Annotated in this window: 52 protein-coding genes and 2 pseudogenes (1 of these 54 running past the window's edge); 27 read left to right on the top strand and 27 right to left on the bottom strand. The window is 70.9% G+C overall.

Going from position 1 to position 55592, the window contains the following annotated elements; genetic code table 11:
• The 5 genes from ACFYZQ_RS33760 to ACFYZQ_RS33740 form a co-directional block, all read right to left on the bottom strand.
• Nucleotides 1-547, bottom strand: the 5' portion of a protein-coding gene (locus ACFYZQ_RS33760; protein ID WP_389156195.1) for a DNA cytosine methyltransferase. 425 nt of this gene lie to the left of the window's left edge; the window shows 547 of its 972 coding nt (coding positions 1-547); the start codon lies at nt 545-547; the stop codon falls past the left edge of the window.
• Between the two features lie 71 nt (nt 548-618).
• Entirely contained in the window at nt 619-801 is a 183-nt protein-coding gene (locus ACFYZQ_RS33755; protein ID WP_389156193.1) for a hypothetical protein, read from the bottom strand.
• Between the two features lie 10 nt (nt 802-811).
• Nucleotides 812-1660, bottom strand: coding sequence for a RecB family exonuclease (locus ACFYZQ_RS33750; RefSeq protein ID WP_389156190.1), 849 nt, complete (start codon nt 1658-1660; stop codon nt 812-814).
• Nucleotides 1647-2513, bottom strand: coding sequence for a WhiB family transcriptional regulator (locus ACFYZQ_RS33745; RefSeq protein WP_389156187.1), 867 nt, complete (start codon nt 2511-2513; stop codon nt 1647-1649). The genes ACFYZQ_RS33750 and ACFYZQ_RS33745 overlap by 14 nt, the downstream gene beginning before the upstream one ends.
• A 171-nt stretch (nt 2514-2684) precedes the next feature.
• Nucleotides 2685-2939 (bottom strand): hypothetical protein, encoded by a 255-nt coding sequence (locus ACFYZQ_RS33740; protein ID WP_389156184.1) that lies wholly within the window; start codon nt 2937-2939, stop codon nt 2685-2687.
• A gap of 104 nt (nt 2940-3043) precedes the next feature.
• Between ACFYZQ_RS33740 and ACFYZQ_RS33735 the strand changes: the two are divergent.
• Nucleotides 3044-4087: pseudogene (locus ACFYZQ_RS33735) on the top strand (hydrolase); the annotation flags it as partial.
• A gap of 91 nt (nt 4088-4178) precedes the next feature.
• Here ACFYZQ_RS33735 and ACFYZQ_RS33730 read toward each other — a convergent pair.
• Together ACFYZQ_RS33730 and ACFYZQ_RS33725 are read right to left on the bottom strand one after the other, a co-directional pair.
• A complete protein-coding gene (locus ACFYZQ_RS33730; protein ID WP_389156181.1) occupies nt 4179-6902 on the bottom strand; it encodes a sugar-binding domain-containing protein in 2724 nt (907 codons plus the stop codon).
• A 117-nt stretch (nt 6903-7019) separates the two neighbouring features.
• Nucleotides 7020-8204 carry an ROK family protein gene (locus ACFYZQ_RS33725; protein ID WP_389156178.1) on the bottom strand — a complete coding sequence of 395 codons (1185 nt, stop codon included), beginning with the start codon at nt 8202-8204 and terminating at the stop codon, nt 7020-7022.
• A gap of 129 nt (nt 8205-8333) precedes the next feature.
• On the opposite strand from ACFYZQ_RS33725, the gene ACFYZQ_RS33720 reads away from it, so the two are divergent.
• The gene (locus ACFYZQ_RS33720; RefSeq protein ID WP_389156175.1) at nt 8334-9788 is read left to right on the top strand and encodes an APC family permease; all 1455 of its coding nucleotides are present in this window, start codon (nt 8334-8336) and stop codon (nt 9786-9788) included.
• Nucleotides 9789-9863: 75 nt separating this feature from the next.
• Here ACFYZQ_RS33720 and ACFYZQ_RS33715 read toward each other — a convergent pair whose 3' ends face one another.
• Together ACFYZQ_RS33715 and ACFYZQ_RS33710 are read right to left on the bottom strand one after the other, a co-directional pair.
• Nucleotides 9864-10301, bottom strand: coding sequence for an SPW repeat protein (locus tag ACFYZQ_RS33715; RefSeq protein ID WP_389156173.1), 438 nt, complete (start codon nt 10299-10301; stop codon nt 9864-9866).
• Between the two features lie 61 nt (nt 10302-10362).
• Nucleotides 10363-10974 (bottom strand): sigma-70 family RNA polymerase sigma factor, encoded by a 612-nt coding sequence (locus tag ACFYZQ_RS33710; protein ID WP_389156170.1) that lies wholly within the window; start codon nt 10972-10974, stop codon nt 10363-10365.
• A gap of 105 nt (nt 10975-11079) precedes the next feature.
• On the opposite strand from ACFYZQ_RS33710, the gene ACFYZQ_RS33705 reads away from it, so the two are divergent.
• Nucleotides 11080-12129 (top strand): MerR family transcriptional regulator, encoded by a 1050-nt coding sequence (locus ACFYZQ_RS33705; protein WP_389156168.1) that lies wholly within the window; start codon nt 11080-11082, stop codon nt 12127-12129.
• 36 nt (nt 12130-12165) lie between these two features.
• On the opposite strand, the gene ACFYZQ_RS33700 is transcribed toward ACFYZQ_RS33705, so the two are convergent.
• A complete protein-coding gene (locus tag ACFYZQ_RS33700) occupies nt 12166-13539 on the bottom strand; it encodes a cryptochrome/photolyase family protein (protein WP_389156165.1) in 1374 nt (457 codons plus the stop codon).
• 70 nt (nt 13540-13609) lie between these two features.
• Entirely contained in the window at nt 13610-15139 is a 1530-nt protein-coding gene (locus ACFYZQ_RS33695; RefSeq protein WP_389156162.1) for an SDR family oxidoreductase, read from the bottom strand.
• A gap of 201 nt (nt 15140-15340) precedes the next feature.
• Between ACFYZQ_RS33695 and ACFYZQ_RS33690 the strand changes: the two genes are divergently transcribed.
• Nucleotides 15341-15517, top strand: coding sequence for a hypothetical protein (locus ACFYZQ_RS33690; RefSeq protein ID WP_388791065.1), 177 nt, complete (start codon nt 15341-15343; stop codon nt 15515-15517).
• Nucleotides 15518-15533: 16 nt separating this feature from the next.
• Here the strand turns inward: ACFYZQ_RS33690 and ACFYZQ_RS33685 are convergent, their stop codons facing one another.
• The gene (locus ACFYZQ_RS33685) at nt 15534-16442 is read right to left on the bottom strand and encodes a LysR family transcriptional regulator (protein ID WP_389156160.1); all 909 of its coding nucleotides are present in this window, start codon (nt 16440-16442) and stop codon (nt 15534-15536) included.
• A gap of 67 nt (nt 16443-16509) precedes the next feature.
• On the opposite strand from ACFYZQ_RS33685, the gene ACFYZQ_RS33680 reads away from it, so the two are divergent.
• The 5 genes from ACFYZQ_RS33680 (at nt 16510) to ACFYZQ_RS33660 (ending at nt 20858) form a co-directional block, all read left to right on the top strand.
• Nucleotides 16510-16662 (top strand): putative leader peptide, encoded by a 153-nt coding sequence (locus ACFYZQ_RS33680; RefSeq protein ID WP_389156156.1) that lies wholly within the window; start codon nt 16510-16512, stop codon nt 16660-16662.
• 110 nt (nt 16663-16772) lie between these two features.
• Nucleotides 16773-17894: a dimethylsulfone monooxygenase SfnG gene (sfnG, locus tag ACFYZQ_RS33675; protein WP_389156153.1), complete on the top strand. Its 1122-nt coding sequence runs from the start codon at nt 16773-16775 to the stop codon at nt 17892-17894.
• A gap of 29 nt (nt 17895-17923) precedes the next feature.
• Complete coding sequence (gene ssuE / locus ACFYZQ_RS33670; RefSeq protein ID WP_389156150.1) at nt 17924-18478, top strand: NADPH-dependent FMN reductase; 555 nt, start codon at nt 17924-17926, stop codon at nt 18476-18478.
• A gap of 5 nt (nt 18479-18483) precedes the next feature.
• Nucleotides 18484-19668 (top strand): SfnB family sulfur acquisition oxidoreductase, encoded by a 1185-nt coding sequence (locus ACFYZQ_RS33665; protein WP_389156147.1) that lies wholly within the window; start codon nt 18484-18486, stop codon nt 19666-19668.
• A 47-nt stretch (nt 19669-19715) separates the two neighbouring features.
• The gene (locus ACFYZQ_RS33660) at nt 19716-20858 is read left to right on the top strand and encodes an LLM class flavin-dependent oxidoreductase (protein WP_389156144.1); all 1143 of its coding nucleotides are present in this window, start codon (nt 19716-19718) and stop codon (nt 20856-20858) included.
• Here ACFYZQ_RS33660 and ACFYZQ_RS33655 read toward each other — a convergent pair.
• A complete protein-coding gene (locus tag ACFYZQ_RS33655; RefSeq protein WP_389156141.1) occupies nt 20837-21898 on the bottom strand; it encodes an acyl-CoA dehydrogenase family protein in 1062 nt (353 codons plus the stop codon). The two genes, ACFYZQ_RS33660 and ACFYZQ_RS33655, sit on opposite strands and share 22 nt — an antisense overlap.
• A gap of 113 nt (nt 21899-22011) precedes the next feature.
• On the opposite strand from ACFYZQ_RS33655, the gene ACFYZQ_RS33650 reads away from it, so the two are divergent.
• The 7 genes from ACFYZQ_RS33650 to ACFYZQ_RS33620 all read left to right on the top strand — a co-directional run bounded on the left by ACFYZQ_RS33650 (nt 22012) and on the right by ACFYZQ_RS33620 (nt 27770).
• A complete protein-coding gene (locus tag ACFYZQ_RS33650) occupies nt 22012-22362 on the top strand; it encodes a YciI family protein (protein WP_389156406.1) in 351 nt (116 codons plus the stop codon).
• A complete protein-coding gene (locus ACFYZQ_RS33645; RefSeq protein ID WP_389156138.1) occupies nt 22362-23552 on the top strand; it encodes an RNA polymerase sigma factor in 1191 nt (396 codons plus the stop codon). The genes ACFYZQ_RS33650 and ACFYZQ_RS33645 overlap by 1 nt, the downstream gene beginning before the upstream one ends.
• 44 nt (nt 23553-23596) lie before the next feature.
• Nucleotides 23597-24508, top strand: coding sequence for an aldo/keto reductase (locus ACFYZQ_RS33640; protein WP_389156135.1), 912 nt, complete (start codon nt 23597-23599; stop codon nt 24506-24508).
• Between the two features lie 96 nt (nt 24509-24604).
• Nucleotides 24605-24979: a BlaI/MecI/CopY family transcriptional regulator gene (locus tag ACFYZQ_RS33635; protein WP_389156132.1), complete on the top strand. Its 375-nt coding sequence runs from the start codon at nt 24605-24607 to the stop codon at nt 24977-24979.
• On the top strand, nt 24976-25896 hold the full coding sequence (locus ACFYZQ_RS33630) for a M48 family metalloprotease (RefSeq protein WP_389156129.1): 921 nt from the start codon (nt 24976-24978) through the stop codon (nt 25894-25896). The genes ACFYZQ_RS33635 and ACFYZQ_RS33630 overlap by 4 nt, the downstream gene beginning before the upstream one ends.
• 300 nt (nt 25897-26196) lie before the next feature.
• Nucleotides 26197-26589, top strand: coding sequence for a VOC family protein (locus ACFYZQ_RS33625; RefSeq protein WP_389156126.1), 393 nt, complete (start codon nt 26197-26199; stop codon nt 26587-26589).
• A gap of 110 nt (nt 26590-26699) precedes the next feature.
• Entirely contained in the window at nt 26700-27770 is a 1071-nt protein-coding gene (locus tag ACFYZQ_RS33620) for an adenosine deaminase (RefSeq protein ID WP_389156123.1), read from the top strand.
• Here ACFYZQ_RS33620 and ACFYZQ_RS33615 read toward each other — a convergent pair.
• Together ACFYZQ_RS33615 and ACFYZQ_RS33610 are read right to left on the bottom strand one after the other, a co-directional pair.
• A complete protein-coding gene (locus tag ACFYZQ_RS33615; protein WP_389156121.1) occupies nt 27752-28267 on the bottom strand; it encodes a DUF664 domain-containing protein in 516 nt (171 codons plus the stop codon). The two genes, ACFYZQ_RS33620 and ACFYZQ_RS33615, sit on opposite strands and share 19 nt — an antisense overlap.
• 63 nt (nt 28268-28330) lie before the next feature.
• Nucleotides 28331-29245 carry a LysR family transcriptional regulator gene (locus ACFYZQ_RS33610; protein WP_389156119.1) on the bottom strand — a complete coding sequence of 305 codons (915 nt, stop codon included), beginning with the start codon at nt 29243-29245 and terminating at the stop codon, nt 28331-28333.
• Between the two features lie 112 nt (nt 29246-29357).
• Here ACFYZQ_RS33610 and mgrA point away from each other — a divergent pair, with 112 nt between their 5' ends.
• Both mgrA and ACFYZQ_RS33600 read left to right on the top strand, forming a co-directional pair.
• Complete coding sequence (gene mgrA, locus ACFYZQ_RS33605; protein ID WP_389156116.1) at nt 29358-30347, top strand: L-glyceraldehyde 3-phosphate reductase; 990 nt, start codon at nt 29358-29360, stop codon at nt 30345-30347.
• Nucleotides 30348-30452: 105 nt separating this feature from the next.
• Complete coding sequence (locus tag ACFYZQ_RS33600; RefSeq protein ID WP_389156113.1) at nt 30453-33134, top strand: LuxR C-terminal-related transcriptional regulator; 2682 nt, start codon at nt 30453-30455, stop codon at nt 33132-33134.
• Between the two features lie 211 nt (nt 33135-33345).
• Here the strand turns inward: ACFYZQ_RS33600 and ACFYZQ_RS33595 are convergent, their stop codons facing one another.
• The gene (locus tag ACFYZQ_RS33595; protein ID WP_389156110.1) at nt 33346-34170 is read right to left on the bottom strand and encodes a peptidoglycan-binding domain-containing protein; all 825 of its coding nucleotides are present in this window, start codon (nt 34168-34170) and stop codon (nt 33346-33348) included.
• Between the two features lie 550 nt (nt 34171-34720).
• On the opposite strand from ACFYZQ_RS33595, the gene ACFYZQ_RS33590 reads away from it, so the two are divergent.
• Nucleotides 34721-35323, top strand: a complete 603-nt coding sequence (locus ACFYZQ_RS33590) for a peptidoglycan-binding protein (RefSeq protein WP_389156107.1) — start codon at nt 34721-34723, stop codon at nt 35321-35323.
• A gap of 93 nt (nt 35324-35416) precedes the next feature.
• Here the strand turns inward: ACFYZQ_RS33590 and ACFYZQ_RS33585 are convergent, their stop codons facing one another.
• From ACFYZQ_RS33585 to ACFYZQ_RS33575, 3 genes are all read right to left on the bottom strand, one after another.
• A complete protein-coding gene (locus ACFYZQ_RS33585; protein ID WP_389156104.1) occupies nt 35417-36418 on the bottom strand; it encodes a hypothetical protein in 1002 nt (333 codons plus the stop codon).
• A 186-nt stretch (nt 36419-36604) separates the two neighbouring features.
• The gene (locus ACFYZQ_RS33580; RefSeq protein WP_389156403.1) at nt 36605-37180 is read right to left on the bottom strand and encodes a class F sortase; all 576 of its coding nucleotides are present in this window, start codon (nt 37178-37180) and stop codon (nt 36605-36607) included.
• A 134-nt stretch (nt 37181-37314) separates the two neighbouring features.
• Complete coding sequence (locus tag ACFYZQ_RS33575; RefSeq protein ID WP_389156101.1) at nt 37315-37800, bottom strand: sortase; 486 nt, start codon at nt 37798-37800, stop codon at nt 37315-37317.
• Nucleotides 37801-38076: 276 nt separating this feature from the next.
• On the opposite strand from ACFYZQ_RS33575, the gene ACFYZQ_RS33570 reads away from it, so the two are divergent.
• The 5 genes from ACFYZQ_RS33570 to ACFYZQ_RS33550 are packed head-to-tail and all read left to right on the top strand — an operon-like array spanning nt 38077 to nt 41303.
• A complete protein-coding gene (locus ACFYZQ_RS33570) occupies nt 38077-38454 on the top strand; it encodes a DoxX-like family protein (RefSeq protein WP_389156098.1) in 378 nt (125 codons plus the stop codon).
• Nucleotides 38451-39374 carry a hypothetical protein gene (locus tag ACFYZQ_RS33565; protein WP_389156096.1) on the top strand — a complete coding sequence of 308 codons (924 nt, stop codon included), beginning with the start codon at nt 38451-38453 and terminating at the stop codon, nt 39372-39374. The genes ACFYZQ_RS33570 and ACFYZQ_RS33565 overlap by 4 nt, the downstream gene beginning before the upstream one ends.
• On the top strand, nt 39371-40135 hold the full coding sequence (locus ACFYZQ_RS33560) for a DUF2071 domain-containing protein (protein ID WP_389156093.1): 765 nt from the start codon (nt 39371-39373) through the stop codon (nt 40133-40135). Before ACFYZQ_RS33565 ends, ACFYZQ_RS33560 begins: the two co-directional genes overlap by 4 nt.
• Nucleotides 40132-40878: a class I SAM-dependent methyltransferase gene (locus tag ACFYZQ_RS33555; protein ID WP_389156090.1), complete on the top strand. Its 747-nt coding sequence runs from the start codon at nt 40132-40134 to the stop codon at nt 40876-40878. Before ACFYZQ_RS33560 ends, ACFYZQ_RS33555 begins: the two co-directional genes overlap by 4 nt.
• Complete coding sequence (locus ACFYZQ_RS33550; RefSeq protein WP_389156087.1) at nt 40875-41303, top strand: hypothetical protein; 429 nt, start codon at nt 40875-40877, stop codon at nt 41301-41303. The genes ACFYZQ_RS33555 and ACFYZQ_RS33550 overlap by 4 nt, the downstream gene beginning before the upstream one ends.
• A 62-nt stretch (nt 41304-41365) precedes the next feature.
• Here ACFYZQ_RS33550 and ACFYZQ_RS33545 read toward each other — a convergent pair whose 3' ends face one another.
• The 7 genes from ACFYZQ_RS33545 to ACFYZQ_RS33515 all read right to left on the bottom strand — a co-directional run bounded on the left by ACFYZQ_RS33545 (nt 41366) and on the right by ACFYZQ_RS33515 (nt 49385).
• A complete protein-coding gene (locus ACFYZQ_RS33545; protein ID WP_389156085.1) occupies nt 41366-42586 on the bottom strand; it encodes a metallophosphoesterase in 1221 nt (406 codons plus the stop codon).
• A gap of 370 nt (nt 42587-42956) precedes the next feature.
• A complete protein-coding gene (locus ACFYZQ_RS33540) occupies nt 42957-44111 on the bottom strand; it encodes a nitric oxide synthase oxygenase (protein ID WP_389156082.1) in 1155 nt (384 codons plus the stop codon).
• Nucleotides 44112-44279: 168 nt separating this feature from the next.
• Nucleotides 44280-45422 carry a globin domain-containing protein gene (locus ACFYZQ_RS33535; protein ID WP_389156080.1) on the bottom strand — a complete coding sequence of 381 codons (1143 nt, stop codon included), beginning with the start codon at nt 45420-45422 and terminating at the stop codon, nt 44280-44282.
• Between the two features lie 578 nt (nt 45423-46000).
• Nucleotides 46001-46996 carry a dihydroxyacetone kinase subunit DhaK gene (gene dhaK, locus ACFYZQ_RS33530; RefSeq protein WP_389156079.1) on the bottom strand — a complete coding sequence of 332 codons (996 nt, stop codon included), beginning with the start codon at nt 46994-46996 and terminating at the stop codon, nt 46001-46003.
• Complete coding sequence (gene dhaL, locus ACFYZQ_RS33525; protein WP_389156076.1) at nt 46993-47670, bottom strand: dihydroxyacetone kinase subunit DhaL; 678 nt, start codon at nt 47668-47670, stop codon at nt 46993-46995. Before dhaL ends, dhaK begins: the two co-directional genes overlap by 4 nt.
• A gap of 47 nt (nt 47671-47717) precedes the next feature.
• Nucleotides 47718-48521: an HAD-IA family hydrolase gene (locus ACFYZQ_RS33520; RefSeq protein ID WP_389156073.1), complete on the bottom strand. Its 804-nt coding sequence runs from the start codon at nt 48519-48521 to the stop codon at nt 47718-47720.
• A gap of 3 nt (nt 48522-48524) precedes the next feature.
• Nucleotides 48525-49385 (bottom strand): class II fructose-bisphosphate aldolase, encoded by an 861-nt coding sequence (locus ACFYZQ_RS33515; protein WP_389156070.1) that lies wholly within the window; start codon nt 49383-49385, stop codon nt 48525-48527.
• A 418-nt stretch (nt 49386-49803) separates the two neighbouring features.
• Between ACFYZQ_RS33515 and ACFYZQ_RS33510 the strand changes: the two genes are divergently transcribed.
• Entirely contained in the window at nt 49804-52359 is a 2556-nt protein-coding gene (locus ACFYZQ_RS33510) for a SpoIIE family protein phosphatase (protein WP_389156067.1), read from the top strand.
• A 292-nt stretch (nt 52360-52651) separates the two neighbouring features.
• Here ACFYZQ_RS33510 and ACFYZQ_RS33505 read toward each other — a convergent pair whose 3' ends face one another.
• On the bottom strand, nt 52652-54331 hold the full coding sequence (locus tag ACFYZQ_RS33505; RefSeq protein ID WP_389156064.1) for a cellulose binding domain-containing protein: 1680 nt from the start codon (nt 54329-54331) through the stop codon (nt 52652-52654).
• Between the two features lie 205 nt (nt 54332-54536).
• Here ACFYZQ_RS33505 and ACFYZQ_RS33500 point away from each other — a divergent pair, with 205 nt between their 5' ends.
• Both ACFYZQ_RS33500 and ACFYZQ_RS33495 read left to right on the top strand, forming a co-directional pair.
• Nucleotides 54537-54794 carry a hypothetical protein gene (locus ACFYZQ_RS33500; RefSeq protein ID WP_389156061.1) on the top strand — a complete coding sequence of 86 codons (258 nt, stop codon included), beginning with the start codon at nt 54537-54539 and terminating at the stop codon, nt 54792-54794.
• A 349-nt stretch (nt 54795-55143) separates the two neighbouring features.
• Nucleotides 55144-55310 (top strand): annotated as a pseudogene (locus ACFYZQ_RS33495) (IS5/IS1182 family transposase); the annotation flags it as partial.
• Between the last annotated feature and the right edge of the window lie 282 nt (nt 55311-55592).

The following is a 55592-nucleotide window of genomic DNA, read 5'->3' as shown; positions in this document are numbered from 1 at the left end:
GTCCGGGTGCTGGGCTGAGCCATTCGTCCCGAGCTGGGCCGTGGGCGTCTTGAGCAAGGGTGTTGGCAGGGAGGGCGATTCCGAACCAGCGGAGACGGATGTGGGCGGCTCCCACGGCGGAAGCTCGAAGAGACGTCCACCAGAGGTCATACCCGACGCTGGCCAGATCTTCAGCGACGACGTTGAGCCCGCGCGACCTGATCGCCCCGACGTTCTCCAAGAACGCGTATCGAGGTCGAACGTCGCGTATGGCTCGGCATACGTCCTTCCAGACCCGGGATCTGCTGCCATTGATCCCCTCTCTTCCACCGGCGTTGCTGATGTCCTGGCAACTGAAACCGGCTGTGATCTTGTCGGCCTCGCCACGCAGCTGGGCGAAGTCGTAGGTGGTGATGTCCCCGAGGTTCGGGACCTCGGGCCAGTGGTGCTTGAGCAACAAAGAGGCCGCCTCGTCGTTCTCTGCGACGTAGGCGACCTTGTCACCGGTTAGAGCCTCAACGGCCATGTCCAGGCCCCCATAGCCCGTACACAGGCTCAGGATCGCCATCGTCCTCCTGGGGCTGCTCGTTCCTTATGCAGTTGGGTTCGTGGCCGCAGGCCTCGCAGCAGGCGCCGCAGTCACACCCGGGCAGCACTCTTCGACCGCCCCCGGCACTGGCCCAGGTGCGCGACCAGCGCACCCCCGCCGTTCGGGATGGGCCGTCCGCAGCCCCACGGGCACCTGCCGGTGGTGCGCTCCACGCCCCTCTTCTTCAAGTCGGCGGCCATGGCCTTGTCTTTGTTGGTGTTCTTGCCGGGCATGGGCGGCTCCTCAGAAGGGGATGGGGTAGCCCGGCGACGCCGGGTCGTAGAGGTGGGCCAGCGGCCCGTTCTGCGCGTGGCAGGCGGCCTTGACGTCGCACAGGAAGCAGTCCGACGTGTCCGCCGGGAAGCTCCCGGCCGCCATGTAGTCCTGGATGGCCGACCAGGCTTCGCCGTAGACGTCGCCAACAAGCTCCGGGGTGTACTCGGTCAGGTCGTACGGCTTGCCGAGCGCAGCCCGGCGGTTCATGAACGGGACGCCCATGTCGGCGTCCACGTCGTACTTGGCCTTGAGGAGAGCGCGGTACGTGCCGAACTGGTCAGCGTTCTTGGGCGCCCGCTTGCCGGTCTTCAGGTCGACAATGACCAGCTTCTTGAGCACCGGGTCCCAGAAAACCCGGTCCAGATAGGCCTTGATCTCCACCGGGCAGCCTGGCAGCTTGCCCGACACGTCCAGCTCGATGGCCGGGAAGCCATCGGGCGTGGTCCAGATTTCCCAGGGGCTGCGCTCCCTCCAGTCCACATAGGCCTGGACGAACTGAAGGCCCATCCGTCGCCAGACCTCGATGGGTTCTGTGGCGGACTTCCGCCACAGGTTCTCGTTCTCCTCCTTCTCCCTGGCTTCGGCCAGCTGGGCATCAAAGAAGGCGTTCCAGACGTCTGCGGCCTGGAAGTCCTCCGCCATGTCGGCGAAGTGCAACAGGTCGTAGTTCTCTGTCGCCTCATGCACGGCGGAGCCCCCGGCGAGCCACAGAGCTGGTCTCTGCGGGGCTTTCACGACCCGGGTAAGGAAGTACTGCTTGGCGCAGCGTTCCAGCGTCTCCCGGGCCGAATGTGAGATGTGCTCAGGCAGCCGCATGGGCTGGTTCTTCCTCCCGGTCTTCGGCCTCCCGGCCGTCATGGCAAGCGCGGCAGATACGCCACCCGCGCTTGTCCACGCGGGTGTTGGCCTTGCTGAAGAGATGGCCATTGACGCAATGCGTCTTCATCGCGTTCTCTGCCGCATGGCCGGTCGGTCGCGCGGCGTAGTTGAGAATCACGACCACTTGCGGGCTGTACATGCGGACGTCTTCCTTGCGGAACCACTTATGGACTTGGCCTCTCCCGGCCACGGTGGTCAGGCACAGCCATTCACCGTCAGGCGTCTCGCCCCGATAGAAGGCGTCCGAGACAACACCGCGGTGCCGCACCCATGCGTGACGCCTGCCCGGCTTCACCGGGAACTCGGGCTTCTCCCTGATCACTGAGGGCAACTGGAGATCGACAATCTTCGTCTTGGCGGCCACCGGCCGCTTGGGCTCGTCCCTCCAGCGGTTAATCAAGAACTCGGCGGCAGACTGCGGCATGCCGCACTGCGCCTGAATGGTGGCCCAGGACAGACCCCCCTCCCGCATGACGCTCAGCTCTTTTCCCCACGCCAATTGACGCTCTCGGGGCCAGTTCCGTACCGCCTGCGGCAGTGCCCGGCGAATCTTGTACCGCTCGAACTGGTCGAGCCCGCCGAATACGCCGTACTCCTCGCCCAAGGTGTCCCGCTTGCACTCCTGCAAGACGGGACACATGGCGCAGATTTCCTTGGCCTGGTTCCAGAGGGCCTGTACAGCCTCGGCCGGCTTGCGGTTGTGCATGCCTTCGGCGAAGAACAGACCGCGGTCCTCGTACCGGCAGATGCCCCGGGGCCCCCACTTTCGGTGGGGGTCGAAGAGCACCATCAGTGACTCCACAGAGCACCGACGACGAAACCGACGGCAATCCCGACGGCCAAAGCGGCGAGCCGCCACCTCACGGCCCGATCACGTTCCAATGCGGTACCCCATTCATGACGAAGGCCGCCACGAGGGCGGCCACGATGATCAGTTTCTGTAGGCGGGTGAATCCGTCTGTCACGGTGCATCACCCGCAGATGCAATGGACTCGCTTGCACCGGTGGCAGACGGGGACGGTGGGCACGGCAGCTCCTTACTCTTGCGGCGGGTGGCGTATCCGGCCTGGCTCCGGCCGGCCATCAGGCCGCGCTGGTACGCGGCCTCTATGTGAGGCATCAGCGCCCCGTAGGCGCCGAGCTTGACGATCTCGCCGCCCACTACCCAGGCGTCGATGGTCCGCTGAAGGTCGGCCTTCCAGTCCGGTTCGGCCATGGTTCCTCCCATGACGAAGGCCCCCACTGAAGCGGGGGCCCTTGTCGTTTGTGCTGGTCAGGCTACGGACAGTTCAAATGCGAGAACCTGCGTATGGCCGGAGGGCCTTTGAGAAGACGGCGATCATGAACTTCGTCAAGAACGGCGGCGGATTGTTCATGATCTCCGACCACACCGGCGCCGACCGCAACAACGACGGTGAGGACGCGGTCGAGATCCTCAACGACCTGATGACCAACAACAGCGTCGACTCCACCGACCCGTTCGGCTTCTCCATCGACTCCCTCGACGTGAAATCCGGCTACCCGGCCGCGATCAGCGACTCCACCGACCCGGTGCTGCACGGCTCCTTCGGCACGGTCACCAAGAGCCTGATCGCCGACGGCACGACCGCCACCCTCAAGCCCTCCGACAACTCCGCCGTCAAGGGCCTGGTCTACCGCAGCGGCTACTCCGGCAACACCGGCGCCTTCTTCCTCACCAGCACCTTCGGCAGCGGCCGCGTCGCCTTCTGGGGCGACAGCTCACCCGTCGACGACGGCACCGGCCAGTCCGGCAACACCCTCTACGACGGCTGGAACGACTCCGGCGCCACCAACGCGGCCCTCGCCCTCAACGCAACGGCCTGGCTGGCCGGTTCCGGAAGCAGCAGCGGCGGGGGCGGTGGCACCGGCTCCTGCGCGGCCGCCCAGCTCCTCGGCAACAACGGCTTCGAGTCGGGCAGCACCACCTGGAGCGCCGGCAGCGGCGTCATCACCAACTCGAGCAGTGAGCCGGCCCGTACGGGCTCCTACTACGCCTGGCTCGACGGAAACGGCACCGCCACCACCGACACCCTCTCCCAGCCGGTGACCATCCCCGCCGGCTGCTCCGCGACCCTCAGCTTCTACCTGCACATCGACACCGCCGAGACCACCACCAGCACCGCCTACGACACCCTGGGCGTGCAGGTGCTGAACAGCTCCGGGTCGGTGCTCGGCACCCTGGCGACGTACTCCAACCTCAACGCCGCCTCCGGCTACACCCAGCGCAGCTTCAACCTCAGCGGCTACGCCGGGCAGACCGTCACCCTCAAGTTCACCGGCACGGAGGGCTCGAAGCTCCAGACGTCGTTCGTCGTCGACGACACGGCGCTCAACGTCAGCTGACCCGCGGGCCCGGGGGTTGGGGGGGGCCGCGCGGGGGGCGGGGCCCCCCCCGCACCCGGGCGGGGCCCGCGCGGGGGCCGCCCCCGGCCGATCACCGGGCCGGGACCGTCTGCTGTGCGGTGTTCCAGCCGGAGACCCGTACCCGCGGCGCGGAACCGTGCAGATCGGCCGTGCGGTAGGTGGCGGTCAGCGTCACCGACTCGCCCGGCCACAGGCTCACCTCGTTGTCCGACCAGCGCACCGGCAACACCGGCTTGCCCGCCGCGTCGACGAGATGCACGTCCGTCAGCAGCGACGGGGTCTTCCCGTCGCCGGTGGCGCGCAGGGTCACCGTCGTGGTCGACGTGCCGTCCGAGGACACGGTGGACGCCGTCGCCGACACCGGTGCCCGCGCCATCGAGGCGAGCCCCTTCAGATCGGCGTAGCTCGTCGTCGGTGTGTGGTACCAGTCGGTGTTGTCCCAGTCGAGGGTGTCCGGCCGGGTGGAGAGCCAGTACACGTTCCGGCTCACCTCCTTGCCGGAGGAGTCGGTGAGGGTCAGACGGACCAGGTACGTCGTCGCCAGTCCGCTCACCGACGAGGGCAGTGTGAGTACGGTGCTGCGGGCGCCGTCCCCGTTCACCGACACCCCGGTGACGGTCCTGTCGTACTTCTGCGTGCCGTCGGGGTTGAACAGCGTGGCCCGAACGGTGAGACCCGAGGCGGCGGCGTGCCGGTTGCCGACCACGACGACCGAGCGGTCGTCGTAGGAGTACTGCACGTGCAGTGGCTCGTTCGCCTTCTTCGCCCCGAAGTAGGCTCCGCCCTGGTCCAGGTAACGGTCCATCAACTGCCAGTGCAAGGACGTCCAGCCGCTGTTGAACATCCAGTACACGACCCCGGTGGCGGGCTTCGAGGCGTCGGTGGCGCCCCGCTGGTACGCCTCGAACTGGGCGCGGACCGCCTCGTACTGCGCGAGCTGTGCCTTGCGCACATAGTCGGTGAGACCTGTCGGGGCGCCGTAGCGGCCGGTGAGGGCGTTGTCGTAGATCTTGAGGGTGCCGAAGACGGATGACGGGGAGCGGTGGTACTGCTTGACGCCCGGGTTCTTCCACAGTGTGTCCAGCTCGTCCGGTGTCATCATCCGGTGCAGTGTGTCGAGCGTGGGGATGTCGGGGCCCGCGCTGGTCTCGGAGTTGAAGCCGGTGGCTCCGCCCTCGCGTTTGGCGTACCAGTAGCCCGGTGGGACCCAGTCGTAGGGCCCGGTCATCTTCATGCCCGAACTGCCGAGCTGCGGCGAGGACTTGTCGGAGGCTGCGGCGACCACCGGGGTCTGCCAGTCGGCCGCCTTCAGGGCGTCCAGGTAGTTCTTCTCGATCGTGGCGTCGGGGGCGAAGTCGCTGCCGATCAGGAACGAGATCACGCTCGGATGGTCGCGCAGCCGGGCGGCCTCGGCGGCCATCGAGGCCTTGGCCACGGGATAGTCGGCGTCGGTCCATGTGTCGCCGGACTCGCCGCTGCCGTTGACCTGCCCCTCCCACTTGTCGCAGCACTCCCAGCCAGGCAGCGTGAGGATGCCGTACCGGTCGGCGAGGTCGAAGAACTCGTCCGGCTCGATGTGGCCCTCCAGACGAATGGTGTTGAGGCCGAGATCGAGGGCGTACTTCAGCCGGTCCTCCACGTAGGTGCCGTCCCAGCGCAGGAACTCGTCCGGGGACCAGCCGCCGCCCTTGACGAGCAGCCGGCGGCCGTTGATCCGGTACTGGCGGGCGCCGTCGGAGTTCAGCGGCGCCTGCACGTCCCGGATGCCGAAGGACTGGTGCGCGGTGTCCGACACGGTGCCGGAGACGGACGCGGTGAGGTACAGGTCGTACAGAGGTTGCCCGCCCATGCCCGCCGGCCACCACACCCGGGGGGAGTCGAGGTGCAGTCCGGGGGTGTCGGCGGGGGTGAACGTCACGGTCTTCGTCTCGTGCGCGGCGAGCGGTACGGCCTTGGTGAAGGTGGTCCCGCCGACGCTCCCGGTGACCTCCGCGGTGACGGCCGTGTCCGAGTCGTTGCGGGCCCGCGCCTTCACCGTCAGGTCCGCCGAGGCCAGGGACGGCACGTCCAGGGCGGTCATCACGTGCGCGTCGCGCAGCGCGACCGGACCGCCGCGACGGACCAGGACGTCCCGCACGATGCCCATGTTCTGGTCCGGCGGCGGCTGCAGCCAGTCGATCCAGCCCATGGTCAGGTTCTTGTTCGGCTCGTTGGGCCGGATACGGAAGGCGACCGTGTTCGTGCCCGCTCGCACGAGCGGGGTGACGTCCAGTTCGTGATGGGTGTAGGCGCCGGTGACGTCCGCGGTCCCGGCGACCTGCTTGCCGTTGACGTACACGTCCGCCGCCGAGATCACCCCGCTGAAGTCGAGATAGGTGCGCTGCCCTGTGTCGGCCACCGTGAAGTCGGAGCGGTACCACCACGGGACCTGGAAGTCGGCCTTCGGGATCTTCTGCTGGTTGGTGGAGTAGAAGGGGTCGGCGTAGACACCGTCGGCGAGGAGGGCCGCGAGGACGGTGGAGCGCGGGCCCGCCGGGTACCAGCCGGTGGTCGGATAGCCGGGGGAGGAGACGGCCGACGGGGAGTCGCTCACCCTCGCCGTGGACTGGATCGCGTAGCCGGAGAGCGCGGTGCCGGTCCCGGCGGCGGAGGGGACGCGGGTGACCCGGGCCCGCCCGTGCGACTCGGCCGGGGACTGGGACCCCGCCCAGGCGCCGGTGTCGAGCGAGCAGAGCAGGCCCAGCGTGACGGCGGCCGTGGCGAGGCGGCGGTGAGCGGCGGGGCGAGGGAACACGGCGGTCTCCAGCCTCGGTAAAGTTAGGAAACTTTACTAACCTGGCTCAAGCTAGGGCGCCGAGTGGGCCGTGTCAATCACCGTGGCCGGGGTGCCCGTCCGCAACGGGCGCGGCCTTCACGTCCCGGACGACCTTCGCTCGAACACCGTCTCCCGCGCCGTGCCCAGCGCCGTGGCGACCGCTCCGAGGAGCACGGCGTCCTCACCCAGCCGGCTCGGGGCGAGCTTCGGCCGCAGTGGGGTGAGTGCGCGCAGGTGTTCCCGGACCGGGCCGAGCAGCAGGTCCACGCTGTGGCCGACACCCCCGCCCAGTACCACCAGGTCGGGGTCCAGTACGGCGGCCGCCGCGGCCACGGTGTGCGCTATCCGCTCGCCCTCCAGCTGCACCGCCCGGCGTGCCGCCGCGTTGCCCTGCCGAGCCGCGTCGAAGACGGCCTTCGCGGTCAGCTGCCCGCTCATTCCGAACCGGCGGGCCGCCTCCACGACGGCCACTCCGGACACCGCGTCCTCCAACCGCTCCGGCTTCTGCTGTCCGGGCCACGGCAGGAACCCGATCTCCCCGGCGAGGCCGTGCGCCCCGGTGAACAGCCGTCCCTCGCTGACCACACCCATGCCAAGACCGGTGCCGATCAAGATGTACGCGAACAGTCGGCTGCCCGCGCCGACGCCGTAGGTGTACTCGCCGAGGGCGGCCAGATTGGCGTCGTTGTGCACCTCCAGCGGGACGCCGAGCTCTTCGCGCAGCCGGTCCAGCAGACCGGCCCGGCCCCAGCCCGGCAGGTGCATCGCGTACCGCACCCGCCGCTGCTTCTCGTCGTACACACCGGGGGTGCCCACCACCCCGTGCACCACCTCGGCCGGGTCCACACCGGAGCTCGCGACCACCTGCCGGGCCGCGGAGACAACCAGTTCGGCCAGTGCCTCGGAGCCGCGGGCCCGGTTGCGCACATCGGTCCGGGCGACCAGCGTGCCGTCCAGGTCGGCGACGGCCACCCGCAGCCAGCCACGGCCCACGTCCACACCGAGCGCGTACCCGGCCGCCGGGTCGGGGGCGTAGAGCACCGCCGTCCGGCCGCGCTCCGGGGCGTGGGTGCCGACCTCGCGGACCAGTCCGGCGGCCTCCAGCGAGGCGAGCGCGCTGGACACCGTCGGCTTGGACAGGCCGGTGTCACGGGCGAGTTGGGCGCGCGAGGCCGCACCGGTTGCGCGCAGCCGGTCCAGCAGCAGCCGTTCGTTGGTGCTGCGCAGACGCTGCCGGTTCCAGGGCTGGTCCTGCTGGTCCACGGCGTCGCTGGCGGGCATCGGACCATTCTCGTGCATGAACGGCGCATACTTGACGCATCTAGTAAGTCTCCTTAACTATATCGGCCACTCGGTGCCACTCGGCCCCGCCGGGCGAGCCCCTCTCCCTGCCGCGCGTCAGGAGTCCCCATGTCCGGTAGCCCGCCACCCACGGGTGGCTTCGTCCGTCGCGTCGGCCTGTTCCAGGCCACCGCCATCAACATGAGCCAGATGTGCGGGATCGGTCCCTTCGTGACCATCCCGCTGATGGTCGCCGCCTTCGGCGGCCCCCAGGCGGTCATCGGGTTCGTCGCGGGCGCGGTGCTCGCCCTGTGCGACGGACTCGTCTGGGCCGAGCTCGGGGCCTCGATGCCCGGCTCCGGGGGCAGTTACGTCTACCTCCGCCAGGCCTTCCAGTACCGCACCGGCCGGCTGATGCCGTTCCTGTTCGTGTGGACGGCGATGCTCTTCATCCCGCTGATCATGTCCACGGGCGTGGTCGGCTTCGTCCAGTACCTGGGCTACCTCGCCCCGGACCTGACCAAGAACCAGGGCGACCTGGTCGGCCTGGGCATCATCGCCCTGGTGGTGATCCTGCTCTGGCGGGGCATCGAGCACATCGCCCGCATCACCGCCGTGATGTGGGCCGTCATGATCGTCTCCGTGCTCCTGGTGATCGTCGCGGCCGCCACGGACTTCAGCCCGCACCTGGCCTTCCACTACCCCGCCCACGCCTTCGACCTGACGAGCAACCACTTCTGGCTCGGTTTCGCCGGGGGCCTGACCATCGGTATCTACGACTACCTCGGCTACAACACCACCGCCTACATGGGGGCCGAGATCAAGGACCCCGGCCGCACGCTGCCGCGCTCCATCATCTTCTCGATCCTCGGCATCATGGCCATCTACCTGCTGCTGCAGATCGGCACCCTCGGCGTCATCGACTGGAAGCGGATGACCGACCCGCACGACATCGCCTCCACCTCGGTGGCGTCGGCGGTGCTGGAGGAGACGTGGGGCAAGGGCGCCGCCGACACGGTGACCGTGCTGATCCTGATCACGGCCTTCGCCTCGGTGTTCACCGGCCTCCTCGGCGGCTCGCGAGTGCCCTACGACGCGGCCCGCGACCGGGTGTTCTTCCGTCCGTACCAGAAACTGCACCCCCGGCACCGCTTCCCGACGCTGGGCCTGGCCACCATGGGTGTGATCACCGCGGTCGGCTTCCTGATCGGCCGCCACACCGACCTGGCGACCCTGATCCAGCTGCTCACCACGGTGATGGTGATCGTCCAGGCGCTGGCCCAGATCGTGGCGCTGAGCGTCCTGCGCAAACGCCGGCCGACGCTCGTGCGTCCCTACCGGATGTGGCTCTACCCCGTGCCGGGCATCGTGGCCTTCGTCGGCTGGTGCGTGATCTACGGCTACGCCGACAAGAACTCCCCGGGCCGCCACCCCATCGAATGGTCCCTGGCCTGGCTCGCCCTGGGGTGTGTGGCGTACCTGGTCTGGGCGCGGCTGGAGAAGGTGTGGCCGTTCGGGGAGAAGGAGATCACCGAGGACTTCGTCACGCCGGCGGCGCCGGAGGCGGAGCCCGCCGGGACCTGACCGCCGCATGTGCGGCGGGGCCGGTCCGCCGTCCAGGACCGGCCCCGCCTCCTCCCTTTCCTCAAGGCTCTTCGATCACGGCATGGGAGCGCTCTTCGCCGCCGTACCGGCGCACATCATTCCGAGGATCACGGCCAGCGCACCGATGACGACGTTGTTGACGATCACTCCGGTGTCCGGGCTGCTGCCCACGATCCAGGGGGCGATGACCATCCAGGCGCCCATGGCACACATGGCCCAGCTCAGGCCGTACATCCGTGCCGGGGCCGTGGTGAATCCGAGGGCCAGCAGTCCTATCGCGATGCCCATGATCAGGTTGTGGGTCGCGAGAGCGGGCTGGCTCGTCGTGTAGTGGAGGATCCACGGGGACGCGGCGCAGTACAGACCGAGCAGGAAGACCGGTCCGTCCACGAGCGCCACATCACGACCGCCGAGCATGCGGGCATAGCGTGCCCGCATTTCGGACACATCAGGGTGGCTCGTCATGTCACCTCTGTGCGAGACGTTGGCCATGTTCGTCTCCTTCATGGGTTGCAGGCCTGACCGCTTCAGCGCGGTATGCGGTAAGCGCCGCTTAAACCGATTCTGCTCTTATTTCTTCTTTATGTGTAGGCTCGCGCAGCAGGTCCCGCAGTCGGTGCAGTCCGCGCCGAGCGTGGCTCTTCACGGTGCCGAGCGGCAGTCCCGTACGTGCCGCGATCTGCGTCTGCGTCAGGTCCTCGTAGAACGCGAGCCCCAGTACCCGTCGCTGGGGCGCGGGGAGCCTGGCCAGTTCCCGCCGTACGAGGACCCGGTCGAGCACGGCTTCCGGCCGGCCGTCCCCGGTGTCGGTGGCGGCGAGCATGTGGAGCGTCCCCGCGGCAGCCACCAGTTCACCGCGCCGTGCCCGCGCCGACAGCGCGTCGGCGATCCTGCGCCGGGTGATGCCGACGATCCAGCCGCCGAGCGGCCCCCGCTCGGGCCGGTAGCGGCGGCGCCCGCGCCACACGCCGAGGAACACCTGCTGGGTGACGTCCTCCGCCTCCCCGGCATCGCCCAGCGAGCGCCGGGCCAGCGAGTACACCAGTGCCGACCAGCGGCGGTAGACCGCGGCGAGACAGGCGTCGTCATCCGTGGCCAGGCCGTGCGCCAGTTCCTCGTCGGTCAGCGGTTCGGCGGGTCGCGGTTCGTCGCCGTATGCGGTCATGTCCACGGCTCCTCACCTCGTAGGAGAGCTGCATCCGTGCGCCATCGTCGGAGCCCGCGGTGAGGCGGGACAAGTCGCATCGGTTGTGCGTCGTACAGTCGACGTATGGGTGCTTTCGAGGCGCGGAGCCGACCGGGCGAGGGCGCGGTCCCGCCGACCGCCGGTGCCGCGATGACCACCGGCGCGCTGGCCCGCAGGCTTGGCGTGTCGCCGACCACCCTCCGCTCCTGGGACCGCCGATACGGCATCGGTCCCGCCGTGCACGCGGAGGGCCGGCACCGGCGCTGGACACAGCGGGACGTGGCGCTGCTGGAGGCGATGTGCCGGCTGACCTCGGCCGGCGTCCCGCCCGCGGAGGCGGCCCGCGCGGCGAAGGAGGCGGCGGGCGCGGGAGACCGCACGGCCGCGGCACCGCCCCGTGCCACGGTCACGGCTCCCGCCCCCGGGCGTTCACGGGCCGCCGGTGCTCTGCCGTTGGGCGATGTGCGCCAGGAGTGCCGGGGGCTGGCCCGCGCCGCCGTGCGTCTCGACGCCGCGGCCGTCGAGGCCCGGCTCGCCTCGGCCGTGGCGGAGCACGGACTCACCGTCGCCTGGCAGGAGGTGGTGGTGCCGACCCTGCACGCCGTGGGACGCAAGTGGGCGTCCTCGGAGGACCGCTACGTCGAGGTGGAGCACCTGCTGTCCTGGCACGTCTCCACCACCCTGCGCCGCCACACCCGGCCGCCCGCCCCGGCGGGCGGCGACCCCGCGGCCGGCCCTGTACTGCTGGCCTGCGTCCCCGGCGAGGAGCACACCCTGCCGCTGGAGGCGCTCAACGCCGGGCTGGGCGAACTCGGGCTTGCCACCCGGATGTTCGGCGCCGCGGTACCCGCTCCCGCGCTGGCGGCCGCGGTACGCCGGCTGGGTCCGGCCGCCGTGGTCCTGTGGGCACAGGCACGCTCGACGGCGAGCCCGCCGCTGGCCCGCGACGTCGCCGCCATGGAATGGGGCGTGAAAGGGGCACGCCGCCGCCCGCTGGTGGTGCTGGGCGGCCCGGGCTGGGCAGGGCGCCGGACCCGGGGCATGCCGCGTCCGGCGGGCCTCCGGGAGGCCCTCGACCTGCTGGCCGACGGCTATGCGGCTGCCCGGGCGGCCCGGCCCGGCGAGGCGCCGTGACCGGCCGGGGCATGCCCCCTGGCCCCCGAACCGGCCTCACCCGCGTGCCCTCGCCTGCCGGAAGCGGGCCAGGCCCTCGGACAGCTCGACGATCGGGTCCGGATAGTCCACGGCGGCCCGGTCCAGGCCTCGCAGTTTCCACGGCTCGTGCACCGACGGGCCCTCCAGCGGCGCCAGTTCGGGCACCCACCGCCGTACGTACGCGCCCTCGGGGTCGTACCGCCTGGCCTGGGTGACCGGGTTGAGCACACGGTTCGGACGGGTGTCCGTGCCGGTCCCGGCCACCCACTGCCAGTTGAGCTGGTTGTTGGCGAGGTCGCCGTCGACCAGGAACCTCAGGAAGTGCCGGGCGCCCACGCGCCAGTCGACGTACAGCGTCTTGGTCAGGAAACTCGCGGTCAGCAGACGGCCGCGGTTGTGCATCCAGCCCTCGTGGCGCAGCTGGCGCATGGCCGCGTCCACGATCGGGTAGCCGGTGCGGCCCTCCCGCCAGGCCTCGATGTCGTCCCGGGCCGTGCGCTCGGACCGCCAGTGGTCGTGCTTCGTACGGTAGTCGGCGTGGGCGGCCGCCGGGCGCGCGGCCAGCAGCTGGCGGTGGAAGTCGCGCCAGGCGAGCTGCCGTACGAAGGCCTCGGCACCCGGGCCGCCCGCCTCGTGGGCCCGGTGGACGAGTTCGACGGGGGAGAGCGTGCCGAAGTGGAGGTGGGGCGACAGACGGGAGGTCGCGTCGCCGGCCAAATCGTCGCGGCGGTCCTCGTAAGCGGCGACACCGCTGCCCAGCCAGGCGGCGAACCGCCTGCGACCCTCCGTCTCGCCGCCCGCGGCCAGCCCCTCCGACACCCCCGACAGCGCGGCCCGGGACGGCAGTTCCTCGGACCCGATGCCGTCCGGTACGTGCACCGCGCGGGGTGCACCGAGGGTGTCGCGCGGTCTCTGGCCCGACCACTGGCGGTAGTACGGGGTGAACACCGCGAAGTGGTCGGAGGAGGCCGGGGTCAGCGCACCGGGCACCACCGCCGTGGTCACCGTGTCGTGCACGTGCAGCCGGCGCCCGTCAGTCTCGAGGGCGTGCCGCAGCCGCTCCTCCCGGCGCCGCGCGTACGCGCTGACGTCGGCCGCCATGTGCACCTCGTCGGCGTCCGCCTCGGCCACCACCTTGCACACCTCGTCGACCACGTCACCCGACCGGACGACGAGCCGGCCGCCGCGCCCGCGCAGCCCCGCGTCCAGGTCCCGCAGGCAGTCGGCGAGGAACGCCAGCCGGTTGGGCGCGGCGAAGCCGGCCCCGGCCACGCCCCGGTCGCGTACGAAGAGGGGGACCACCTGGCGCGATCCGTCCAGGGCGGCCCGCAGCGGCGGGTGGTCGTGCAGGCGAAGGTCGGCGGTGAACAGGACGACCGAGACGTTCATGGCGCGGCTCCGGGTGAGACGGTCGGACGAGAGGGTGCTTCCGGTCCAGGGGGCCCGGCGGTTGCGGGGGTCAGCCGACGGGCGCGCTTTCCTCCGTCCGGGTGGGCGGGCTCTGCCGCGCGGCCCGTGCGATGTTGCGGGCCATGCCGCCGAACACGACGGCGTGGAAGGGCGACACGCCCCACCAGTAGGCCTGGCCGAGCAGGCCGCGCGGATGGAAGAGGGCCCGCTGGCGGTAGAGGCTGTGGCCGGTGCCGTCCGGTTCGGCGTACATCTCCAGCCAGGCCAGACCCGGCAGCCGCATCTCGGCTCGTAGCCGCAGCAGGTGCCCCGGCTCGATCTCCTCCACCCGCCAGAAGTCCAGCGAGTCACCCGCCCGCAGCCGCTGCGCGTCGCGGCGGCCCCGGCGCAGGCCCACTCCGCCGGCCAGCCGGTCCAGCCACCCACGCAGGGCCCAGGCGAGCGGGAAGGAGTACCAGCCGTTGTCACCGCCGACGCCCTCGATCACCCGCCACAGCGCGTCCACGGGGGCGTCCACGCGTGCCTCACGACGGTCGGCGTACAGACTGCCACCCGCCCAGTCGGGGTCGGTGGGCAGCGGATCGCTCGGCGCGCCGGGCACCGAGGCGGAGGACCAGCGTGTGGCGACATCGGCCTCGCGCACGCGCCGCAGGGCCAGCCGCACCGCCTCGTCGAAGCCGATCGGGTGTCCGGGAGGGGCGGGCACGTACCGGGTGATGTCCTGCTCCCCGCAGACCACCTCGTGCCGCAGCGACTCGGCGAGCGGCCGGGCGATGGACGCGGGCACGGGGGTCACCAGGCCCACCCAGTGACTGGACAGCCCGGGCGTGAGCACCGGCACGGGAACCACGAACCGGCGCGAGAGGCCCGCCACGCGCGCGTACCGGGTCATCATCTCCCGGTACGTGAGGATGTCCGGGCCGCCGATGTCGAAGGCCCGGTTGACCTCCCTCGGCATCCGCGCGCTCCCGACGAGGAGACGCAGCACGTCCCGTACGGCGACGGGCTGGATACGGGTGTGCACCCACCGCGGGGTGACCATCACGGGCAGCCGCTCGGTGAGGTGGCGGAGCATCTCGAAGGAGACGGATCCGGAGCCGATGATCACCGCCGCCCGCAGGACGGTCGTCGGCACCCCCGAGTCCAGCAGGATACGGCCCACCTCCGCCCGTGACCGCAGGTGCGGCGAAAGTTCCTGCTCCGGCACGCCTGCCGGGGTGAGGCCGCCGAGGTAGACGACGCGGCGCACACCCGCCGTGCGGGCCGCCGCCGCGAAGATCCGCGCCGCGCGGCGGTCGTTCTCCTCGAAGTCCTTGCCCGTCCCCAGCGCGTGCACCAGGTAGTAGGCCACGTCGACGTCCCGCATCGCCGCCGCGACCGAACCGGCGTCGGTGACGTCCGCCCGCGCCACCTCCACCTCACCGGTCCACGGCTGGTCGCGCAGCCTACCGGGGGAGCGGGCCAGACAGCGCACCCGGTGACCGGCGGCCAGCAGTTCGGGCACGAGCCGGCCGCCGATGTACCCGGTGGCACCGGTCACCAGACAGCGCGGCCCCGCTCCGCGGTCGTCGTCGCTCATCGGCCGTCCGTCCTTCCCGTCGGCGCGTCTGGGCGCGCGTGTCGCCCCCTGACATCCCTTCCACGCGGGCGGGACGTTCGGATGCGCCCTCAGGGACATCGGCCCCGACCAGGGACATGCCCACGTAGATCCGGGGAAGGCGGAGCAGTACGCACGGTGAATATCCCGTAACCCTGTCGATACTGGAGGTGACCTGCTGCTATGGGCGCGAAGGTGTTGGAGCGGTTCCCTGCGGGGGCTCCGCGCGGATCGTGGCCGGCGGAGGAGTTCGCGGCGGCACGCCGCGCCGAGGGCGAACCCGCCACCGTGGTGATGGACCTGAAGTCGGACGCGTTCCTCGTGGTGGTCGAGCGAGGGGACGACGACGGAAGGTCCTGACCCGGACCCCGGCGTCCTACGGGCCGGCCGTGAGTTCGCGCGCCCGGCGCACGAAGGCCTCGTACAGATCACGCGCCGCCCGCGGCACGGACTCCGCCCGGCGGCGCTGGAGCATCAGCAGCACCCGCGTGGTGTCGTCGGTCAGCGGCCGGTGGGTGAGCGCCCCGGACCGCTCCAGAGGATCCCCGACCACACTGAAGTCGGGCAGCACCGTCGCCCCCAGCCCCTCGGCGACCATCAGCTTGCCCATCTCGGCGCCGTCGGTCGAGTACGAGAAGGACGGGGCGCGTCCGCCCAGCAGCCGGTGCACGTAACGGTGCATCACATAACCGGCACGCATGGCGATCAACGGCACGCCGAGCAGGTCCTCCACCGAGACCACTCGCAGGGACGCCAGCGGGCTGTCCGGTCGCACGCACACCACCGGACGGCCGCGCAGCAGCTCGGTCGACTCGAAACCCGCCGGGACGTCGTCCCCGTCCAGGTGGTTGACCAGCCCGAGGTCGAAACCGCCCTCGGTCAGCGACCGGTGGATCTCCGCCTGCTGTGCGCCGACCACCTCCACCTGTGTGACGGGGTGCGCGGTCCGGAAGTTCCGGACCACCGGGATGAGCAGCGGCACGGTGGCCGCGTTGACGGTGCCGACCCGCACCATGCGGCTGACCCGGTGCTGTTCGCCCGCGGCCGACCGCAGCCGGTCCACCGCCTCCAGTACACCCACGATGTGCGGCAGCAGCTCCCGGCCACCCGCGCTCATCGTCGCCCCCGACCGCTTGCGCTCCAGCAGATCGACCCCCAGCTCCCGCTCGAGGTTGCGCACGGTCTCGCTCAACGCGGGCTGCGACAGCCGTAGTTCCTCGGCGGCCCGGCGCAGGGAACCGAGCCGGGTGACCGCCGCGATGTATTCCAGCTGTTCTATCCGCACGACCGCAGAATGCGGCCGTTTCCAAGGTGTGTTCAAGGGTTTCCCTGTCACACCTTCGTGAAATTCAATGGTCCGGGATACGAGACCGGTCGGGTTCTCCTTGACTGCCCTGACGGGCGCTGCCACGATCGACGGCATGAAGATGCGACTGGACCTCACGCGGCGACGCCATGTCGACCTCGCGCGCGTCTCCAGCGCCTCCTGTCGCGCCGTGGCCTGACCCCCTCCGAGAAACGCCGCGTCTTTTCCTTTTTCAGGCCTGAATTCACCGTGCCCGCGCACCCTCTTGAATTCGGCGTGCCCGAAAGTGTTCCGCAACAGGAGTTCCGCATGTCCGCAGCACCCGTGAAATTCGCGTACTGGGTCCCCAACGTCAGTGGGGGACTGGTCACGAGCAGGATCGAGCAGCGCACCGACTGGGGGTACGACTACAACCGGGAACTCGCCGTCCTCGCCGAGAACAACGGCTTCGACTACGCCCTCAGCCAGGTCCGCTACATGGCCAGCTACGGGGCCGAGTACCAGCACGAGTCGACCAGCTTCAGCCTCGCCCTGCTGCTCGCCACCCAGCGGCTGAACGTCATCGCGGCCGTCCACCCCGGTCTGTGGCACCCGGGCGTCCTCGCCAAGCTCGGCGCCACCGCCGACCACCTGTCGCACGGCCGCTTCGCTGTCAACGTCGTCTCCGGCTGGTTCAAGGGTGAGTTCACCGCGCTCGGCGAGCCCTGGCTGGAACACGACGAGCGGTACCGCCGCTCCGAGGAGTTCATCACCGCCCTGCGCAGGATCTGGACCGAGGACCACGCCGAACTCGCCGGAGACTTCTACCGGTTGCGTGACTTCTCCCTCAAGCCCAAGCCCCTCAACACCGCCGAGCGCCCGCACCCGGAGATCTTCCAGGGCGGCAACTCCACCGCCGCCCGGCAGATGGCCGGCCGCGTCTCCGACTGGTACTTCTCCAACGGCAAGGACTTCGACGGGGTCACCGAACAGATCGCGGACCTCCGCAAGGCGGCGGCCGAAGCGGGGCGCACGCCACCGAAGTTCGGTCTCAACGGCTTCCTCATCGCCCGCGACACCGAGGCCGAGGCGCGCGAGACCCTCCGCGAGATCGTGGCAAACGCCGACACCGAGGCCGTCGAGGGCTTCGGCGCGGCGGTGAAGCAGGCCGGGCAGTCCACCGGCGACGGCAAGGGAATGTGGCAGGACTCGAGTTTCCAGGACCTCGTCCAGTACAACGACGGCTTCCGCACGGGCCTCATCGGCACCCCCGAACAGATAGCGGAACGCATCGTCGCCTACAAGAAGCTCGGCGTAGACCTCTTCCTCCTGGGCTTCCTGCACTACCACGAGGAGGTCGAGTACTTCGGCAAGCGGGTGCTGCCCCTCGTGCGCGAGCTCGAGGAGCGACTGCCCGAGACCCGGGACGCGTCCGTCCCCGCGCACGCCTGACCATCCGCTCCTGCTCGAAAGAGGACCCCATGGCCACCGTCCTGTCCGTCTCCGGCAGCCCGTCCGCCTCCTCCCGCACCAACCGTCTGTTGCGTCACCTGGACCAGCGCCTGATCGCCCAGGGCCACCAGGTGATACCGCTCGACGTCCGCACCGTCCCCGCCGAAGCCCTGCTGGGCGCGGACTTCCGGCACCCGGCGATCGTCGAGGCGACCGAACTGGTCGCCCGCGCCGACGGCGTCGTGGTCGGCACCCCCGTCTACAAGGCCTCGTACTCCGGCGTCCTCAAGGCGCTGCTCGACCTGCTGCCGCAGTACGCGCTCACCGGCAAGACGGTGCTGCCGCTCGCCACCGGGGGCAGCACCGCCCACGTGCTCGCCATCGACTACGCGCTTCGCCCGGTGCTGAGCTCCATGGGAGCCGCGCACATCGTCCAGGGCTGGTTCACCCTCGACAAGGACATCACGGTGCACGAGGACGGCGCCCTGACCGTCAGCCCGGCCACCGGTGAAGCCCTCGGCCAGGTGCTCGACCAGTTCTCGGCCGCGCTGGGCCGCACCCCGCTGCTCGCCGCGGCGAGCTGAGCGCCGTGACCGCACATGTCATCGCCGACGACACGGAGGCCCTTGCCGCAGCGGCCGCCCTGGCCGAGGAGTTCCGCGCCGGCGCCTCGGTACGTGACGCCGAACGCAGGCTGCCCCGCGCGGAGTTGGACCGCCTGTCGGCCTCCGGGCTGCTCGCTGTCACCGTTCCCGCCGACCACGGCGGCGCGGACGTCTCCACGGCCACCCTGGCGGAGATCTTCCGGCTGCTCGGCACCGCCGACGGCAGCCTCGCCCAGATCCCGCAGAGCCACTTCGCCTACGTCAACGTCATCCGCCGCCAGGGAACCGAACCGCAGCGGAAGTTCTTCTTCACGGAACTGCTCGCGGGCCGCCGCTTCGGCAACGCCCAGTCGGAGGCGGGCACCAGGCACGTCCAGGACATCCGCACCCGCCTGGAACCCCGGCCCGACGGTTCCTACCTGCTGACCGGCGTCAAGCACTACTCCACCGGCGCCCTCTTCGCCGACTGGATCCCGGTCCTGGCCCGCGCCGAGGACGACGACCTGCATGTGGCCTACGTGCCCCGGGACGCCCCCGGTGTGTCGGTCGTCGACGACTGGGACGGCATGGGGCAGCGCACCACGGCCAGCGGCACCGTCCGCCTGGACGCCGTCCCCGTGCCCGCCGACCGCGTCCTCCCCCACCACCTCACCTTCCAGGGTCCGCAACTCCACGGTGCCGTGGCCCAGTTGCTGCACGCCGCCATCGACACCGGGATCGCCCAGGGAGCGCTGGAGGAGGCCGCCGCGTTCGTCCGGACGAAAAGCCGGCCCTGGTTCGAGAGCGGCTTCGAGACAGCCGCCGAGGACCCTTTGCTCATCCAGCGCTTCGGTGAACTCGCCCTCCAGGTGCGCGCCGCTCGGGCGCTGCTGCGCGAGGCCGCCCGCACCGTGGACACGGCGCGCGCCGACCTCACCGACGACTCGGCGGCCGAGGCCTCCATCGCGGTCGCAACGGTCAAGGTGGCGGCGGCACAGGCCGCGGTGGAGGTGGCGGGCGCGCTGTTCGAGGTGTCCGGCACCCGGTCGGCACTCGACTCCCTCAACCTGCACCGGCACTGGCGGGACGCCCGCACCCACACCCTGCACGACCCGGCCCGCTGGAAGATCCAGCACATCGGCCGCTACGTACTGAACGGCACCCGCCCACCCCGCCACGGACTCCTCTGACCCCGCCGGACAGCCGAGCCACGGACACCCCCGATCGGAGACCCCACGTGTCCCTCACCTTCCACTGGTTCCTGCCCACCAACGGCGACAGCCGCCACGTCGTCGGCGGCGGCCACGGCACCCCGGCCACCGCCTCCGGGCGGGACCGGCCGCCGACGGTCGCCTATCTGAGCCAGATCGCCCGGGCCGCCGAGGACCTAGGCTTCGTCGGCGCGCTCACCCCGACCGGTGCCTGGTGCGAGGACGCATGGCTGACCACCGCGATGGTCAGCCAGAACACCGAGCGGTTGAAGTTCCTGGTCGCCTTCCGGCCCGGCTTCGTCTCACCCACGCTCGCCGCGCAGATGGCCTCCACCTTCCAGCGGCAGACCGGCGGGCGGCTGCTGCTCAACGTGGTCACCGGCGGCGAGAGCCACGAGCAGCGCGCCTACGGCGACTTCCTGGACAAGGACGCCCGTTACCGCCGTACCGGTGAATTCCTGCAGATCGTACGGGAGTTGTGGGAGGGCAAGACCGTCGACCTGCACGGCGAGCACCTGCAGGTCGAGGACGCGAAGCTGGCCCGGGTGCCGGACCCGGTGCCCGAGGTCTACTTCGGCGGGTCCTCGCCGATCGCGGGCGAGGTCGCGGCCCGGCACGTCGACGTGTACCTCACCTGGGGGGAGCCGCCCGCCCAGGTCGCCGAGAAGATCGCCTGGATCAGGGGGCTGGCCGCGAAGGAGGGCCGGACGCTGCGGTTCGGGATCCGGCTGCACGTCATCACCCGGGACACCGCCGAACAGGCCTGGGCCGAGGCGAACCGGCTGCTGGACGGCTTCGACCCCGAGACCGTCGGTGCCGTGCAGGCCGGGCTGGCCCGCAGCGAGTCCGAGGGCCAGCAGCGGATGCTCGCGTTGCACGGCGGCGGCCGGGGCGGGCTGGAGATCCACCCCAACCTGTGGGCCGGGATCGGGCTGGTGCGCGGGGGCGCGGGGACGGCCCTGGTCGGCAGCCATGACGAGGTCGCCGACCGGATCGAGGAGTACGCCGCCCTCGGCATCGAGGAGTTCGTCCTGTCCGGGTATCCGCATCTGGAGGAGGCCTACTGGTTCGGCGAGGGGGTGCTGCCCAGGCTCGCCGGACGCGGGGTGTGGCGGCATCCCTTCGGACGGGGCACCGCCCCCGCCGCTCAGGTGCCGTTCGCGAGCTGAGGCCCACGCCCGGTCAGGGCGTCGAGGTGAGCCCCGCGCGACCGGGCCGTCTGCCCCTGCACCAGGAGGAACATCCCCTCCCTGGCGAGGCGTTGGGCCTTGCTGTCCAGGGACAGCGCCCGGCCGCCGCCGGCCACCACCGCCGCGGTGGTGGCCGTTCGCATGACGTCGTACGACTGTGTCCGCAGCGTCAGCCGTTCCGCCAGGTGCTCTTCGGATGCCGGCGGCTCGTCGGCCAGGGCGTAGGCACGGCGGCGGACCTCGGCCAGCCGAGCGCGGATCGGGCCGGCCGTCTCCTCGTCGAGCAGGGCGAGGGCCGCCTCCGCGACACCGAACACCGCGGGGGAGGCGTTGACCGTCCTGTCGCGGTCGGTCGCCGCCCAGTCCTCGTACGGCATCCGGAGAGCCACCGCCTCCTCGGGCAGCCACAGTCCGTCCAGCTCCAGCGACACCGTGCGGGCCGCGGTGAGCGCCGCCAGACGCATGGGCCGCGACGCACGCAGTCCGGGCTGGTCACAGGCCTCGGTGAAGGCGAAGACCACCTCGCCGGAGTCGGTGATCCCGGCCAGCAGCAGCACGTCGTTCAGACCCCAGCCGGTGTACCAGGGGACGGCGCCGTCGAACCGCAGGCCGCCCCGGTCCCGGGTGACCCGCACCGGAATGCGCGGATGGGCCCGCAGATGCGCGTACGCCACCCCTGACATGAGCTCGCCGCGCGCCAGCGGACCCAGCAGACGCTCCCGCACCGGCGCCTCGCCCCTGGCCAGGACCTGCACCGGTGTGTGGTGCTGCGTCTGCACGAACCACGTCGAGCAGCAGGCCCCCGCCAGGATCTCGGCCGTCTCCCGCGCGACCGGGGCGGGCGCCGCCGAGCCGCCGTACGCCGCCGGCGCGCTCACCCCGAGCAGCCCCGACCGCTTGACGGCGTCGATGTGGCCCACGGGCACCTCCCCCTGGTCGACGCGCTCCGCGTTCGGGGCGAGCAGCTCGTCCGCGAGCCGGCGGGCGCGGACGACGAGGGGGTGTGCTGGGATGGTCATACGGAGAATTCTCCCGATTCCGCCGGCGGAGGTGTCGATCCGGGGGTGTGCCGTTCGTGTAGGAGGTGGGACAACCCCACCGGGAGCACCCCGGCGACACCGAGGAGGACGTCATGAAGCACTACCTGCTCAGCGTGGTCCAGCCGGCCGGCGGACAGCCGCCCGAGCCCGACGCGCTCGCCAGGATCATGCGCGACGTGGAGGCCTTCAACGACGAGCTGCGCGAGGCGGGGGCCTGGGTCTTCGCCGGGGGGCTGCACGGCCCGGAGACGGCCACCGTGCTGCGGCCCAAGGACGGCGACGTCCTCGTCACCGACGGACCGTACGCCGAGGGCAAGGAGTACCTGGGCGGCCTGTGCCTGATCCAGGCCCCCGACCTGGACGCGGCCCTCGAGTGGGGCCGCAAGGCGGCCCTGGCCACCACTCTCCCCATCGAGGTGCGCCCCTTCGTGGACCAGCACTGATGCCGGACACCCCCGATGTCGAGGCCGTCTTCCGCGCCGAGTACGGGCGTGCGGTCTCCGTCCTCGTCCGCTTCCTCGGTGACATCGACCTCGCCGAGGAAGCGGTCCAGGACGCCTTCGCCACCGCCGTGCGGAAGTGGCCGGAGACGGGGGTGCCGCCGAGCCCGGCGGGCTGGATCATCACCACGGCGCGCAACCGCGCCGTCGACCGGCTGCGCCGCGACACCGGCCGGGACGCCCGGCACGCCGAGGCCGCCCGGCTGTACGCGCCCGACGCACCGGCCGAGGAGGGCCCCGTGCGCGACGACCGGCTCCGTCTGATCTTCACCTGCTGCCACCCGGCCCTCGCCCCGCAGGCCCGGGTCGCCCTCACCCTGCGCCTGCTCGGAGGCCTCAGCACCGCGCAGATCGCCCGCGCCTTCCTCGTGCCGGAGCCCACCCTGGCCCAGCGGCTGGTGCGGGCGAAGGCGAAGATCCGCGACGCGGGCATCCCGTACCGCGTGCCCCGGGACGCCGACCTGCCCGACCGGCTGGGCGGCGTCCTGGCCGTCGTGTACCTGATCTTCAACGAGGGATACACCGGCGCGCCCGAGCTGTGCGCCGAAGCCGTACGGCTGGGCCGTCTGCTGTCCGAGCTGATGCCGGACGAGCCCGAGGTCACCGGCCTGCTCGCGCTCATGCTGCTGATCGAGGCGCGGCGGCCCGCCCGGCAGGACGAGGACGGCGCCCTCGTTCCGCTGCCGGAGCAGGACCGCGCACGCTGGGACCGTGACCTGATCGCCGAGGGCCAGGACCTGGTCCGCCGCTGCCTGCGCCGCAACCGGCCGGGGCCCTACCAGATCCAGGCCGCGATCAACGCCGTCCACAGCGACGCGGACACGGCCTCCGCCACCGACTGGGGGCAGATCCTGCGCCTCTACGACCAGTTGACGGCCGCGGCCCCGAGCCCCGTCGTCGCTCTCAACCGGGCCGTCGCCGTGGCCGAGACCGAGGGCCCGGAGGAGGCGCTTGCCCTGGTCGACGCGCTCGACCTGCCCGGTTACCACGTCCGCCACGCCGTCCGGGCCGAGCTGCTGCGCCGCCTGGGTCGGCCCGTCGAGGCCGCGCGGGAGTACGAGACCGCCATCGAACTCGCGCGGAGCCCGGCCGAGCGGGCCCACCTCCGACGACGCCGACGCCAATGTCCGTGAGACCCCCGCCCGGCTGTGCGCGGGGGGCGTGCGAAACTCCGTCGATGACCACTTCACCGATCACCGCGGACGCGTCCGGCACCTGGCAGCTCGGCGACCTCCCCGTCCACCGCATCGGTTTCGGCGCCATGCGGCTGACGGGCAGCGGGCCCTTCCACCACGGCACGCCGAGCGACCGGGAACGCTCCCTCGCCGTACTGCGCAGGGCGGTCGAACTGGGCGTCAACCACATCGACACGGCCGCCTTCTACTTCTCCTCGACTCGCTCCGCCAACGAACTCATCAACACCGCGCTGGCTCCGTACCCCGACGACCTGGTCATCGTCACCAAGGTCGGCCCCTTCCGCGACTACTCCGGCGAATGGGGCACCGCCGCCCGGCCGGACCAGCTGCGCGGGCACGTCGAGGAGAACCTGCGCCAGCTCGGACGCGACCACCTCGACGTGGTCAACCTCCGCCGGATGCGGCAGGACTCGATCGCCGAGCACTTCGGTGCCCTGGCCGAGCTCCGTGAGGCCGGGCTGATCCGGCACCTGGGCGTGTCCGACGTCGAGCCGCGCCATCTCGCGGAGGCGCTCGAGATCGCGCCGGTGGTGTGCGTGCAGAACCGGTACGGGCTCGACAGCCCGGACCCCCGGACCGACGAGCTTCTGCGGATCTGCGGGCAACAGGGCATCGCGTTCGTCCCCTTCTTCGCCGTGGCCGGGGAGGGCGGAGCGCACGGTCCGAGCGGGGAGGAGCCGGACGAGGTGCTCGCCGTAGCCCGCGATCACGGGGCGAGCCCCGCGCAGATCCGCATCGCCTGGATCCTGCACCAGGGCCGTCACGTGCTCGCCATTCCGGGCACCGGCAACCCCGGCCACCTGGCCGAGAACGTCGCCTCGGGAGCCCTGCGGCTCACCGACGGCGAACTGGAGCGGCTGAACGCGCTGCACACCGGGCGGCCCCTTCCATAATGGGGATGCGGGTACTGCCGTAGGACGGCATCCGGCCGACCGCGACAAGCAGACGGTCCACCGGGGGTGGACGAGGACGGGGTGAGGAACGTTCCCATGAGCGACGCGAAGGACGAGCGCCGCCCGGCCGGCGAGCTGGAAGCGAGCGTCATGGCCGCGCTCTGGGCCGCCGGTACGCCCCAGACACCCGGTCAGGTCCAGCTCAGCCTCGGCGCCGGCCTGGCGCGCACCACGGTGACCACGATCCTGTCCCGCCTGCACGACAAGGGCGTCGTCGACCGGCGGCGGCAGGGGCGGGGGTACGCCTACTTCCCGGTCCAGGACGCCCAGGGCCTCACCGCCCGCAGGATGCACACCGAACTCGACCGGGACAGCGACCGCGAGACCGTGCTCGCCCGCTTCGTCGCCCAGCTCAGCCCGGACGACGAGCGGATCCTGCGGGACCTGCTCGAACCCCCCGCAGAGCGATGACCGTCCTGCTGCTCCTGCCGCTGGTGCTGCCGCTCGCCCTGCCGGCGCTGGCCCGGCGGGCCGTCGACCGGCTCGTGCCCGTGGCCGCGCTCTGGGCGATCACCGTCTCGGCGGTCGTGTGCGCGGGCTGCTCGCTCGCCGCGCTCGGCGCCTTCGTGCTCACCGGGCTGCTGAAGCTGTCCGTCTTCGCCGCGCTCGGTGAACTCGTCCACCCGCTGCGCACCGCCTCCGACGTCTTCGTGGTCCCGGCGGCCGCCACCTCCGTAGGCGCGCTGGCCGTGTGTGCCTGGACCCTCGTCCGCTCGGTGCTGCGTCAGGCCCGCGCCTTGCGTGCGGCCCGCTCGGCGGCCGGGCGCGGACCCGCCGTGGGCGACCTGTGCGTGGTGGACTCGCCGCACCCCGACGCATACGCGCTGCCCGGGCGACCGCACCGGATCGTCGTCACCACCGGGATGCTGCGCAGCCTGGACGCCGCCGAGCGGGAGGTCCTCTTCGCCCATGAACGGGCCCACAACCAGGGCGGCCACCACTACTTCCTCGCCGCCGCCGAACTCGCCGCGCAACTCCACCCCGCGCTGCGTCCGGTCCGCGAGACCATCCGGCTCGCGGCCGAGCGCGCCGCCGACGAGGCCGCGGCCGGCGCCGTCGGCGACCGGCGCCTGACCGCCCGCGCCATCGCCCGCGCCGCCCTCGTGGGCCAGGCCGCCCGTGGTGCCCGCCCGGACCTCGCCCCCGGTGTGACGACCGGGCCCGTTCCCCAGCGCGTACAGGCCCTCCTGGCCGCGCCACGTCGCGCCACCCCTTGGATCGCCCTCGTGCTCGTCGCCTGCACCGCCCTGTCCTTCGCCGCCTCCGCCACCGGGGTGATCGACTTCCACCACCGGGTGGAGGTCGCCCAGGGCGAGGAGCGGGGCTAGCGGGTGTCTTGGATCATCCCGGGGTCGCGGGGTCTGGCACGCGCTCTCTCGGCTTCGCTCGAGCGGGGGGATCCCCATCGCGTTGTCGCCCTCCTCCGCCTCGCAGCCCCCCATCGCCCCCGCTCGGGCCGGCTGGATAGCGCCTTCGGTCCATGCCCGGCCTGATCCACAAGACACCCCTGGCAGACGGGTGCCGCACGCCCCTCGGGAGACGCCGTGCCGCCGGACTGGCGCCCGTGAAGTTTTACGTATAACCTCACCCGTCAACCACCCCGTCCAGCCCCTCCGTGAAAGGCCCCGATGAGACGCGTCGCCCTGGTCACCCTCGTCGTGGACGACTATGACGAGGCGATCCGCTTCTACACCGACGCCCTCGGGTTCCGGCTCGCCGAGGACGCCCCACGCCCCGACGGCTCCCGCTGGGTCGTCGTGGAGCCCGGTCCGGAAGGGGCGGGCACCGGGCTGCTGCTCGCCCGGGCCAAGGGGGAGACCCAGCAGGCCCGGGTCGGCGACCAGGCCGGCGGGCGCGTCGCGTTCTTCCTGCACACCGACGACTTCGCCCGCGACCACGCCCGGATGGCCGCCGCCGGCGTGACCTTCCTGGAAGAACCGCGCCACGAGCCGTACGGCACGGTCGCCGTCTTCCAGGACCTGTACGGCAACCGCTGGGACCTGCTCCAGCCCGCCGACTGATTTCCTTCGCCGCAGCCGCCGAACGCTCGGCCCGCCGGCCCGCCGGCCCGCACCTCCCGCCGCACCATCCCACCGCCGCCGAGAACCGCCCGCTCAAGGAAAGCCCCGCCATGACTGCTACGCGCGTAGACGCCGAAGTGATCCGCCGCCTGCCCAAGGCCGTCCTGCACGACCACCTCGACGGAGGCCTGCGCCCCGCCACCGTCGTCGAACTCGCGGCCGCGGTCGGCCACACCCTGCCCACCACCGACCCCGACGAGCTGGCCGCCTGGTACTTCGAGGCCGCGAGCTCCGGTGACCTGGTCCGCTACATCGCCACCTTCGAGCACACCCTCGCCGTCATGCAGAACCGCGAGGGCCTGCTGCGCGTCGCCGAGGAGTACGTCCTGGACCTCGCCGCCGACGGCGTCGTCTACGCCGAGGTGCGCTACGCCCCCGAGCTGAACACGCAGGGCGGGCTGGCGCTGAGCGAGGTCGTGGAGGCCGTTCAGGAGGGGCTCGCGGCCGGCATGGCCAAGGCGGCCGCCGCCGGCACCCCGGTCCGGGTCGGCACCCTGCTGTGCGGCATGCGGATGTTCGACCGCGTCCGCGAGGCCGCCGACCTGGCCGTCGCCTACCGCGACGCCGGTGTCGTCGGCTTCGACATCGCCGGCGCCGAGGACGGCTTCCCGCCCGCCGACCACCTGGCCGCCTTCGAGCACCTGCGCCGGGAGAGCGTGCCGTTCACCATCCACGCCGGCGAGGCGCACGGCCTGCCGAGCATCCACCAGGCCGTGCAGGTGTGCGGGGCCCAGCGTATCGGCCACGGCGTGCGCATCACCGAGGACATCGTCGGCGGCAAGCTCGGCCGGCTGGCCGGCTGGGTGCGCGACCGCCGCATCGCCCTGGAGATGTGCCCCACCTCCAACCTGCAGACCGGTGCCGCCGACTCGATAGCCGAGCACCCGATCACCGCCCTGAAGGACATGGGTTTCCGGGTCACCGTCAACACCGACAACCGGCTGGTCTCCGGTACGACGATGACCCGGGAGATGTCCCTGCTGGTCGAGGAGGCGGGCTGGACGGTGGAGGACCTGCGCACGGTCACGGTGAACGCCCTCAAGAGCGCGTTCATCCCCTTCGACGAGCGCAGGGCCCTCATCGAGGACGTGGTACTGCCCGGCTACGTGGCCGCGCTCTGAAGCAGCCCCCGCAGATAGGCGGCCTGTCCGACGTGCTGCAGATCGTCGGACAGGACGCTCACCAGGCGCACGGCCAGGCTGACCGGGGGATCCCAGCGGTCGTCGACGATGCGTTCGAGATCCTTGGCGGGCAGGTCGCGCAACACCCCGAGGGTCTGCTCGTGCACGGCGTCGTAGTACCCGGTGAGCAGGTCGGCCGATTCGACCCGCACCTTGGCGACCTTGGCGGGACTGTGCCCGTACCCCGTGTCCTGGCGCGGCAGATCGAGCCCGAAGCGTTTCTCCCAGCCCTGTGACAGCCACACCTGGTCCAGCTCGAAGGCGTCGGCGACGTGGTCGTCCTGGACCCGGGTGAGATGCCACACCAGCCAGGCGACGGAGTTGTTCTCCGGGGCCGGGCGGGCGTGCAGATCGTCCGGCCCGAGCCCGTCGAGGACGGCGTGGACTTCTTCCTGGATGCGGCCGTAGCCGTCGATGAGGATGTCCCTTGCATGCATGTCTCCACCATGGCGCATCGCGCCCCGTCGTGCGCCCGGTATCCGGCAGCGGCCGTGGCGGAGTCAGCGGGGGCGGGCCCCGTCCTCGGGTGTCGCCGGGCCCCCGGTTTCCAGCAGGCCGACCAGCGCCCGGGCGGCCGGGCTGGTGCCCGTGTGCGGCGGCAGGAGGGCGATGGTCTCGTACTCCGCCTCGCCCGTCCCCTTCAGGGGCAGCGCCGTGAGCGCCGGTCGCTTGTGCCGGAAGTGCCGGGGCACGACGGCGACCCCGAGGTTCTCGTCCACCAGGTCCAGGAGGCTGTGCACGTCGTTGACCTCCAGGGCGACCGTGCGCCGCACGCCCGCGGCGGCGAAGGCCGCGTCCGTGGCGCGCCGCGGGCCCCAGTCGGGGTGGAAGTCGACGAAGACCTCGCCGCGGATGTCGCCCGGGACCAGCGCCGCGCCCGCCGTGGCGAGGCGGTGGCTGGGATGGCACAGCACCGTCATCGGTTCGCTGGCCAGCGACACCGACCGCAACTGGTCGGAGTCCTCCTGTGTCCGGTAGGCGAACGCGAGGTCCAGCCGCCCCGCCGCGACCTCCTCCGCCAGGGCGCCCGAGCCCGCCTGCCGCAGCCGGATCTCCACATCCGGATGACGCCGCCGGAACGCGGCCAGCAGCCCCGCCACATGCACCCCGGCGATGCACTGCTCGGTGCCCAGCGCCAGCGTCCCGCGCAGCACGCCCTGCACCGCGGCGACCGCCTCGTGCGCCGCCCGCACTTGTGCCAGGATCCGTTCCGCCTCGGCGAGCAGCGCGCGCCCCGCCTCGGTCAGGGTGACCCGGCGGGTGGTCCGCACGAACAACGGGGCACGGAGCTCCCGCTCCAGCGCCCGGATCGACGCGGACAGGCCCGACTGGGACACCATCAGCCGCTCCGCCGCCCGGGTGAAGTGCTGATCCTCGGCGACGGCGACGAAGTGCTGGAGGTGGCGCAGTTCCATGATTGAGAAGCCTATCCGCTGAATACCATCGGATTCTTCTGTTGGACCGCTGTACGCGGCCCGGGGAAGAGTGGTCACCGGTAGATCGTGTGCCAACCCCTCTGGAGTCGCGTTGTACACCGCACACCCCGACCGCTACGCCGACATGCCCTACCGGCGCACCGGACGCAGCGGCCTGAAGCTCCCCGCGCTGTCGCTCGGCCTGTGGCACAACTTCGGTCCCGACCGGCCCGTCGAGACCCAGCGCGCCATCCTGCGCCGTGCCTTCGACCTCGGTGTCACCCACTTCGACCTGGCCAACAACTACGGGCCGCCGCCCGGCGCCGCCGAGTCCGCCCTCGGTGACGCCCTCCGGGCCGACTTCGCGCCCTACCGGGACGAACTGGTCATCTCCACCAAGGCGGGCTACCTCATGTGGCCCGGCCCGTACGGAGAATGGGGCTCGCGCAAGTACGTGCTGTCCTCCCTGGACCAGAGCCTGAAGCGGATGGGCCTGGAGTACGTCGACATCTTCTACTCGCACCGCCCGGACCCGGACACTCCGCTGGAGGAGACGATGGGCGCCCTGCACTCGGCGGTCCAGCAGGGCAAGGCACTCTACGTCGGCGTCTCCAACTACTCCCCGGAGCAGACCCGAGAGGCCGCCCGGATCCTCGGCGAACTGGGCACCCCGCTCCTCATCCACCAGCCGCGCTACTCCATGCTCGACCGCCGCCCCGAGGAAGGTCTCCTCGATGTCCTCGACGAACTCCAGGTCGGCTCCATCGCCTACTCCCCGCTGGAACAGGGCCTGCTGACCGCCCGCTACCTCGACGGCATCCCCGAGGGGTCCCGGGCCGCGAGCGACAGTCCCTTCCTCAACTCCGACGCGGTGACCTCGGAACTGGTCGGCAAGCTGCGCGCCCTCGACGAGATCGCCAAGTCCCGCGGCCAGACCCTGGCACAGCTCGCCCTGGCCTGGGTCCTGCGTGGCGGCCGGGTGACGTCGGCCCTGGTCGGCGCGAGCAGTCCCCAGCAGCTCGCGGACAGCGTGGCCGCGACCGGCAACCTGGACTTCGACGCGGAGGAACTGGCCCGGATCGACGCGCTGGTCGAGGTGTAGGGCCGGTCGCGAACGCGTCGTCCGTCAGAGTCGCCGTGCGCATGTCCGGGAAGGCTGCGAAGCTGATCGAAGGAGCACTGTTCCCAGCCCCGACGAACAGCGGCGGTGAGCGCAGTGGCCGATATCGACGAGACCGAGCGGGGAGCGGCCACCGCGCACGTCGACCCGCTGGGCGACCCGATCCTGCACACCCGGTTCGCGCTGCCGGCGAGACCCGCCACGTTCCTGCGGCGGGAGCGGCTCGTCCAGCACCTCCAGCAGGCTCTGCGCACCCCGCTGACCATGGTCAACGGCGCCGCCGGGGCGGGCAAGACCCTGCTGGTCGCCGACTGGGCGGCCGGCCTGGCGGAGCCGGTCGCCTGGCTCACCGTCGAGGCGGGGGACCAGCGCCCCGGGATCTTCTGGGCCTATCTGCTGCACGCCCTGCGGAACTGCGGCGTTCCGGTCCCGGACGACGTCGGCTGCCCGGCCGAGGCGACGCGTGTCGACCGCAGGCTGCCGGCCGCGCTCGCCGCCGGGCTGAGCGGGCAGGACCGGGTCGTCACCGTCGTCCTCGACGAGTACGACCGGGTGCCCGCCCCGGAGATCGCCGAGCAGCTGGAATTCGTCCTGCGCCACGCCGGGCGGGCGATGCGCCTGATCCTCGTCACCCGCACCGAGCCGATGCTGCCGTTGCACCGGTACCGGGCGGCCGGCGAACTGACCGAGATCCGCGACGCGGAACTGGCCTTCACCCCGGAGGAGGCCGTCACCCTGCTGGAGCTGCACGGACTGCTCCTGCCCGTCGACTCCGCGCGGGCCCTCGTGGAGCGCACCCGGGGCTGGGCCGCGGGCCTGCGGCTGTGCGCCCTCGCCGCGCAGGAGAGCGCCGACCCGGAGACGTATCTGAAGGAGTTCGAGGCGGACCGGAGCACGGTCGCCGACTTCCTGCTGGCCGAGGTGCTCAAACGGCAGCCGCGGCAGACGCAGGACCTGCTGCTGCGGGTCAGTGTCCTGGAGCGCTTCTGTCCCGACCTGGCGAACGCGATCACCGGACAGACCGACGCCGAGCCCATCCTGGCCGGACTGCACCGGGAGAACGCGTTCGTCGAGCACCTCGGGCACGGCTGGTACCGGTTGCACCCGCTGTTCGGGGAGATACTCCGGGCCCACCTGCGGGTACGCCTGCCCGGGCTGGAGCCCGACCTCCACCGCCGGGCCGCCCACTGGCTGCGAGGTTCCGGATCCCTGCCCGAGACCCTCGCGCACGGCGCCGCCGCGGGCGACTGGGACTTCACCGCCGGCGCGCTCGTCGACGATCTGGCGATCGGGCAGGTGCTGACCGGCCTGCGCTCCGACGACCTCGCCGAACTGTTCTCCCGGATGGGCACCGAGGCCGCGACTCCCGCGACGGACCTGGTACGGGCGGCCCGTGAGCTGTCCCGCAGCGACCTCGACCACGGCCTGGCCCATCTGCGCCGAGCCGAGGAACGGCTGGCCGACGACGCGCCCGGCCAGGCCGCGGGCCGGCTGACCTGCGCGCTGCTGGAGACCCTGGCGGCCCGGCTCACCGGCTCTCCGGGACGGGCGGAGAAGGCCGCCGCGGCCGCCGAGGACCTGCGGCAGGAGGTCCCCGCCCACCTCCTGGAGAAGCACCCCGAGCTCACTGCCCTGCTGCTGATCCATCTGGGCTCCACCCGCCTGTGGGCCGGGCACTTCGAGGACGCGCGGGCCGCCCTCGCGGAGGTGGTCGGCTCAGCCGGCGGAGCCGCGACCGTGCTGCCGCGCGAGGAGTCGCTGGGGCACCTGGCCCTGCTCGACCATCTGAACGGCTGGCCGGACCGGGCGGAGCGCAAGGCACTGGCGGCGGTCACCGAGACGGAGCGGTACAGCCTGCCCCAACCGGCCGGTTCCGGTGTCGAACGGCTGGTCCTGGCGGCCGTGGCCGTCGACCGCGACGAACTGGAGCGCGCCCAGGCCCTCCTCGACGAGGTGGCCTCCCTCCCCTCCGCGGTGCACGACCCGGTGACGGCGGCGGGGCGGGCCATCGTGACCGCACGCCTGCTGCTCGCCCGGGGCAGCACACGGGCGGCGCTCGAGGCGGCCGGCCCGGCCGTGTCCGCGGAAGTGATCTCCCCCTGGGCGCGGAGCCACGAGACGCTGCTCGTCTGTGCCGCCCACGTGGCCGAAGGGCGGCCCGAGAGCGCCGCCGAGCTGCTCCGGGGGGTGCCCGACGACCATCCGGCGTGCGCCGTGGAGGCCGCACGGATACGGCTCGCCGCAGGCGACCCCGGTGGCGCGCTGGACCTGCTCGCCCACGTGCAAGGCGAGGGACGGACCGGGCCGGCGGTGGCCGTCCGGGCGGCCCTGGTGCGGGCCCAGGCCGCACTGCGGGCGGGGGACACCTCCACCGCCCGCCGGCTCCTCGCCCAGGCGCTCCTCGACGCCCGCCGCGACCGGCTGCGCCGCCCCTTCCGCGACGCCGGCGCCTGGATCCGCCCCCTCCTGGCCGAGCCGGCGCTCCGGCAGCTGACCGCGGGCTGGCTCGTACCCGGCCCACCCGCGAACACCGGGCCGACACCCCGCTCCGGGCCCCAGCCACCGCCGCTCGTCGTGGAGGAGTTGAGCGGACGTGAACGCGACGTGCTGGAGCGGGCGGCCCGCATGATGTCCACCGAGGAGATCGCCGCCGACCTGCACGTGTCGGTCAACACGGTGAAGACCCACCTCAAGAGCGCTTACCGGAAGCTCGCCGTGAACCGGCGCAGCGACGCGGTACACCGCGCCCGCGACCTGCGGCTGCTCTAGGGGGTGTCCTGTGGATCAGGCCGGCATGGACCGACGGCGCTGTCCAGCCGGCCCGCGCGGGGGCGATGGGGGTGCCCCCGCGCGAGGCTGTTCGAGCGTGGGGGAGTGCGTGCCAGACCCCGCGACCCCGGGATGATCCCCAACACACCCCCTGGGCGTACTCGACCAGGATCAGTGTGTCCAAGTCGACGGCGGACCAAGTCATTTGGGCTCAGGCGGCGACAGTGAACCCGTGCCGGCTGCCGAGCGCAGTGAGGGTGGCCTCGCCTGGGATGCCGTCGGCGTTCGCTCCGGTGAACCCCTGGCGACGCTGGAAAGCCGCGTAGGCGTCGACGGTATGGGACCCGAAGGATCCGTCATCACCGAACGTCGGGTCCAGCAGCCCCTCTGCGACCAGGGCAGCCTCCACGGGTCTGACGTCTGCCGGGAATGTCGTGTGCCCCTGTGCAGCGCCCGGGTCGGTGCGTGCGGCAGTGATGACGTGGGAGAGGCTGACCCTGATACCGGCAGGTGGGGCACCAGGCCGTGGAGCGCCCTTCTTCACCCATGCCTCGAGCGGGTCGCCAGGGCACTGGGTGGCGAAGCCATCACGGTGGCCTTTGATTTCCGCTCCGGCGCCGCCCTTCTCCCGCAAGAGGTCGATGGCGTCCCGAATGCCGGCCAGTTGAGCATCGGTCGGATGGGTGAGGCCGGAGTCGCCCACCATGGCGCATACCGAGTAGTGGTCCAGGTTGAGCTGGTGGTTGCCATTCGCGGCTTGCAGTTTGTGCAGGCCACGCCCTTCGAAGACATGTCCGTGCGGACAGACCACGAAGCTGTAGGCGATGTCGGAGTAGTTCTCCTTGTGGTCCGCCAGATGAGCAGCCTGGATGTCCCGCACCCGGCCGGTGCACTTGGGGTGGTTCTCCGGCTTGGCGAGCTCAGCGGGGACGGGGGCGCCCTCATAGTGGACCTTCACGCCACGAGTGGACGCGATGTGCACGAGGGGCGATCGGGGCGGTTTGGCTCCCCAATCGGCACGAGTGACGAGATGCATTCCTCACTCCCTTTGCGAGTTGCGGGTCGACGCCGTCGCATATCGGCAGGAAATCCCTGGGCCGAAGTCCAAAGGTCTCGGTGCGCCGTTCGGGTGCCCATGTCTCACCGATGCGCGAGAGCGGTCGGTGTCACAGGAGTTGGGTCGGTAAAGGCGCAAGCACCTACGATTTCCGCGGGCCTTGCGAATACCACCGCAGCTCCGTGAGCGATGTTCGCGGCCAACGCATGGAACATACGTAGCGTCTTTATCAGGGTGCATCTGCGCACTCGGAGAAGTCAAGCAATGCGGTCGGCGGACGGTGGATGTTCGGCCTGACGGTTCGTAGGCCGGCCCACGACAGGGTCCAACGCCCCGTTTGCCGCGTGACTGACACGGCCATACGGTCGAAGTAACGAATCTCTCGCGCCTTTCAGCCTCGTTCGCGCATTCCGGCAAGGCATCTTCCCGGGCCGGGGATTCCGGTGAGCATCCGCTCCCGGGCCCGGCACCGTAAGGAGCCATGGAGACGTGACTCCTGATCGAAAAGTCAGAAGGCAGAGAAATGGGCATGAAACTGACCCAGCTCCGAGCTCTCGTCGCACAGGCGGGGTTCACCGGCAGCGACATCAACATCGCGGCGGCTGTCGCCATGGCGGAATCCCGGGGCGATCCGGCCGCTGTCGGGGACCAGGAGCTGGCCGACAACAAGTGGGGGCCGTCCTTCGGTCTCTTCCAGATACGCTCCCTCAGGCACCCGGAGCAGTTCTCCCCGCCGGACATGCTCAGGATTGCCGTAAAACTCAAGGACCCGCTCTACAACGCCAGGACGGCAAAGGCCATCAAGGACGCCCACGGCTGGGGGCGATGGTCCACGTTCACGAACGGGGCCTACCGCCAGTACATGGATGGCGGCGCCGCCGCATTCGAGCCCTTCCCCGGTGCTTCGTTCTTCCACACCGGGCAGAGATCGCCGATCATCACCGCGATGCACAATCGGCTTGTCACCGAAGGATGCAATCGATACGAGTCCAGCCGTGGCGCCGACGTGTGGGGCCCGGGCGATGTGAAGTCCTTCGCCGCCTGGCAGCGGAAGCTCCACCTGTCAGGCAGCGATGCCGACGGCGTTCCCGGTAAATTCAGTTGGGACATGCTGCACGTCCCCCACGTCTGAAGGGCCGCCGTACGGAAAGTCGCTTCCGCACAGCAAGCCCATCGTGACGGGGGTCGGTTCACCACCGCTCCTACGCGCTCGGCGCGATCAGGACTACCCCTGTGGGAAATCCTGGTCGGAGAAGCCGCTCTCGCCGAAATCGGCATCGCTCATCGCCGCGCCGATGAAGCCCTGCATGAGTTCCTTCAGGTTCAGTTCCTTGGCACCGGCCGGAGCGGTGGGCCTGGTGCCATCGCTCACCCGCAGTGTCAAGCCCAGCTTCTTGACCTTGGCGTTCTCGGCCAGTCTGGCGAGGTCGACGTCCACCTCGGTCAACTCACCGTTCTTGAGCGTGAAGTCCGCCGTCACCTTGGAGTCGGGGGCGTCCTTCAGGTCCTTTTCCGTCGGCAGCTCCATGCCTGGCGGCAGGCCCTTCGCCAGCGGGCGGATCTCGCCGAACAGCTCAGTGATCAGCGTGCGGAAGGGGGCCGTGGCGGCGACGTGCTCAGTGCCGTTCTCGCCGTCGGCGGTCGTGAAACGCACCTCGCGGGCGACAACCCCGCGGAGGGCCTCGACGAGCTTCTTCTGCGTCTTGGCGTCGAGGGACGGAGCGGCCGCGGGACCGCCCTGGGCCTTCTGGCCTTCGGCGGCGGCCTTCTTCATGTCCTTGGTGTTGAACTTGACCCACTTGCCCTCGAGCATGTCTTTGATCGCCCCGGCCTCCGGGGGCAGGTCGTCAGCGGCCGGCGCAGGGCTCCCCGTCAGCTTGCCGAGGGTCTCGGTGTCGGCACGGACGTAGGCGTAGTCGCCGATCACGCGGTACTCGGCGAGGTCGCCGTCCGGGCTGCTGATCTTCATGGCCATGCCGACCAAGTCCTTCTCACCGGACTCTTCGATCGGCTTCCTCGACTGCACGGTCAGGGTGATCTTCGCACCGTTGATCAGCTTGGCGGCCTCATCCGGCATCTCCTCGCCGGGCGCGGGCTCGGACTTGGCGTCCAGCGCCTTCAAAGACGCGACATCGGTGTCCAGGTCGAGCTCGAAGGAGAGCGTGTTCTTCTTGCCCAGCTTCTCGAAGGCCCGGTCGAGCTTCTTGCCGGCGGAGAGCTGCTCCACCGTTCCGCAGGCGACGGAGCCCGCGAGGACGGCACCGGCGACGGCGGTTGCGGTCAGGGTCTTGCGTATGGCGCTGATGGTGTTCTCCTCGTGGGTTCGATCACGGTGTGATCGATCAGGAGACTCACCACCCGCTCGGAAGGTTGCCCCGCCCCGCCGGTGACAGATCCGGTCATGCCCGGCCGGCTATGTCACCGCGGCCAGCGTCGCGTAGACCACGACGTTGCCCAGGTAGCCGGTGCGCTCGGTGTAGCCGCCACCGCAGGTGATCAACCGGAGTTCGGGCCGACCGGAACTGCCGTAGACCTTCTTGCTGGGGAACCTCTTCCTGTCGTAGAGCTCGACGGCGCGCACGGCGAACACCGCTGTCCGCCGGTCCGCCCGGCTGATCTCGATGGTCGTGCCCTCGGTCAGGGCGCCGAGGTCGTGGAAGACACCGGGGTCGCCGGTGGGTGTGTCCACATGCCCGGCGGCGACGGCGGTTCCCGCCGAGCCGGGAGCCGTGCCGTCGCCGTACCAGCCGACGACGGATCTGCCACCTGGTGGAGTCCGTAGCGCCCCTGCCGCATCGAGGCCCACTCGTGTGATCGGGGCGTTCACGCCGATGGCGGCGATCCGGAGCCCGACCGGGTCCGCGGGGGGCAGCGGATGGACCGCGGGGCGGGTGGAGTCCGCAGCGGTCGAGAAGGCCTGGACCCGCGAGGGCTGCGGTGGCTCCTCGTCATGCACCCCGCTGATCAGCAGCACCGCACCTGCCGTCATGGCGCAGGCCAGGAGGAGCACCGCGGGGATGGACGGTTCTCGGGAAGCGTTGGTGTGGGGTCTGGGTGCCATCGTGGTCGAGCCTCTGCTTCACGGCGGGTGCGTTGCCGGCCGGCGGAGTGGCGCGGTCGGATTCAGCCGTCGCTCGGGCGGCGGCACATCCGGAGCACACCCCCCGCGGCGGCCGTGACGAGCACCGCACCACCCAGGGCGAGCCCCATATCTGTGTGTTCGGCCGGTCCGAAGCCGGCGCTCACTGAGCCGCTCGGAGGGCGGCCGGTGACCTGGTACGTTTCCGTGACCTTGGTCAGTGGGGGACACTTCAGGGTGACTGTGTCCGTGCCCGGCCTGGTTCCTTCCGGGATCTGGAACTGACCGGTGAGTACCCCCTCCTCGTCGCCTTCGAAGAGGTGGAACTCACCTCCTGCCTCCGACCGGCCCTTGCCGTAGTCCGCGTCAGGGTCGCAGGCTCTCGTACTGACCGTGACCGTGGAACCCGGGTAGGCGTTCCACGGGTCGATACGGATGTCCGAGTCATCAGCGGCGGCAACGGCCGGGATCTGCAGTCCGAGGGCACCGAGAGTCAGGCCGATACCCGCACCCATGTGTGTGTAACGCATGTGGATCCTCCAACGGAGCAGTGTCCGGCCTGTCTGCGCGGCGCCTGCGCTGTGTTCCGTTCACGAGGCAACCGACAGACCGCCGGTCCCGCAACCACAGGAGTGGCCGAATGTGTCACCCAGTCAGATGCCGGGATGTTCCCCCGCGATCGCTTGCGCAGGTCACCGACGCGAAGAGCACCGATACCGATCACCCGCCACCCCGCCCCCATAACGGTGAAGTCGGATGTGGGGGCCGGAGCTCGCCCTGGATGGTGCGGCAGGCATGATCCTCCCGTGGTGAAGACATGGCGGATCCGGGTGGCGCGGTGGGCGATCGCCTTGGTGTGGTTCTACGAGGGGTTCTGGTGCAAGATCTGGCCGGGGCGGGAGGATCAGCGGGCGATCGTGGGTGACGTACCGTTCCTGCCGGGATGGGCGGTGACGGCGGCGCTCGTCGGAATCGGTCTGGCAGAGGTCGCGATCGGCGCATGGGTGCTGAGCGGGCGCAGGGCGCGGCCGGCCGCGCTCGTGCAGACCGTGCTGGTGGTCGCGTTCAACCTGGGCGGCCTGCTCTTCAGCCCCGGCCAGATCGACGAGCCGGGACGGCTGGTCACACAGGACCTGGCCTTCCTGGCGCTGATCTGGATGGTGACCTGGACGGTGGCCGAGTGAGCGGGACACCGTGGGCGCGCGGTCGGCTGCTCGGCGGATTCGGCGGCCCGCGCCTGCTCTTCGGACGGATGTACGAGGACTCGAGTGTGGAGTTGGCGGTCTTCCCACCGCCGGGCGCGCGGGTGCTGTGCATCGCCTCGGCGGGAGACACAGCGGCAGCCCTGCAGTCGGCGGGGTACGAGGTGACGGCCGTCGATGTCAACCCGGTGCAGCTCACCTACGCGCGGGAGCGGCTGGTCGGCGGCGGGACCCGGGAGGGTACGGCGGAGGCGGTCATGCGCCTGGGCCGCGGCGCCGCGGCGCTGCTGCTGCCCGCATGGCGGCACCGAGAGCTGCACGGTTTCCTGACGCTGGACGACCCGGTGGAGCAAGTCCGGCGCTGGCGGGAGGAGTTGGACACCGAGGGTCTGCGCCGGCTGATGCGGGTCGCGCTGCGCCCCGGCGGAGCCCTGGCGGTGGCGCTGCGCCCGTCGTTCGCCGGTGTCGTACCGCCGCGTTTCGACGAGGTGCTGCGGCGGCGCCTGGAACGGACAGTGGGCAGGCACCCCAATGCGCGCAATCCGTTGCTGTGGCGGCTGCTGGTGGGCGCGGAGCCGCCGGGCACCTCGGCACTGTGGGCGCCGGGCGTCCGACTGGTGTGTGACGACGTGGTGCACGCGTTGGAGCGGGCGCCGCGCGGCGGCTACCACGCCGTCACCCTCTCGAACGTGCTGGACGGGCCGGGCCCCGACTTCGCCCGTCGGCTGCGGGCGGCTGTACGGCACGCGGTGCGGCCCGGTGGGGTGGTGGTTCTGCGCAGCGCCCGGGAGCCTGGTCCGGGCGGGCCGGGCTGGGCGGCGCAGGACCGCTCCCCGTTGTGGGGTGTGGTACGGGCCGTGCGCCTAGGGGGCACTGCCCCGGATCGGAGGATCGAGCCGTGAGGCACCTGCTGCAGCGTCATCCCGTCGCGATACGCACGCGCTTCGCCCACTCGCTGGTGCTGACGTACGCGCTGCCGGCGGAGGTGCTGCGCCCGCTGGTCCCACCGGGCCTGCAACTGGACACATATGGGGAGCACGGGTTCGTGGCGGCCGCGCTGGTGGACACCCGCGCCCTGCGGCCGGCGGTCCTGCCCGCCTGTTTCGGGGCGGACTACCTGCTCACCGGTTACCGCGTCTTCACCCGTTTCCGCACCCCGGGCGGGCGCGTCATGCGCGGACTGCGCATCCTGCGCAGCGACACCGACCGCAGGCTGATGGTGCTCGGCGGCAACTTGCTGACCCGCTACAACTACCGGCCGGCCCGGATCACGGCCCGGGTCGAGGGCGAGTCGCTGGAATTCCGCGTGGACAGCGCCGACGGCCGGGCGGACCTGCACGTGCGCGCGGACCTCGGCGGCCCGCCGGCGCCGCTGCCCGACGGCAGCCCCTTTGCGGACGCGCGTGCCGCCCGGCGCTTCGCGGGCCCGCTCCCTTACACCTTCGAGTACGAACCGCAGACCCGTTCGATGATCGTGATCAAGGCGTTCCGTGCTCACTGGGACCCACAGCCCGTCTCGGTCGACGTGCACCGCCTTACCTTCTTCGACCACGGCCCGTTCACCGGCACGCGGCCGCTCCTCGCCAACGCCTTCCACGTCGCCGACCTGGAGTACGGCTGGCAACGCGGCCTGCGCCGGACCGAGAGCGGTGGTGAGCGGTGACCCACCGATCGGGGGTGCGCGACGTGGTCGTCTACAACTGGCCGCAGTACGCTGCCGGCCTGTGCGCCGCGGCCGTCCTCGCCGCCCTGTCCGGTCGTCTGCCGTACCCGCTGCGCACCCTGGCCCGCGCAGGCTCGGCAGCCGCTGTCGGTCTGCTCACCTCCGCCACGGTCGCGAGCTGGCACGTCTACGATCGCTCCGGACTGTACGACTACGACTGGTTGGACACGCTGCTGCCGCAGACGCCGTCCGAGTATCTGGTGGTGGGCACCGGCCTGGACGAGGCGAGCGACCCGTTGGCCGCCCGCTGGCCGGCCTCCCGGCAGCTCACCGTCGACCTCTACGACCCCGCAGTGATGACAGAGGGCTCGGTGCGCCGGGCCCGGCGCCGGGTCCCCCCACCTCCGCACGCCCTGCCCGGCCGGCCGGACACCCTTCCCGTGCCCCGGGCCGGAGTGGACGCCGTGTTCCTGATCTTCGCCGCCCACGAGCTGCGGCAAGCGGAAGACAGGGAGCGGCTGTTCGACGAGTGCGCCCGGGTACTGCGCCCCGGCGGGCGCCTGATCCTGGTGGAACACCTCAGGGACAGCCGGAACACGGCCGTCTTCGGGCCGGGTGCCTGGCATTTCCTGCCCCGCGCGGAGTGGTTCCGGCTGGCCGCGCACGCCGGCCTGCGTCCGGCCGCCGAGCACCGCATCGCCGGCCTGGTCACCGCGCTCGCCTTCACCAGGGGACCGGCATGACCCACATCCTCGCTCTCACCTGGCAGTTGCGCCTGGTCGGTGTGGCCCTCATCGGCATGGGGCTGCTGCACGTCGTGCTGCCGCGCATCCTGGGCTGGCCGGACGACCTCGGCAACACCAGCCTGCTGACCCGGCAGGTCTCCTACGCGCACCTGTTCTTCATCGGCCTGACCTGCGTGCTGCTCGGGGCACTGCCGCTGGCGTTCGCCCGGGAGCTCCTGAGCGGCGACCCCCTGCCGACCGTTCTGCTGTGCGGGCAAACCCTGTTCTGGGGCCTGCGCTGGGTGATGGAGTTCGCCTACTTCTCACCGCGGTTGTGGCGGGGACACCGGCTGCGGACGGCGGGTCACGTCGCACTCTCCGTGCTCTGGACGTGGGTGACCGTCGTGTTCGCGTTGGGGACGGTCCACGCAGCAGGCCAGTAGCGCAACGGGGCGCCGGCCGAGGCCGGCGTCATCCCGCCGCGCGCCCACTGGCCCGCCCCGTGCTACGGCGAGGTGGGCAGCTGCGGGGAGCGGAGCACGAGCAGGGTGATCTCGCTGGGGGCGAAGACGCGGAACGGCGGCCCCCAGAAGCCGGTGCCACGGCTGGTGTAGAGGAGGGTGCGGGTGCCGTGGTGGCTGAGGCCGGCGAGGGCGGGCTGGTCGATGCGGACCAGGTGGTGGAAGGGCCAGATCTGACCGCCGTGGGTGTGACCGGAGAGCTGGAGGTCGATGCCGGCGGCTGCCGCCCGGTCGACGAACTTGGGCTGGTGTGCCAGGAGCAGGACGGGCAGGTCGGGGCCGGCGCCGTGCAAGGCTCCGGCGAGATGGGCGCGGTGGCCTGCCAGGCCCGAGGACTCGGCGGTGACGTCGTCCACGCCGGCGACCACGAGGGTGTCGCCGCCGCGTTCGAGCAGCAGATGGCGGTTGCGCAGCGGCTCCCAGCCCAGCTCGTCCATCAGGTCGACCCAGCCCTGGGCCTCGCTGTAGTACTCGTGGTTGCCGGTGACGTACACCCGGGCCCGGGTGGCCCGCACGGTACCGAGGGGGGCGGCCTGGGCGCGGCGGCGTTCGGCCGTGCCGTCCGCGATGTCACCGGTGTGGCAGACCAGGTCGGCTTCCAGGGTGTTCACCGTCTCGCACACCCGCTCCGACCAGCGGGCACGATCGAGCGGTCCGTAGTGGGTGTCGGTGATGAGGACGACGCGGAGGCCGTCCAACCCGACGCCCAGTCGCGGCAGTTGCACGTCGAGTCGGCGCACGCGGGGTACGCGGCGGGCTTCGGCGTACCCCCAGGCGAGCAGTACGGCGGTTACGCCGAGGACGGCCCAGGTGACGATTCGGGCCCGGTCCTGGCTATCGCCGACGCCGGCCACGGCCAGGGCGAGCCGCAAGAGGACCCCGAGCAGGACGGACCAGGTGAACAGGACCCAGCTGGTGCCCAGCAGGGTGTCACCGATGATCGCGGCCCGGTCCTGCTGGCGCCGGCCGTGACCGCGCGTCATGGCGAACGGCATGCCGATGAGGCCGAGGACGAACAGGGCGGTACCGACCAGCGTGACGGTCATCGGCCAGTGCTGGCCGCCGTACAGGAGCACCCAGCAGGGCACGGCCCACAGCAGGACGGGGGCGATCAGGGGGATGTAGCGCATCAGGCGGTGCAGCCGGCTCTGCCGCGGCGCTCGCGCTCGACCCTCGGCGGGACGGGTGTCGCTGGTGTCGGTCACGCTTTCCCTCCCGGACCGGGCTGCTGTCTCGCGCACTGTATCCGGTCGCCCTCGGGCCGGGGGATCGGCCTTCAAGGGCCGGGCCCCTTGGGGCGAAGGGTTCTCGGCGGGTCGTCAGGACTCCACCGCAGGTCACCTCCCACCGACAGTGCCGACCGGCGGCCTCGCAGCGAACGACGGGCGTGGGGCGGAGGCTGCCGGCCGGCAGCCTGGGTGCAGACGGAAGTACCTGACGAGAGCCCGACCGGCCGGCGCTCGACCCGGGAGTTCCACGGTCGCGCGGTAGTCGCTGCCCGAACTGTGCCCGCCGACGTCCCGGGCCGACTCGGCTAGGTGGAGCCTGTGGCGCACCGGGGAACCGCCTGCTTCGCTACTGGGCCGAGTGCAGGGGACAGTCCCGCCGCGCCTGGCTTGTCACCGGCCACGCCCCGGTCCGATGCACGAATGCCGGCCGCAGGTCGGGGTCCTCGGGGGCGTAGTAGCGGTGGAACACCGCGGTCGCCCCGCCGGACAGGGGTGGGACGATCCAGCTCCAGTCCGTCGGCACCGGGCGCCCGTGCCGTTCCTCGCGCTCGACGTGCGCGAGGAACCGCCGCGACTCCGTGTGGTGGTCGGCCATGGTCACCCGCGCCCGCTCGAAGGAGTGCAGGACCGCCAGGTTGAGCTCGACCAGAGCGCGGTCCCGCCACAGGGTGCGCTCGTCGCGCGTGTCGAGACCGAACAGCTCGGCGACGGCGGGCAGCTGGTTGTAGCGGTCGGTGTCGGCGAGGTTGCGCGAGCCGATCTCGGTGCCCATGTACCAGCCGTTGAAGGGCGCGGCCGGGTACGTGACCCCACCGATCTCCAGCGACATGTCGCTGACGGCCGGCACCGCGTACCAGCGCAGGCCGAGGCCGGCGAATCCGGGATGGCGCGGATGCGTCAACGGCACCTCCAGCACGGCGTCCTCGGGCACCTCGTAGAACGCCGGAGTCAGGCCGGAACCGGGCTGCACCAGCAGCGGCAGTACCTCGAAGGGTGTTTCGCCGCCCTTCCAGCCCAAGTCCCTGGCCAGCGCCACCCGGTGGGCGCTGCGCGGGTCGTCCGCGTAGCGCACCAACTGCTCGCCCAGCAGCGTTGCGGCGGGACGGCCGGGGCGATCGGGGGCGAACACGCTGATCACGGGCCGGATACGGCCTCCGTTGGTCGCGATCCGCAGATGCTCGAAGCACTCCCTGGCGATGTCGTCGGGATGTGTGACGTGCCGCAGGTCCCGCACGATCAGGTTGTTCCAGTAGAGCCGGCCTATACAGCGCGCCGAGTTGCGCCAGGCCACCCGCGCGCCGAAGGCCAACTCCGCGGGGGTGTGCACGTACGTACCGAAGCGCTCCACCTCCGCGGTGACCTCCGCGAGCCGCCGGCGCGGATCGCCGCCGCCCGGGTTCTCGTCGGCGTACTGGCGGATGAACACCTCGGCGGCCGCCAGGACGGCCTCGTGCGCCGACGGGCGGCGCCGAGCCGGGTCGGATGAAAAGGGGAGTCGCACCGGATTCTCTCCTGCTCGGGGTCTGGTGCTCACACGGGTCCGGCACACCGGCGGTGGTCCGGTGGCCGCTCGGCCGGGAGCGGAAGGGGCGAAGCCGAGTCCGGCGGGCGGGCGTGGCGAGCGGGTGGCCGCGCGCCGGGGCCGGGTCGGCCGGATCGGGCCGGAGGCTCAGTCCTCGGGCGGTTCGCGCAACTGCCGGGGCAGCAACGCGGCCTCGAGGGCGGGCACGTCGAAGGGGTCGAAGTGGATCCGCTCCTGCGGGATACCCTGCCGGGCCAGGGTGGCGCTGGCCTGCGTGACCATGTCCACCGGCCCGGAGAGGAACGCCTCGTGCCGGTACCACGGCCCGAACTCGTTCAGCACCCGTGGCAGGCTGCCCTCCAGCCCCGCGATACGTTCGTGCGACACCGCTGCCCGCACAGAGAGCCAGTGGTGCCGCTGGGACATCCTGAGCATGTCGTCCAGTCCGTAGAGCTCCTCGGCGGTCCGCGCGCCGACGAAGACGTCGACGTAGCGCTCCGTCCCGGTGCGGGCCGCGTCCTCGACCAGGGCTTTGATGGGGGCCATGCCGGTTCCGCCGGCCACGCACACCAGGTCCCGGTCGCTGCGCGGGTCGAGCGTCATGTCGCCCTGGGTGGGGCCGAGCCGCACGACGTCCCCGGGCTTGGCTCTGTAGACCAGGCTCTGGCTGACCTGCCCCTGGGCGACCGCACGCACATGGAAGGTCACGGTGTTGTCCGGTCGCGGCGCGTGGGCGGGCGAGTAGTAGCGCCACGCCTTGGGCTGCCAGGGGGTCTCCACGCTCGCGTACTGGCCTGCCGTGTACGGGTAGGGCGCGTCGGGCCGCACGGTGATCTCCGCGATGCCATGGCCGCGCTGCAGGTGATGGATGATCTCCGCCTCCCACACCGCGGGTGCCATGCGGGCGTCCTCCCCCGCGGCGTGTGTCATCACCTGCGCGACGACTCCGTATCCGTGCGTCCATGCGGCGGCCATCTCCGGGCTCCACGCCGGACCGGCGTAGCGGGCCAGGGACGCGAGCAGGCACTCGCCCACCGCGGGATAGTGGCCGTCCAGCGTCCCGAACTTGCGGTGGTCGCGACCGAGCCGACCGCAGAACCGGATCAGGTTTTCCGGGTCGTCGACGAGGTCGACGATCCGCAGCAGCCCGCGCAGCAACCGGTCGCGCTGGACGTCCAGGTTGTCCGGGAAGAGCCCGCGCACCTCGGGGTGGCGTGTGAACAGAACGGCGTAGAAATACACCGTCATATCCGCGGCGTACGGGCCGACGACGGCCACACTCGCGCGCATCAGGGCGATTTCCTCCGCCGTCAGCGGCACGATGTCCGGCAGTGGGCTCGGCGCCGGGGGCGAGAGCGCGGATGGGGGCACCGTTGTTTGCGCTGCGTCATCCGCTGTGGCCCGGCGTCCTTTGTCTCCTCGCGACCCACGGGTGAATATCACCGGGCGCCACTCACTTCAGCGATCGTCCTCACGTCCTGACCGTTCCGTGGCGAGCGGCGGCAGCAACGCCGTTGGCGGGTGTGCCCCGGGTTCATGGGCGGTGGCTGTCGCCCGCTGCCACTGCCGTCCGTCTTCCTCGCCCTCGGTTTACGCATGTACACACAAAGTCTGTTTGATCGCCCGTGCAGGGAGATTTCTGGCAAGTCGGGGGTCGGTTTCAGGCCACCGACCAACACGCCACTACACCAGCACACGGTGCACAGGAGGCAGGTAAAACGCCACTGCATCGGCACACGGTTCACAAGAAACATGCACATCTGTCGAGCGCGACGACATCCTGCGCGCCGACGGCCGCGGGGGCACGCAGAGAACCCGGATCGTTCCGGCGAACCCCCGTGGAGGAGGGCGCCGCCGTTCCGCGCCCGTCAGAAGACGCGGATAGGGATTTCGGCGGGGGCGGTGAGGAGTTCGGAGATCTCGTCGTCCAGGCGGACCAGGGTGATGGAGACACCGGCCATGTCGAGCGAGGTGCAGTATTCGCCCACGTAACTGCGGTCGATCTCGATGCCTCGCTCGGCCAGCTGTCGGTGGGCCCGGCCGTACACGAGATACAGCTCGCCGACCGGTGTGCCGCCGAGGCCGTTGACCATCAGTGCGACGTGGTCCCCCGAGGAGTACGGCAGGTCGTCCACGACCGCGCTGACGAGCTCGCTCACCATCGCGTCCGCCGACTGGAGTTTCTCCCGCTTCCGGCCCGGCTCGCCGTGGATGCCCACGCCCATCTCGACCGCGTCGTCCGGCAGGTCGAAGAGCGGGGAGCCCTTCGCCGGCGGTGTGCAGGCGGTCAGTGCCATGCCCATGGAACGGGTGACGGAGTTGACCTTCTCGCCTATCCTGTGGACCTCGTCCAGATCCGCCCCCTGTTCGGCGGCCGCGCCGACCGCCTTCATCACGAAGAAGTTGCCTGCCACTCCGCGTCGGCCGACGGTGTACGTGGAGTCCTGCACGGCCACGTCGTCATCGATGAAGAGGGTACGGACGTTCAGCCCGTCGGCCTGGGACAGCTCCTCGGCCATCTCGAAGGCCATCCGGTCCCCGGTGTAGTTGTTGACCAGCAGCAGAACGCCCTTCGGGGAGGCGACCAGCTTGACGGTCTCGTAGACCGAGTCGGCCGGCGGCGCGGCGAACACGTCGCCCGGACAGGCCGCGTCGAGCATTCCCCTGCCCACGGTCATCACATGCGCCGGCTCGTGACCGGATCCGGAGCCCTGGACGATGGAGACCTTGTTCTCCCGCGGGGCGTCGGCACGCATGATCAGGTTGTACTCGGGGACGTACTTCAGTGTGTCCGGGTTGGCCAGGGCCAGCCCCTCCAGCATCTGCGCGACATAGTTCTGCGGGTCGTTGACGAACTTCTTCATCGCGTCGCTCCTTCGCGTCGGTCGGGTGTGTCCCACTCGTCGGCGATGCGCTCCGCCATGACCGCCACGGCCACCGCGCCGGGGTCCGGCGAACCGATGCTGCGCTCACCCGTGTAGCTCTGCCGGCCTCGTCGGGCCTGCATGGATGTCGTCGCGTCGGCCGCGGTGCGGGCCGTCACGGCGGCCAGCCGGGCGAGTTCCGCCGCCTCGGGCCCCGGTCCGCTCTCGGCCAACCGCCGTTCCAGGGCATCGGTCATCGGTACCAGCGCGTCCAGCAGCGTCTTGTCACCGAGGTCGGACCTGCCGCGCACCTTGATGCCTTCGGCCGCGGCCCGCAGCATCGCGACCGCGTCGGTGGCAGACAGCTCCGGCCGGTCCTTCACGGCCCCGGACGCCCGCAGCAGGGCGGTGCCCCAGAGCGGCCCCGACGTGCCGCCGACGCGCTTGGAGACCACCAGGGCGACCTTCTTCAGGAATTCGGACGGCGAGTCGGACACGAGGGTGTCCCAGTCGGCGAGCACGATCTCGAATCCGCGGGCGAGCGAGTAGCCGAAGTCCCCGTCACCTGCGACGGCGTCGAGGTCGCCGAACGCCTTTTCGTTGTCCACCGCGGTCCGCGCCATGGTCCGGACGACGAAAGCGAGGTCACCGGTGGGTGTCGATGGCGATGACATGGTTCTCCTGGTTTCGACGACATGGACCGACATGGACTTCGACGGCATCAGTCCGTACGGGGGCCCGGGCCTCCGTACGCGGTGAGCAGGGCGGCCAGGTCCGCGAGGACCACCCAGGGCCCGGGGCGGGTGCCGAGCGGATCGCTGAGTACCCGGGCGCGGGTCTCCTCCGGTGCCGGATCGCCGAGCGAGGTGACCACCAGTGAGGCCCCGGTGAAGTCCTCCTCTCCGGTGTAGGCGCTGGTCGTGACGGCGCACACCAGCCCGGCGCCGAGCGCGGACAGCATGCCGTTGCGGCTGTCCTCGATCGCGACGGCCCGCTTCGGATCGAGGCCGAGCCGGTCGACGGCGAAGGCGTAGATGTCCGGGGCCGGCTTCTTGCGCTGGACCACGTCCCCGGCGAACACGCTGAAGTGGGGGCTCAGCTCCGGCCCCATGGCGAGTTCGAGCACGCTGCGGACTGACGCCTCCGCGGAGGTGGAGGCGACCGCGAGCGTCCACCCGGCCTCGTGGGCCTCCTGCGCGACCCGCCGCACACCGGGCCTGGGCGGGATGTCTCCGCCGCGGATGATCCCGGTGTAGATCTCCGTCTTGCGCCGGTGCCAGTGGGCGACCTGCTCATCCAGTGCGTCCGGGTCGGTGGGCAGACCGGCCGCGGCGACGAAGTCTGGGGTCAGCAGTGTCCGCATCCGCTCCTTGCCGCCGCCGACCTTCACCTTCTCCGCGTACTCCGCGTCGCTCCACCGCACGGGCAGGCCGAACTCCTCGAAGGTCTGGTTGAACGCGCGCAGGTGTCCGTCGCGTTCGGTGTCGGCGAGGACGCCGTCGCAGTCGAAGACGAGGGCGGGCATGGCTCAGCCCGCCCGCCCGGCGCTGCCGAAGAGCCGCATCAGGGAACCCGCCAACTCGATGACGTCCTGACGGACGGCCCGGAAGAGCGACGGTGGGTCCCACTTCTGCCGCTCGGCGGCCGTTTCGAGAAAGGCCAGGTTCGACTTCATGTACGTCTCTTTGAGAGCGGTGGAGATGTTGACCTTCGCGCATCCCCGGGATATGAGGTCGTGGAACTGCTCGTCGGACAGTCCGCTGCCGCCGTGCAGCGCGATCGGCACCGGATGGGCCGCCACGATGTCGGACACGCGCTGGGCGTCCAGCACCGGCGCCTGCTTGTACGATCCGTGTGCGTTCCCGATCGCCGGTGCGAAGACGTCGACCTGGGTGGTCCGCAGGAAGTCCAGCGCGACCGCGAGGTCCTGCCGCTCGGCGGCGCTGTCGGTACCGATGCCGTCCTCCACGCCGGTGATCGACTCGATCTCGCCCTCGACCGCGGCCCCGTACGCGCGGGCTTCCGCGACGACCTCGACGGTTTGCCGCTTGTTCTCCTCGACCGGCAGCGTGGACGCGTCGAAGAGCACCGAGTTCCATCCGCGTCGCAGGCACTCGGTGATGACCTCGCGTTCCGGACAATGGTCGAGGTGCAGGGTGACGGGCACCTCGATGCCGGCGGTCATCGCGGTCCACATGGCGTAGAGCACGTCGCTGCCGATGGACCTGACCGTCTTCACGGAGGTCTGCACTATCAGAGGCGACGCGTTCTCCACCGCGGCCGCCAGCACGGCCTCCAGCGTGAGGTCGTTGAACACGTTGATAGCCGGTACGGCGTAGCGCTCGTCGAAGGGCGCGGAGAGTATCTCGGTCAGCGGTGTCACACCCACGGGGGCCTCCACGTTTTCCGCCCCTCTCCATTTCACGCCCGCGCTCCGGGCCCCGCCACTTGTCACCGCAAGCGCGCCGTCGTCGACGGCCTGATCGGGAGGGAGGGGGCGTCTCGGTGACACGTTTCGCGTAGGTCGACGTGCTGTCGAGGCTGAAGCCCGCGAGATCACTCTCCACAGAAGCGGATGAAATGCCTGATAACGCCATTAGTCTGTTTATGTTCCGCGACGCAGCCGGGTCGCCCGCGGTATGCAGAAAGTCGGCGCAGGTCCGGAGGGTGGCCAGGACCCGCGGCAAGCAGGAGGCAAGATGCCCTCTAGAAGTGGCGAGCCCAGGGGCGGCGCCGCATCCGCGGAGCTCTTGGGACGGTGTGCGTGGGGGGCACCGGACGGAGAGTTGTCGAGGTCGAAGACGTTGATGCTGGCCCTGCAGCAGGCGAAGGCGTGCGTGGACGGTCTTGGCGCTCTGGCGCACTGGCGTAGTGCCGGCCGGTTGCGACTGGTGGCCGTGAGCGGGCTTGCGGCTCCCTGTTTCGAGGCGTGGGCGGATCTGGGGCTGGACGAGCCGGCGGCACCCGCGCGTGCGGTGCGCAGCGATGCGTATGTGTGGACGACTGGGGATGGCACATTCACCGAGGCTCTTGGTACGGCTGCGGTGCCGCTGCCTGGTGCCGACGGGCCGATCGGGGCGCTGTCCGTTCTCAAGGAGGGGCCGGGGGAACCGGACCTGGCGCAGCGCTCTCTCCTCCGGGCACTTGCGGTATGGGCGGCCGAGCGCCTGGAGACCTTCCCCAGCACGCCGCCCGGCACGGACACATCGGCCGTAGGGCCCACGGCCGGTGTTTCCGGTGGCGGCCCGCCGGGAGTGGCGACTGCCCGGGATAGCTCGTCCGACGCCGTGCCCGGGTCCCCTGGTTTCCGCGACGTGCTCGGCTCCCCTCTCGCCGCGATGCATGGCATGCGAGAGGGATTGCTCACGGTCGGTGACGACTGGCGGATCACCTTCGCCAACGCAGAGGCCGAAGACCTGCTCGGCGACGGGTGCACGCCACTGGTGGGCACTTCCCTGTGGGACGGTCCGGCTGACCGCCTGTCCCGTCTGGAAGGCCAGTGCCGGCGGATGGCCGCGGAAGGTCGGCCGGTCACTTTCCTCTCCCACTCGTCGGCCGATCAGCGGTTGCACCAGGTGCGGCTGGTGCCCGCTTCGCGGGACAGCGGTCTGGCGATCCACTTCGTCGACGTCACCGGGCCTCTGGTGGACGTCTCCAGGAGCACGGCCGTCGACACGGGCAGGACAGGCGCGGCCGAACGACCCGTCCGGATGAGCGAGGTCACCGCCGCAATGGCCAAAGCCGTCACCGCCGCGGACGTGGTGCGGGTCGTCGAGGAGCGTGTCCTGCCCGCTCTGGGCGCCGACGGCCTGCTGGTACAGGCGCTCGACAATGACCAACTGGGCCTGATCGGCTGCGTCGGTTACCCGCAGAGCTTCATAGACGTGGTCGGCACACGACTCACCCCGCTGGCCGCCAGCCCCGCGGTTGCCGACGTGCTCCGCACGGGCACACCCCGCTTCATCGAGTCGCAGGCCGAGTATCTCCGGCTCTACCCGAAGGCGAAATTCCTCGCAGACGCTTCGCCGAAGAACGCCTGGGTGTTCGCGCCTCTGATTGCTTCTGGGCGTCCTATCGGCAGCTGTGTCATATCGTTCGCCCGACCGCGTTCCTTCAGTGACGAGGAGCGAAACCTGATCCTGGCGCTGAGCGGATTGCTCGCCCAGTCCCTGGAGCGGGCCCGCCTCTACGACGTGGAGCACGCGCGTGCCCAGGAGCTCCAGCGTGGCTTGCTGCCCAGGGCGCTGCCCCGTCTGCCCGCTGTCCGTGCCGCGGCCCGGTATCTGCCCGCCAGCAAGGGGGAGAAGGTGGGCGGCGACTGGTATGACGTGATTCCGCTGTCCGCCGAGCGCGTCGCCATGGTGATCGGCGACGTCATGGGGCACGGCATCACCGAAGCCGCCACCATGGGCCGCCTGCGCACCGCCGTACGCACCCTCGCCGACCTGGAAATGGCTCCGGACGAACTGCTCTACCACCTCAACGAGCTGACGAGCGACCTCGGCGAGGACTGCTACATCACATGCCTGTACGCCATTTTCGACCCCGCCACCCGTACATGCTCGTTCTCCCTGGCCGGCCACCCGCCGCCGGTCGTGGTCCATCCCGACGGCACGGTGCGTTGCCCCGAGCCGACGGCCGACCCGCCGCTGGGCGCAGCGGTGCCCCCGTTCACCATCCACGAGCTGCGCCTGCCTGAGGAGAGCATTCTCGTCTTCTATACCGACGGTCTGGTCGAATCCGCCACGCGAGACATCGACCAGGGCTTGGTCCAACTCCAGCAGACCCTGGCTCGCGCAGTGGCTCGTACCTCGTACTTCACGGCCGAAAGAGGCCGACAACGCCACGACGTCGCTGAGCGGCGTCTCGACCGCCTGTGTGACCTCGTCGTCTCGGCCATGCTGCCCGACGCCGAACAGACCAACGACGACACAGCGCTCCTGATGGCTCACACACGGTCGACCGCTCCCGAGGACATCGCCTCCTGGAGCCTGCCGGAGCATCCGTGTGCGGCCGGGCAAGCACGCGAGTACGTGCGCAAACAGCTCGCCGTTTGGGATCTGGACGACTGCGTGATGACCACCGAGCTGATAGTCAGCGAGCTGGTCGGCAACGTCATCCGGCACGGCAAGGGCCCCATCCGCCTGCGTCTGCTGCGCAGCGCCTCGCTGGTCTGCGAGGTCTACGACGGCAGCCTCACCACGCCCCGCATCCGCCGCGCCACTCACACCGACGAAGGCGGCCGCGGCTTGCAGTTGGTGGCCGCCCTCTCCCGGCGCTGGGGTGCCCGCTATCTCCATGACGGCAAGTGCATCTGGACCGAGCAAGAACTTCCCGCTCCGTGGCGCACTGGCGAGCTCTGATCGTGCTGGGCACGGCCCAGTTCCTGATGGTGCTGGACACCTCCGTGATGAGGTCGTCCACCTCGTGGCGCTGACCTGCGCCTACGTGACCATCGATATCTTGACCTGCGCAGATGCTTGTTCCAGCACCTTTCAGGCACGGCGCGGTGACTAGGGACTGGCGCTGTACCGCGAACGGACGCTTCCATGACGCGCACGGGGCCGGGCTCTCCGCCCGGACGGCCTCGTCGTGCTGCCGCAGCCCGTGCGCGCCGATTCCACGCGCCCGCCTTCCTTCCTCCGCTCGCGCCGGTCAGCTGAGTGTGCAGACCGGGTTGCCGGGCAGGCCGGAGGAGGCTCCAGTGGCGTTGAAGCCGAACGTCGTGCTGCCGGACGGCGGGATGGCGCTGTTGTAGTCGACGTTCGAGGCCGCGACCGCGGAACCCGACTGCGTCAGCTTGGTGCTCCAGGCGGTCGTCACCTTCTGGTCGCCGGGCCAGGTCCAGCCGACCTGCCATCGGCTACTGGTGGAGGTGCCGGTGTTGGTGACCGTCACCTCGGCGGTGAAACCACCGGGCCAGGAGTTGACCAGCTTGGTGGTGACGGTGCAGCCGGAACTCCCCCCGCCGCCGGTCGAGCTGCGAGTGGTCGCCAAAGCGCCGTCCGAGGCGGCCGATGTGCCTCCTGAGCTGTCGTGGGCCTTGACGGTGTAGGTGTAGGAGGTCGAGGCGGACAGGCCGCTGTCGGTGAAGGACGTGCCGGTGGTGTCACCCACCTGCCGCCCGTCGCGGTAGACGACGTAGCCGACGGCACCGGGCGAGGCGCTCCAGGACAGCGAGACACTGCTGCTGGTGGTGCCGGTCACCGTGAGACTCGCCGGCGGGTCCAGCGACCCGCTGCCGCCGCTTCCACCGGTGGTGTAGCTGACGCCGGTGTACGTCTGCGCACATCCGGAGGAGCAGGAGCTCGGCATGGCGAAGGTGTACGTCCGTCCGCCCTGGACGAGCTTGCCGTCCACGTCACGGACCCGGATGGTGTAGCTCGATCCACTCGAGGAGTTCGGGCCGATCTTGTACTGCTGTCCCAGGTCGCTGATCATGTCGGCCGCCACCCATGCTCTGCCGTCGTAGTACTCCACGCCGTGGATGCCGTTGGGCAGGTGTGTGACGTCGATGGTGGGCCACCACGTCGCCGCGTTCTTGACGAAGCCGATCGAGATGTCGCCGGAATAGTCGGGCGCCGAGATGAACGACCAGGAGATGTGCCGGTTGTTCCAGTGGTTGGGGTACATGTCCGCCACAGGCCGGCCACTGAGTTCGTATGCGTTCAGCGAGTGCGTGACCAGGTCCAGGTGATACGGGTCGTCCCGGCACCATGCGTTGGTGTCGCCGCAGCTGTCGGCGACCAGCATGTCCAGGCTCGCGCCGTTGTACTTGTCCGACGTCCAGTTTCCGTTCCGGCAGAACGCCTGGCCCGCCGCGCCGTCGTTGGTGCCGGTGCAGTAGTCGCCGATCGTCACCCGCACCCAGCGGCCGCAGTTGTGGCCGTTGTCGAACAGTCCCATGCTGTCGGCGTCACTGGACGGGATGGGACGCGGGGTGGGCTGCCCGGTGTAGTCGCCCGGTGTGTTCCACACGTTGAGCGCCACGTAGTTCTGTGACTCAAGAGCCGTTTGCGGCACCCCGCACCCGCCGTACGGCGATCCGAGGCTGTCGAAGTGCGTGGCGTTGCCGGTGTGGCCCGCCGGGTCCGCGGAGGCGGCGCGGCCGGCCGATGCGGCGGACGCCGACGCGGCGACGGATGGGGAACACAGGCCGTAGAGGAACGAAGAGGCGAGCAGCAGTAGGCCGAACACCCCTGTGATGAGTAATCGCCGGCCGGCGCGTCGTGCGAGAGGAGCGTTGATCACGGTGACCTCCTGAATGCCGGACCCGATGCCCGGCACGTCGACTGGCCCGACCTCGCGGTCCCCGCGCACACCGGTCGGGCTCATGCCAATGATGCGACCGGAACCGCACCTGGTCACCCCCGTGCAGGAACGTCGGAACAAGTCGTTCACGACACCACCAGCCATCGCTGTAACAATAAGTGGGAGCGCTCCCAATACACGGCTCGGTCGCCCCCCGGACCGCTGTGCGTCGGCACATGGCATGGGGCCACAGGGGTCGCCCCTCGTAATTTGGGGTAGAGAGTCCGCCGTGTACGCGAGCCCTGACGACGAAGCTACGGCACACCTGCTCGTGGTCGCTGCTTTCCATGAAGCTGCCGCGAAGGCCGGCGAGCAGGACGACGTCTCCATCGGCGAGTTCTCCCGAGCCGTCCTCGCCCGCTTCGACGAGTACGGTGAGCTCCAGGGCCGCCTCTACGACGTCGTCCGCGGCTACGCGGTAAAGCACGCCTCCCTGGAGGATCAGGCGGCGCTGGAACGGTGGATCGCGGAGAAGACCGGCTCCTGACGCACTGGCGTCCGTCTGGTCCCCGACAAGCGCACATCACGTGCAGTAGCGGTGATCGCTATGGAACCAGGGCGGTGGACACGCCCCCGGCGTACGTAACGCGTGCACCAGGTTGCGGAGCCTCTTCGGCTGGAAGTGCCTCTCGTCACCGCGGTTGGTTGAATGCTTGGCCGGCGTGGGCTGCGGCCTCGGGGTGGACGTCGTGGGCGGTTCGACGTCGGTGATCTTCTGCCAGTCGTCCGGGCGAGCACCCGTTGGACCGCGAGTACCTGGGCGGCTCGCAGGCGTGCCTGGATGCCTTAGAGGTCATCTCCTTTGGCTGCCTCGGCAGGCTGTGGGTCGTGGTGGGATCGTTGAGCGGCTGGTGCCGGACGAATGCGGGAGTTTTTCCGGTGGGTGGCGCCGGAGGCGCCTTCGCGGACTCAGGGCGGTGGCCACCGCCGGCATGGTGCCCTTGAGGTGCTGGCCGCGATCGTGTTCGTGGCCGCGTCGGGCTGCACGTGGCAGCAGTTGCCTGTTCGTAAGCACTTGTTTGGGCTCCACTGCGCGGATGGGAAGTGGCTCCACCGCGTACGAAGCTGATCTGGCCCCACGGGTGAGCGGGCAGCGCTTCCAGAGCGGATATCCGGTGGCCTTGGGGTGAGTAGGTCCAGCACAGTTGGGCTATGACGATCTCCGGGGCCCCGTTCATGCCTGGCATCGAGTTAGTACTGCAGCCGCAGTTGCCGTGACCGGCGGTCCGGACTCTCGTTGGACTGTGCATGGGTGGGGACGTCACGATTGACGAGGTGCACCGCT

It is taken from the genome of Streptomyces sp. NPDC001843 (assembly GCF_042891955.1).
In the GTDB taxonomy this organism is placed as follows: domain Bacteria; phylum Actinomycetota; class Actinomycetes; order Streptomycetales; family Streptomycetaceae; genus Streptomyces.
Note: the sequence above shows the minus strand (reverse complement) of the source record. Positions and strands in the feature narration are given on the sequence as shown.

Bases quoted from the DNA above. Each gene is read 5' to 3' on its own strand.
- dhaL (WP_389156076.1), bottom strand. From the start codon at position 47,670: ATGTCATCGCCATCGACACCCACCGGTGACCTCGCTTTCGTCGTCCGG.
- ACFYZQ_RS33575 (WP_389156101.1), bottom strand. From the start codon at position 37,800: ATGCGTTACACACACATGGGTGCGGGTATCGGCCTGACTCTCGGTGCC.
- ACFYZQ_RS33510 (WP_389156067.1), top strand. From the start codon at position 49,804: ATGCTGGCCCTGCAGCAGGCGAAGGCGTGCGTGGACGGTCTTGGCGCT.
- ACFYZQ_RS33755 (WP_389156193.1), bottom strand. From the start codon at position 801: ATGCCCGGCAAGAACACCAACAAAGACAAGGCCATGGCCGCCGACTTG.
- ACFYZQ_RS33740 (WP_389156184.1), bottom strand. From the start codon at position 2,939: ATGGCCGAACCGGACTGGAAGGCCGACCTTCAGCGGACCATCGACGCC.
- ACFYZQ_RS33505 (WP_389156064.1), bottom strand. From the start codon at position 54,331: ATGAGCCCGACCGGTGTGCGCGGGGACCGCGAGGTCGGGCCAGTCGAC.
- ACFYZQ_RS33655 (WP_389156141.1), bottom strand. From the start codon at position 21,898: ATGACCATCCCAGCACACCCCCTCGTCGTCCGCGCCCGCCGGCTCGCG.
- ACFYZQ_RS33520 (WP_389156073.1), bottom strand. From the start codon at position 48,521: ATGCCCGCCCTCGTCTTCGACTGCGACGGCGTCCTCGCCGACACCGAA.
- ACFYZQ_RS33620 (WP_389156123.1), top strand. From the start codon at position 26,700: ATGACTGCTACGCGCGTAGACGCCGAAGTGATCCGCCGCCTGCCCAAG.
- sfnG (WP_389156153.1), top strand. From the start codon at position 16,773: ATGTCCGCAGCACCCGTGAAATTCGCGTACTGGGTCCCCAACGTCAGT.
- ACFYZQ_RS33695 (WP_389156162.1), bottom strand. From the start codon at position 15,139: ATGAGCGACGACGACCGCGGAGCGGGGCCGCGCTGTCTGGTGACCGGT.
- ACFYZQ_RS33690 (WP_388791065.1), top strand. From the start codon at position 15,341: ATGGGCGCGAAGGTGTTGGAGCGGTTCCCTGCGGGGGCTCCGCGCGGA.
- ACFYZQ_RS33630 (WP_389156129.1), top strand. From the start codon at position 24,976: ATGACCGTCCTGCTGCTCCTGCCGCTGGTGCTGCCGCTCGCCCTGCCG.
- ssuE (WP_389156150.1), top strand. From the start codon at position 17,924: ATGGCCACCGTCCTGTCCGTCTCCGGCAGCCCGTCCGCCTCCTCCCGC.
- ACFYZQ_RS33615 (WP_389156121.1), bottom strand. From the start codon at position 28,267: ATGCATGCAAGGGACATCCTCATCGACGGCTACGGCCGCATCCAGGAA.
- ACFYZQ_RS33710 (WP_389156170.1), bottom strand. From the start codon at position 10,974: ATGACCGCATACGGCGACGAACCGCGACCCGCCGAACCGCTGACCGAC.
- ACFYZQ_RS33625 (WP_389156126.1), top strand. From the start codon at position 26,197: ATGAGACGCGTCGCCCTGGTCACCCTCGTCGTGGACGACTATGACGAG.
- ACFYZQ_RS33745 (WP_389156187.1), bottom strand. From the start codon at position 2,513: ATGGTGCTCTTCGACCCCCACCGAAAGTGGGGGCCCCGGGGCATCTGC.
- ACFYZQ_RS33705 (WP_389156168.1), top strand. From the start codon at position 11,080: ATGGGTGCTTTCGAGGCGCGGAGCCGACCGGGCGAGGGCGCGGTCCCG.
- ACFYZQ_RS33580 (WP_389156403.1), bottom strand. From the start codon at position 37,180: ATGACGGCAGGTGCGGTGCTGCTGATCAGCGGGGTGCATGACGAGGAG.
- ACFYZQ_RS33610 (WP_389156119.1), bottom strand. From the start codon at position 29,245: ATGGAACTGCGCCACCTCCAGCACTTCGTCGCCGTCGCCGAGGATCAG.
- dhaK (WP_389156079.1), bottom strand. From the start codon at position 46,996: ATGAAGAAGTTCGTCAACGACCCGCAGAACTATGTCGCGCAGATGCTG.
- ACFYZQ_RS33635 (WP_389156132.1), top strand. From the start codon at position 24,605: ATGAGCGACGCGAAGGACGAGCGCCGCCCGGCCGGCGAGCTGGAAGCG.
- ACFYZQ_RS33645 (WP_389156138.1), top strand. From the start codon at position 22,362: ATGCCGGACACCCCCGATGTCGAGGCCGTCTTCCGCGCCGAGTACGGG.
- ACFYZQ_RS33750 (WP_389156190.1), bottom strand. From the start codon at position 1,660: ATGCGGCTGCCTGAGCACATCTCACATTCGGCCCGGGAGACGCTGGAA.
- ACFYZQ_RS33700 (WP_389156165.1), bottom strand. From the start codon at position 13,539: ATGAACGTCTCGGTCGTCCTGTTCACCGCCGACCTTCGCCTGCACGAC.
- ACFYZQ_RS33535 (WP_389156080.1), bottom strand. From the start codon at position 45,422: ATGCGCGCGAGTGTGGCCGTCGTCGGCCCGTACGCCGCGGATATGACG.
- ACFYZQ_RS33595 (WP_389156110.1), bottom strand. From the start codon at position 34,170: ATGCATCTCGTCACTCGTGCCGATTGGGGAGCCAAACCGCCCCGATCG.
- ACFYZQ_RS33715 (WP_389156173.1), bottom strand. From the start codon at position 10,301: ATGGCCAACGTCTCGCACAGAGGTGACATGACGAGCCACCCTGATGTG.
- ACFYZQ_RS33680 (WP_389156156.1), top strand. From the start codon at position 16,510: ATGGTCCGGGATACGAGACCGGTCGGGTTCTCCTTGACTGCCCTGACG.
- ACFYZQ_RS33640 (WP_389156135.1), top strand. From the start codon at position 23,597: ATGACCACTTCACCGATCACCGCGGACGCGTCCGGCACCTGGCAGCTC.
- ACFYZQ_RS33725 (WP_389156178.1), bottom strand. From the start codon at position 8,204: ATGCCCGCCAGCGACGCCGTGGACCAGCAGGACCAGCCCTGGAACCGG.
- ACFYZQ_RS33590 (WP_389156107.1), top strand. From the start codon at position 34,721: ATGAAACTGACCCAGCTCCGAGCTCTCGTCGCACAGGCGGGGTTCACC.
- ACFYZQ_RS33720 (WP_389156175.1), top strand. From the start codon at position 8,334: ATGTCCGGTAGCCCGCCACCCACGGGTGGCTTCGTCCGTCGCGTCGGC.
- ACFYZQ_RS33650 (WP_389156406.1), top strand. From the start codon at position 22,012: ATGAAGCACTACCTGCTCAGCGTGGTCCAGCCGGCCGGCGGACAGCCG.
- ACFYZQ_RS33550 (WP_389156087.1), top strand. From the start codon at position 40,875: ATGACCCACATCCTCGCTCTCACCTGGCAGTTGCGCCTGGTCGGTGTG.